Origin of the sequence: Weizmannia agrestimuris, from assembly GCF_943193165.1 — a bacterium.
In the GTDB taxonomy this organism is placed as follows: Bacteria; Bacillota; Bacilli; order Bacillales; family Bacillaceae_C; genus Weizmannia; species Weizmannia faecalis.
In genome coordinates this window covers 1-57,069 of the sequence record NZ_CALPDC010000010.1, presented here as the reverse complement: position 1 = coordinate 57,069, position 57,069 = coordinate 1, and the positions used below count along the sequence as shown (strand labels likewise).

The window sequence follows — 57,069 nt, the reverse complement described above, 5'->3', positions numbered from 1 at the left end:
GAAGAATGTTTCTGTCACATCAACCATGGGGCCTGGCATCAAAGTAGACCCGTCTTCTTTTGTGGCAGCAAAATAATCATTTGACATGTTGCATATCAGCTGATATAATAAAGAACGGCTTTGAAAAGTAAACATTTGTACCGTAGACAGCAGGTGCCGAAGGGCTTAATTTCCTGCCGAGGTAATGCGTATAAATCCGGGGGTGCCTTAGGCCCTCCGCATGCATGAAACCTCCATGTCTCGGGATATGGAGGTTTTGTTTTGGTATAAATGTTCATCAAGAATATCTGTAGGAGGTGTCAAGATGGGCAGTGTAATTGAACAAAAGAAACAACTGGTGGAAGAAATCACCGATAAATTCAAATCAAGTACAGCTGTTGTGGTTGTCGATTACCGCGGCTTAAACGTGGCTGAAGTAACTGAACTGCGTAAACAGCTGCGCGAAGCAGGCGTTGAATTCAAAGTGTACAAAAACACGATGACGCGCCGTGCTGTAGAAGCAGCCGGGTTGGATGGATTAAACAGCGTGATGACCGGCCCGAATGCGATCGCATTCAGTACGGAAGACGTGGTTGCACCTGCGAGAATCCTGAATGATTTCGCAAAAGACCACGAAGCTTTGGAAATCAAAGCGGGTGTCATTGAAGGCAATGTTGCAACCGTTGATGAAATCAAAGCACTCGCAACGCTTCCTTCACGCGAAGGCCTGCTTTCCATGCTTCTCAGCGTACTGCAGGCGCCGATCCGCAACTTTGCTCTTGCTGCAAAAGCAGTCGCAGATCAAAAAGAAGAACAAAGCGCATAAGTTTTACGGAATATACTTTGAAAAATATCTTGTAGGAGGATATGAAAATGACGAAAGAAGAAATCATCTCTGCTGTCAAAGAAATGACAGTGCTTGAATTGAACGATCTTGTGAAAGCCATTGAAGAAGAATTTGGCGTAACCGCTGCTGCACCGGTTGCTGTTGCTGGCGGCGCTGCAGGCGGAGAAGCTGCTGCAGAAAAAACGGAATTTGATGTTGTGCTGACTGAAGTAGGCGCACAAAAAATCAAAGTCATCAAAGTTGTCCGCGAAATCACAGGCCTTGGCCTTAAAGAAGCAAAAGAACTCGTTGATAATGCTCCAAAACCGCTTAAAGAAGGCGTATCGAAAGAAGAAGCCGAAGAACTTAAAGCGAAACTTGAAGAAGTTGGAGCCGGCGTAGAAGTGAAGTAAGACTCTTTTTAAAGCAAAAGCCCGCATTTGGCGGGCTTTTTTCAACATCTCTTCTTCCTGAATCCTCCAAGAAAGAGTGGGACTTTTCATGGCTGAACATTACTACTCGCAAAACCCTGAAGCAAAGCATCAACCGATAGATTTCACCTTTACATTGAGAGGCCATACCTTTCATTTTCAAACAGACCAAGGGGTTTTTTCAAAAAAAGAAGTCGACTTCGGCTCCCGCGTTTTGCTTGATCTGGTGACCATGCCTGAAACGGAAGGGCCGGTCCTTGATATGGGTTGCGGTTACGGACCGATCGGCCTTGCACTTGCAACATCTTTTCCCGGCCGCCATGTGCATATGGTGGATATTAATACAAGAGCGGTCGAGCTGGCGGAGAAAAATGCTGCCCGGAACCATATTTCAAATGTTTCCATATACGAAAGCAATCTTTTTGAAAATGTGAAAAGCGGCCCGTTTGCCCTGATTGCTACGAATCCCCCGATCCGCGCCGGAAAGCAGATCGTGCACCGGATTTTTGAAGAAAGCTACCAATATCTCGCAAAAAACGGGGAACTTTGGGTGGTCATCCGGAAAAAGCAGGGCGCCCCTTCTGCCAGGAAAAAATTAGAAAGCATATTTGATGAAGTGGATTGTGTTGGAAAAGAAAAAGGATATTTTGTTTTTAAAGCCAAAAAAATTTGACTCCCGATTTCATATATGTTAAAATCATAAAATGCCAATAGATTAAGGTTCTTTATGCAATTTAAGCTATATTTGTCAAGTATATATTTTGGATGAATTGGAAAATACTTATAAAATCATAAGCTCGTCATGCGATATGTGGTTTTTTCATAAAAAACCCTTTTTCTTTTTGCCTTAGCTTTATTGTTGTTTGACGAAAGATGCAAACAAAACGCTTGATTTGAGGGGTGAATCAGTTGTCACATCAACTAGTTCAGTATGGACGGCACCGCCAGCGCAGAAGTTACGCGCGCATCAAAGAAATTTTAGAGCTGCCAAACCTTATCGAAATTCAAACCGCATCTTACCAATGGTTCCTTGACGAAGGTTTGCGTGAAATGTTCCAGGACATCTCTCCAATCGAGGATTTTGCCGGAAACCTGTCGCTGGAGTTTATTGACTACAGCCTCGGCGAACCGAAATATTCCATCGACGAATGCAAAGAGCGCGATGTAACATACGCTGCTCCGCTTCGTGTAAAGGTGCGCCTTGTCAATAAGGAAACAGGTGAAGTAAAAGACCAGGACGTGTTCATGGGCGATTTCCCGTTAATGACCGAAACGGGGACTTTCATCATTAATGGCGCAGAACGTGTTATTGTATCCCAGCTTGTCCGTTCCCCTAGTGTTTATTTTAACAGCAAAATGGACAAAAACGGGAAATACGGCTACACCGCAACGGTCATTCCGAACCGCGGCGCCTGGCTTGAATATGAAACAGATGCGAAAGATGTGGCCTACGTCCGCATCGACCGCACAAGAAAGCTGCCGATCACGGTTCTCCTCAGGGCGCTCGGTTTCGGCTCTGACCAGGAAATTATTGATCTGATCGGTGATAATGAGTACTTAAGAAATACGCTTGAAAAAGATAATACTGAAAGCACGGAAAAAGCGCTTCTTGAAATATATGAACGCCTCCGTCCGGGCGAACCCCCGACCGTTGAAAATGCAAAAAGCCTGCTGATTTCGCGTTTCTTTGATCCAAAACGCTATGATCTGGCCAATGTCGGTCGTTACAAAATGAATAAAAAGCTTCACCTGAAATTCCGGCTGTTCGGGCAACGGCTGGCTGAATCAATCGCAGACCCTGAAACCGGCGAAATCATTGCGGAGGAAGGAACCGTTTTAGACCGGCGTACGCTTGATAAAATTGTGCCTTTTCTCGAAAAAGGCCTGAAGTTTGAAACGTACAGCCAGACTGGCGGCGTTGTTGATGATGATGTTACTTTGCAGTCCATCAAAATTTATGCCCCGATTGACGATAACGAAAAAGTCATCAATGTAATCGGAAATGCTTATGTTGATGAAAGCATTAAACATATTACACCTGCGGATATTGTGGCTTCCATTAGCTACTTCTTTAATTTGCTGCATGGCGTCGGCAATACGGATGATATCGACCACCTCGGTAACCGCCGTTTACGGTCTGTCGGCGAATTGCTGCAAAACCAGTTCCGTATCGGTCTTTCCCGGATGGAACGCGTTGTTCGTGAAAGAATGTCGATCCAGGACATTAACACCATTACGCCGCAGCAGCTGATCAATATCCGTCCGGTCATTGCGGCCATTAAAGAATTTTTCGGCAGTTCGCAGCTGTCCCAGTTCATGGACCAGACAAACCCGCTTGCGGAACTGACCCATAAACGCCGGCTGTCGGCACTCGGCCCGGGCGGTTTGACCCGTGAGCGCGCCGGGATGGAAGTGCGTGACGTGCACTATTCCCACTACGGCCGCATGTGCCCGATTGAAACGCCTGAAGGCCCGAACATCGGCTTGATTAACTCTTTATCAACCTATGCAAAAGTGAACCGTTTTGGCTTTATTGAAACGCCTTACCGCAGGGTTGATCCGGATACAGGGCGTGTTACGGAGCATATTGATTATTTAACGGCTGATGAAGAAGACAATTATGTCGTCGCACAGGCGAACGCACAGCTGGATGAAAACGGCTTTTTCGTTGACGATGAAGTATATGCGCGTTTCCGCGGTGAAAACATTGTTGTCAAAACAGACCGCGTTGATTATATGGACGTTTCGCCGAAGCAGGTTGTATCGGCTGCAACGGCATGTATTCCGTTCCTTGAAAACGACGACTCGAACCGTGCCCTGATGGGTGCAAACATGCAGCGCCAGGCTGTTCCGCTTATGAACCCGCAAGCGCCGATTGTCGGCACCGGGATGGAATATGTCAATGCGAAGGACTCCGGCGCAGCACTTATCTGCAAACATGACGGTATTGTCGAACATGTGGAAGCCAGGGAAATCTGGGTGCGCCGCGTCATCGATGTCGATGGCCAGGAAGTAAAAGGCGACCTTGACAAATACCGCCTGCAAAAATTCAAACGTTCCAACAATGGCATGTGCATTAACCAGCGCCCGATTGTGAAAAAAGGCGACCGTGTGGTAAAAGGCGAAATTTTAGCGGATGGCCAGTCAATGGACCACGGCGAACTTGCCCTTGGCCAGAACGTGCTCGTTGCTTTTATGACATGGGAAGGCTATAACTATGAAGATGCCATTATTATGAGCGAAAAACTTGTAAAAGAAGATGTGTATACTTCTATCCATATTGAAGAATACGAATCTGAAGCGCGCGATACAAAACTCGGGCCGGAAGAAATGACCCGTGACATCCCGAACGTCGGGGAAGATGCTTTGAAAAACCTTGACGAACGTGGGATTGTCCGGATCGGTGCCGAAGTAAAAGACGGCGATTTGCTTGTCGGAAAAGTCACCCCGAAAGGCGTTACGGAACTGACAGCGGAAGAACGGCTGCTCCACGCGATTTTCGGTGAAAAAGCGCGCGAAGTCAGGGATACATCGCTTCGCGTTCCGCACGGCGGCGGCGGCATCGTGCTCGACGTCAAAGTGTTTACACGTGAAGCCGGGGATGAACTCCCGCCTGGCGTGAACCAGCTTGTCCGCGTCTATATTGTACAGAAACGGAAAATCCACCAGGGCGACAAAATGGCCGGGCGCCACGGGAACAAAGGGGTTATCTCCCGGATTCTTCCGGAAGAAGATATGCCTTTCCTCCCGGATGGTACACCTGTCCAGATCATGTTGAACCCGCTCGGCGTGCCTTCCCGGATGAATATCGGCCAGGTGCTTGAACTTCACCTTGGCATGGCGGCCAAAAAACTTGGCCTCCACGTGGCGACGCCTGTATTCGACGGCGCGCGCGAAGAAGATGTATGGGAAACGATTGAAGAAGCCGGCATGGCACGCGATGCAAAAACGGTTCTTTATGACGGCCGCACCGGTGAGCCTTTCGACAACCGTGTGTCTGTCGGGATTATGTATATGATCAAGCTCGCCCACATGGTTGATGATAAACTGCATGCCCGCTCAACAGGCCCTTACTCGCTTGTCACCCAGCAGCCGCTCGGCGGTAAAGCGCAGTTCGGCGGCCAACGGTTTGGCGAAATGGAAGTATGGGCGCTTGAAGCCTATGGCGCAGCCTATACGCTCCAGGAAATCCTGACCGTTAAATCGGACGATGTTGTCGGACGTGTGAAAACTTATGAAGCGATCGTCAAAGGGGAAAACGTCCCTGAACCGGGTGTCCCGGAATCGTTCAAAGTGCTGATTAAAGAACTTCAAAGTTTGGGACTTGACGTGAAGATTCTTTCCGGCGACGACGAGGAAATTGAAATGCGTGATCTCGAAGACGACGATGACCTGAATCAGGCCGATACGCTGAATATTGCGCCTGAGACAAAAGAAGAACCGGAAGGAATCGGGGCATCCAAAGACTAATCGTTTATGTTGCTGGGAACAAACAGAGGCTTTTGCCCGGATTGTATGCCTTCGTACAATCCGGCTTCTGTTTCTGTTTCTTCTGCGTGTGTTTTAAGGTATGAACCTAAAGACGAAAGGGAGGCTGGCCCCTTGCTGGATGTAAATAATTTTGAGTACATGAAAATCGGTCTTGCTTCACCGGATAAAATCCGATCCTGGTCGTACGGTGAAGTCAAAAAACCGGAAACAATCAACTATCGGACGTTAAAACCTGAAAAAGACGGGCTTTTTTGTGAACGGATTTTCGGACCGACGAAAGACTGGGAATGCCATTGCGGAAAATATAAACGCGTCCGTTACAAAGGCGTGGTTTGTGACCGCTGCGGCGTGGAAGTAACAAGATCAAAAGTGCGCCGGGAAAGAATGGGACATATTGAACTTGCCGCCCCTGTTTCGCATATTTGGTACTTCAAAGGGATTCCAAGCCGCATGGGCCTTGTCCTTGACATGTCCCCGCGTGCCCTGGAAGAAGTCATTTACTTCGCATCTTACGTTGTCACGGAAGCAGGCGACACTTCTTTGGAAAAGAAACAGCTTCTTTCCGAAAAAGAATACCGTGCTTACCGTGAAAAATACGGCAATAAATTCCAGGCAGGCATGGGTGCGGAAGCCATTAAAAAGTTGCTCCAGGATGTAGATGTCAACAAAGAATGCGAAATGCTGAAAGAAGAGCTGAAAGTTGCCCAGGGGCAGCGCCGTACACGCGCCATCAAACGCCTTGAAGTACTGGAAGCTTTCCGTAATTCCGGCAATAAACCGGAATGGATGGTGCTGGACGTTCTCCCGGTCATTCCGCCTGAACTGCGGCCAATGGTACAACTGGAAGGCGGCCGCTTTGCGACATCCGACTTAAATGATCTGTACCGCCGTGTGATCAACCGGAATAACCGCCTGAAACGCCTGCTTGATCTTGGCGCGCCAAGCATCATTGTCCAAAATGAAAAACGGATGCTGCAGGAAGCCGTTGATGCTCTGATTGACAACGGCCGCCGTGGACGTCCGGTAACCGGCCCGGGGAACCGCCCGTTAAAATCGCTTTCCCATATGCTGAAAGGGAAACAGGGTCGTTTCCGTCAAAACCTGCTCGGGAAACGGGTTGACTATTCCGGCCGTTCCGTTATTGTTGTCGGCCCGAACCTGAAAATGTATCAATGCGGCCTGCCGCGCGAAATGGCGATCGAACTGTTCAAGCCGTTCGTAATGAAAGAACTGGTTGAAAAAGGCCTCGCCCATAATATTAAAAGTGCAAAACGGAAAATTGAACGTTTGCAGCCTGAAATTTGGGATGTCCTTGAAGAAGTCATTAAAGAACACCCTGTCCTGTTGAACCGTGCGCCTACTTTGCACAGGCTCGGGATCCAGGCGTTTGAACCGACGCTTGTGGAAGGCCGTGCGATCCGTCTTCATCCGCTCGTATGTACGGCTTACAACGCGGACTTTGACGGCGACCAAATGGCGGTTCACGTTCCGTTATCCGCCGAAGCACAGGCGGAAGCACGCATGCTGATGCTTGCCGCACAAAATATTTTGAACCCGAAAGACGGGAAACCGGTTGTTACCCCGTCCCAGGACATGGTACTTGGCAACTACTACTTAACGCTTGAACGTGAAGATGCAGTCGGTGAAGGATCTGTCTTCAAAGATGTAAACGAAGTGTACACGGCTTATTACAACGGCTACGTGCATTTCCATACGAGAATTGCCATTTATGCCGGATCGCTGAACAATCCGACGTTTACGGAAGAGCAAAACAAGAAGCTGCTGATTACCACCGTCGGGAAAGTGATCTTCAATGAAATTTTGCCGGAGAGCTTCCCGTATATTAATGAACCGACGACAACAAATCTTGAAGAAAAAACGCCGGATAAATACTTTGTTGATCCTTCGATTGACGTAAAAGCGCATATTAAAGAACAGCCGTTAATCCGCCCGTTTGTAAAGGGCTTCCTTGGCAGCATCATTGCCGAGGTGTTCAAACGGTTCAAGATTACGGAAACATCCAAGATGCTCGACCGCTTAAAAGATCTTGGCTTCCATTATTCGACCAAAGCCGGTATTACCGTTGGCGTTGCGGATATCGTCGTTTTAGGCGAGAAAGAAAAAATTCTTTCGGATGCCCAGAAAAAAGTCGATACAGTCATGAAACAGTTCCGCCGCGGTTTAATTACAGAAGACGAACGCTATGATCGTGTTATTTCGATCTGGAGCGGGGCTAAAGATACGATCCAGGGCAAACTGATGGAATCGCTCGATAAACGGAACCCGATTTTTATGATGAGTGACTCGGGGGCCCGGGGTAACGCGTCGAACTTTACACAGCTTGCCGGTATGCGCGGTTTGATGGCCAACCCGGCCGGCCGGATTATTGAATTGCCGATTAAATCGAGCTTCCGTGAAGGCTTAACTGTGCAAGAGTACTTTATTTCGACACACGGTGCCCGTAAAGGCCTTGCTGATACAGCCCTTAAGACGGCAGACTCGGGTTATCTGACACGCCGGCTTGTTGATGTGGCGCAGGATGTTATCATTCGTGAAGACGACTGTGGCACAGACCGCGGGCTTTTGATCAGTGCGTTGAAAGAAGGAAATGAAATCATTGAATCGCTTGAAGAACGGTTAACCGGCCGTTATTCAAGAAAAACGATCAAGCATCCCGAAACAGGCAAAGTCATCATTGAGGAAAACGGCTTTATTACTGAAGATATCGCGAAAGAAATTGTCGATGCCGGCTATGAAAAAGTCTGGATCCGTTCGGCCTTCACTTGCAACACCCGCCATGGTGTATGTAAAAAATGCTACGGCCGCAACCTTGCCACCGGCCAAGAAGTGGAAGTCGGCGAAGCAGTCGGGATTATTGCCGCCCAATCGATCGGCGAACCTGGTACACAGCTGACGATGCGTACATTCCATACAGGCGGTGTTGCCGGGGATGACATTACACAAGGTCTTCCGCGTATTCAGGAATTGTTTGAAGCTCGGAACCCGAAAGGCCAGGCTGTTATTTCCGAAGTGGAAGGTGTTGTCACTTCCATCAGCGAAGGGCGCGACCGTCAATATGAAATTGTCATTCAGGGCGCTGTCGAAACGCGCACTTATACAGCCCCTTATACTTCCCGCTTGAAAGTGGCGGTAGATGACCACGTCGTGCGCGGGCAGGAACTGACGGAAGGTTCCATTGACCCGAAAGACCTGTTGCGTGTCACGGACGTCACAACCGTACAGGAATACTTGCTCCGTGAAGTACAGAAAGTTTACCGGATGCAAGGGGTGGAAATTGGCGACAAACATATTGAAGTGATGGTCCGCCAAATGCTGAGAAAAGTAAGGGTGCTCGATGCCGGCGATACGGATGTCCTGCCGGGAACATTGCTTGATATCCATCAGTTCGGTGAAGCGAATGAAAAGGCGCTCAAGGAAGGCAACCGCCCTGCAACAGGCCGTCCTGTTCTGCTCGGGATTACAAAAGCTTCCCTGGAAACCGATTCGTTCTTATCGGCAGCCTCCTTCCAGGAAACGACCCGCGTGTTAACCGATGCGGCGATCAAAGGGAAACGCGATGAACTGCTCGGCTTGAAAGAAAACGTCATTATCGGGAAACTTGTTCCTGCAGGGACGGGCATGACCCGCTACCGCAAAACGGTTCCTGAACTGGTGAAAAAGGAAGAAGAAGTGCCGGCTGAATAATCGGCGGCAGCACCGGCAAAAACCGGTGCTGCACCTTTTTCTGTTTTTTAGCAAAAAACCATGGCCTTTTTTACACAGGATGTTGACTTTGGATTTTCAAAGTGATAATATATTCAAGGTGCTCCTATGAATACCTGTATACTTTGGAGGATATTGCGATGTCTTATGAAAAAGTAAATCAGGCGAAAAGAATTGTTGTAGGGACAAAACAAACAGCGAAAGCGATAAAGTCCGGAAATGTGGATGAACTGCTCGTTGCCAGAGATGCTGATCCGAATATTACGGGCAAAGTCATTTCCGTTGCCGAACAATTCAATGTGCCGGTTACGTATGCCGAGTCGAAAAAACAACTTGGAAAAGTGTGCGGCATTGAAGTCGGAGCTGCAGCTGTTGCACTTATTTATTAAACACTTTTTGCGGGAGAAACCGCAAAAATTTGTTTTTGCCATTAAATGAACCACCTGGATGTGTGGACTTAAATTGTTCGAAGGGAGGAAAAACAGATGCCTACTATTAACCAATTGGTGCGCAAACCTCGTAAATCAAAAATCGAGAAATCTAAGTCACCTGCGCTGAATAAAGGCTATAACAGTTTCAAAAAAATCAATACCGATCTTTCTTCACCCCAAAAACGCGGTGTATGTACGCGTGTTGGGACGATGACGCCGAAGAAACCGAACTCGGCGCTTCGTAAATATGCCCGTGTCCGTTTAACAAACGGGATTGAAGTAACGGCTTATATCCCTGGTATCGGCCATAACCTGCAGGAACACAGCGTTGTTTTAATCCGCGGTGGACGTGTAAAAGACCTGCCTGGTGTACGTTACCACATCGTGCGCGGCGCACTTGACACTGCCGGTGTTGACAACCGGAAACAAGGCCGTTCCAAATACGGGACGAAAAAACCGAAAGAAAAGAAATAATAAGAACGATAACCATACTTGAAAGGAGGATCATTTATGCCACGTAAAGGACCTGTCGCAAAACGCGACGTATTACCGGATCCGATTTACAATTCGAAACTGGTCACACGTTTAATCAACAAAATGATGATCGACGGCAAGAGAGGGAAAGCCCAGACGATCCTGTATTCTTCCTTTGATATTATTCGTGAACGCACTGGCAAAGATCCAATGGAAGTTTTTGACCAGGCATTAAAAAACATTATGCCTGTACTTGAAGTAAGAGCTCGCCGTGTCGGCGGTGCAAACTATCAGGTGCCGGTTGAGGTGCGCCCGGAACGCCGGACAACTTTAGGGCTTCGCTGGCTGGTCAATTATGCCCGCCTCCGCGGAGAAAAAACAATGGAAGAACGACTGGCGAACGAAATCATGGATGCGGCCAACAATACAGGCGCTGCCGTGAAAAAACGCGAAGATACGCATAAAATGGCGGAAGCAAACAGAGCGTTCGCGCATTATCGCTGGTAATATTCCGATACTCCTACATTACACCTATTAAGGAAGGAGAAAGTACGAGATGCCAAGAGAGTTCTCCTTAGAAAAGACTCGTAACATCGGTATCATGGCGCATATCGATGCCGGTAAAACTACAACAACCGAGCGCATCCTTTATTATACCGGCCGTATTCATAAAATCGGCGAAACGCATGAAGGTGCGTCTCAAATGGACTGGATGGAGCAGGAACAGGAGCGCGGGATTACGATTACTTCCGCTGCTACTACAGCACAATGGAATGACCACCGCATCAACATCATTGACACCCCGGGACACGTGGACTTTACCGTTGAAGTTGAACGCTCCCTTCGTGTCCTTGACGGTGCGGTTGCTGTCCTCGATGCCCAGTCCGGCGTTGAGCCTCAGACCGAAACCGTTTGGCGCCAGGCAACGACTTACGGTGTACCACGGATTGTATTCGTCAATAAGATGGATAAAATCGGGGCTGATTTCTTATATTCTGTCAGCACCCTGCATGATCGTCTGCAGGCAAATGCGCATCCGGTCCAATTGCCGATCGGTGCCGAAGACAACTTTGTAGGGATCATTGACCTTATTGAAATGAACGCTACTTTCTACGGTGATGATCTCGGCACGAAAATTGAAGTACGCGAAATCCCGGATGAGTACCGTGACCAGGCGGAAGAATATCATGAAAAACTGCTTGAAGCAGTTGCTGAAGTTGATGAAGATATTATGGAAAAATATCTTGGCGGAGAAGAGATTTCAAAAGAAGAACTGAAAGCTGCGATCCGCAAAGCAACCTGTAATGTTGAATTCTTCCCGGTACTGTGCGGCTCGGCATTTAAAAACAAAGGTGTCCAATTAATGTTGGATGCGGTTGTTGACTATTTGCCTGCGCCGACGGATGTTCCTTCCATCAAGGGGACGCTTCCGGATACAGGGGAAGAAGTATTCAGGCATTCCAGCGATGATGAGCCATTTGCGGCTTTGGCCTTCAAAGTCATGACAGACCCGTTCGTTGGTAAACTGACATTCTTCCGTGTTTATTCAGGTACATTAAGCGCCGGTTCTTATGTCAAAAACTCGACAAAGGACAAACGCGAACGCATCGGGCGTATTTTGCAGATGCACGCAAACCACCGGAAAGAAATTGACAAGGTTTATGCCGGAGATATTGCTGCTGCTGTCGGTTTAAAAGACACGACAACAGGCGACACGCTTTGCGACGATAACAATCCGGTCATCCTTGAATCGATGGAATTTCCAGAACCGGTTATCCAGCTGTCGGTTGAACCAAAATCGAAGGCCGACCAGGATAAAATGACGACTGCGCTGCAAAAACTGCAGGAAGAAGACCCGACTTTCCGTGCCCATACGGATCCGGAAACAGGACAAACGATCATCGAAGGAATGGGTGAGCTTCACCTCGATATCATCGTCGACCGGATGAAACGCGAATTTAAAGTCGAAGCCAATATCGGTGCGCCACAAGTTGCATATCGTGAAACATTCCGCAAATCGGCACAAGTCCAAGGTAAGTTCGTACGCCAGTCTGGCGGCCGCGGGCAATACGGGGATGTGTGGATTGAATTTTCACCAAACGAAGAAGGAAAAGGCTTTGAGTTTGAAAATGCGATTGTCGGCGGTGTCGTTCCGCGCGAATACATTCCGGCGATTCAATCCGGTCTTGAAGATGCCATGCAGCGCGGTGTAATTGCCGGTTATCCGCTCGTTGACATTAAGGCAAAACTGTATGACGGTTCTTACCACGATGTTGACTCGAGTGAAATGGCGTTTAAAGTGGCTGCTTCCCTTGCATTAAGGAATGCAGCATCCAAATGTGATCCGGTCCTGCTCGAACCTGTGATGAAAGTGGAAATCGTCATTCCGGAAGAATATCTCGGCGACATCATGGGACAAGTTACAGCCCGCCGCGGTCGTGTAGAAGGAATGGAAGCACGCGGAAATGCCCAGGTTGTCCGTGCTATGGTTCCATTGTCCGAAATGTTCGGTTACGCAACAGCACTTCGTTCCAGCACGCAAGGACGCGGTGTCTTCACTATGACATTTGATCATTATGAAGAAGTGCCGAAGTCTATTGCGGAAGAGATCATCAAAAAAAATAAAGGCGAATAATTGATTTCTTGCCTTCAATGAAGTATAACTTTACTAGATTGGTTCAAAGCGCTTTAAAGCTGTCCTTTCAGCTTTAAAGCATCCATATACTTACTCAATCCAAAATATTAAGGAGGATTTCCTGATGGCTAAACAAAAATTTGACCGTTCTAAAGAACACTGTAACATTGGAACAATCGGTCACGTTGACCATGGTAAAACGACTTTGACTGCTGCAATTACTGCTGTTCTTGCAAAACAAGGGAAAGCAGAAGCAAGGGCATATGACCAAATTGACGGTGCTCCGGAAGAACGCGAACGTGGTATTACCATCAACACTGCACACGTTGAATATGAAACGGAAAAACGCCACTACGCACACGTTGACTGCCCTGGACACGCTGACTATGTGAAAAACATGATCACGGGTGCTGCACAAATGGACGGTGCGATTCTGGTTGTATCCGCTGCTGACGGCCCAATGCCGCAAACACGTGAACACATCCTTTTGTCCCGCCAAGTTGGTGTGCCTTACATCGTTGTATTCCTGAACAAATGCGACATGGTGGACGACGAAGAATTGCTTGAACTTGTTGAAATGGAAGTTCGTGACCTTCTTTCTGAATACGACTTCCCTGGCGATGAAGTGCCGGTTATCAAAGGTTCTGCTTTGAAAGCTCTTGAAGGCGACCCTGAATACGAAGCAAAAATCCTTGAATTGATGGATGCTGTTGACGAATACATCCCGACTCCGCAACGTGACACAGACAAACCGTTCATGATGCCGGTTGAAGACGTATTCTCCATCACCGGCCGTGGTACAGTTGCAACCGGTCGTGTAGAACGCGGTCAATTGAAAGTTGGCGATGTTGTTGAAATCATCGGTTTGAACGACGAACCGAAACAAACAACGGTTACCGGCGTTGAAATGTTCCGCAAACTGCTCGACTATGCTGAAGCAGGCGACAACATCGGTGCACTTCTCCGCGGGATTGCACGTGAAGAAGTCCAACGTGGTCAAGTTTTGGCGAAACCGGGTTCTATTACACCGCATACAAAATTTAAAGCACAAGTTTACGTATTAACGAAAGAAGAAGGCGGACGTCACACTCCTTTCTTCTCTAACTACCGTCCGCAATTCTACTTCCGTACAACGGATGTTACCGGCATTATTACGCTGCCTGAAGGCGTTGAAATGGTTATGCCTGGTGATAACGTTGAAATGAGCGTTGAATTGATTGCCCCTATCGCGATCGAAGAAGGAACAAAATTCTCGATCCGTGAAGGCGGCCGTACAGTTGGCGCCGGTTCTGTTTCCGCTATCGAAGCTTAATCGGTTATTAAAAAAAGCCCGGCCAGGTTATCCCGGCCGGGCTTTTTCCATGCTTACGAGTCCGGGTTGCAGCAATATTTTCCAAAACTTGATGTTGCGCCACAAGGCCTGTATAATAAAAAAAGTTGCTGAAATCAGCAGTATATCAAAGTTTATGTTGCATTACACCCGGTTTTTGTGTATAATTTTTTATGTTGGTCTTTGACTGCGATGAAGTGGGAGGTTGCTGGCACACCCGGCCGCTTTGCCATGGCGCGTGGGCCAGGAAAATTTCCATGGAGAATGTCTATTAGCAAATAGGCGAAAAAGGAGGGAAAATAATGGCAAAACAAAAAATTCGCATTCGATTAAAAGCATACGATCACAGAATTCTGGATCAGTCTGCAGAGAAAATTGTAGAAACAGCAAAACGATCAGGTGCAAACGTCTCCGGACCGATTCCGCTTCCGACTGAGAAATCTGTTTACACCATTCTGCGTGCTGTCCACAAGTACAAAGATTCTCGTGAACAATTTGAAATGCGTACACACAAACGTTTGATTGATATCGTAAATCCAACCCCGCAAACGGTTGATTCACTGATGCGGTTGGATCTGCCATCCGGCGTTGACATTGAAATTAAACTTTAATGATAAAACATGACATATTTAACAGGAGGTGTGACTGATGACCAAAGGAATCTTAGGAAGAAAAATCGGTATGACCCAAGTTTTTGCCGAGAACGGCGATCTTATTCCTGTCACTGTAATTGAAGCAACACCAAACGTTGTGCTGCAAAAGAAAACAGTTGAAACGGACGGCTATGAAGCGATCCAGCTCGGATTTGCCGACAAACCGGAACGCCTGGCAAACAAACCGGAAACAGGGCATGTTTCGAAAGCCAATACGGCACCTAAGCGCTTCATCCGCGAATTCAGCGGCGTAAACACAAGTGATTTTGAAGTTGGTCAAGAAGTCAAAGTAGATATTTTTGCAGAAGGTGACATTGTAGATGTTACCGGTGTTACAAAAGGAAAAGGATTCCAAGGCGTCATTAAACGCCACGGACAACACCGCGGTCCTATGGCTCACGGTTCGCGTTACCACCGCCGTCCCGGTTCAATGGGTCCGATTGCGCCAAACCGCGTCTTCAAACAAAAAGCACTCCCTGGACGCATGGGAGGAGAACGGGTTACCGTTCAAAATCTGCAAATCGTCAAAGTGGATGCAGAACGCAATCTGCTTTTGATTAAAGGTAACGTTCCTGGTCCGAGAAAAGCTTTGGTTACAGTTAAAGCAGCTGTAAAAGCAAAATAATTGTAAAGAAAGGAGGAAACAGGAATGCCAAAAGTAGCTCTATACAACCAAAACGGTTCCCAAGTCGGTGAAGTGGAATTAAACGACGCTGTATTCGGCATCGAACCGAATGAACATGTTTTATTTGAAGCGATCATCATGCAGAGGGCATCGCTCCGCCAAGGTACTCACAAAGTAAAAGGCCGTTCTGAAGTACGCGGCGGCGGACGTAAACCATGGCGGCAAAAAGGTACAGGACGCGCACGCCAAGGATCGATTCGTGCCCCGCAATGGCGCGGAGGCGGTACGGTTTTCGGGCCTGTTCCACGCAGCTACAGCTACAAACTGCCGAAAAAAGTACGCCGTCTTGCGATTAAATCCGCTCTATCGTCAAAAGTACGGGAAAACAATATTTTGGTTCTGGACGCATTAAATTTTGATGCGCCAAAAACAAAAGATTTTATTGCTGTCCTGAAAAATTTGTCCGTGGATAAAAAAGCACTTGTTGTCACAGACGGATTGAACGAAAATGTGGTATTGTCTGCACGCAACATTCCGGGTATTACGGTTGTTGAAGCAACAGGCGTAAATGTTTTGGATGTTGTAAACCATGATCAATTGATCATGACAAAATCCGCTGTTGAAAAAGTAGGGGAGGTGCTTGGTTAATGGATGCACGTGATGTTTTGAAGCGCCCCGTGATTACTGAACGTTCAATGGAATTGACGGCAGATAAGAAATATACATTTGAAGTAGATGTCAAAGCGAATAAAACAGAAATCAAAGATGCTGTGGAAGAAATTTTTGGCGTCAAAGTTGCGAAAGTGAATGTTGCGAACTACAAAGGCAAGTTCAAACGCATGGGCCGTTATACTGGCTATACTAACAAGCGCCGCAAAGCAGTTGTTACGCTAACACCTGACAGCAATGAAATTGAAATCTTTGAGGTTTAAATACGTTCCATCAAACTTGAAGAGGAGGGAAAAACATGGCGATCAAAAAATACAAACCAACCTCTAATGGGCGTCGCGGCATGACGGCTTTGGATTTTGCGGAGATCACGACGGATAAGCCTGAAAAATCACTGCTTGCTCCGCTTTCGAAAAAAGCAGGCCGCAACAACCAGGGGAAATTAACTGTTCGTCATCAGGGCGGCGGTCATAAGCGTCAATACCGGATTATCGACTTCAAACGCGATAAAGATGGTATACCAGGGCGCGTTGCCACAATTGAGTATGACCCGAACCGCTCATCTAATATTGCTTTGATTCACTATGCAGATGGTGAAAAACGATACATTCTTGCACCAAAAAATTTAACTGTCGGCATGGAAATTATGTCCGGACCGGATGCAGATATTAAAGTCGGAAATGCACTTCCGCTTTCTGACATTCCTGTTGGTACGGTCATCCATAATATTGAATTGAAACCGGGCAAAGGTGGCCAATTGATCCGTTCTGCCGGTACTTCTGCACAAGTGCTTGGTAAAGAAGGCAAATATGTGCTTGTCCGCCTGAATTCCGGTGAAGTGCGCATGATTCTTGCAACTTGCCGCGCAACGGTCGGCCAGGTTGGTAACGAACAGCACGAACTGGTCAACATCGGTAAAGCAGGCCGCAAACGCTGGATGGGTGTACGCCCGACTGTCCGCGGATCTGTTATGAACCCGAACGATCACCCGCACGGCGGTGGTGAAGGAAAAGCACCAATCGGACGCAAATCACCAATGTCACCATGGGGTAAACCGACACTTGGTTACAAAACGCGCAAGAAGAAGAATACTTCAGATAAATTTATTGTACGGCGCCGTAAAAAATAACGCTGTTGAACTACGGTTCACAGCTTGAACCGTAGCTCTAATCAGGAAGGAGGACTATTCATGAGTCGCAGTCTGAAAAAAGGGCCTTTCGTTGACGATCACTTAATGGTGAAAGTGGAAAAATTGAACGAATCCAACAAGAAGCAAGTGATCAAAACATGGTCACGCCGTTCGACGATTTTCCCTGCATTTGTCGGCCACACAATCGCTGTCTATGACGGCCGTAAACATGTTCCGGTATACATCACGGAAGATATGGTCGGCCATAAGCTCGGTGAGTTTGCTCCGACACGCACATTCAAAGGTCACGCCGGTGACGATAAGAAGACAAGACGCTAACGGGAGGAGGTATTCCAATGCAAGCAAAAGCTGTCGCGAAAACAGTCCGTATTGCTCCTCGTAAGGCACGCCTGGTAATTGATTTAATTCGAGGAAAGCAAGTAGGAGAAGCGCTTTCGATTTTGAAATTTACGCCTAAAGCTGCTTCGCCGGTTATTGAAAAAGTACTCAACTCTGCGATTGCGAACGCAGAACACAACTACGATATGGACGCAAATGACCTTGTTGTGGAAAAGGCTTATGTCGATGAAGGGCCTACATTGAAACGTTTCCGGCCGCGTGCAATGGGACGCGCAAGCCAGATCAACAAACGCACGAGCCATATTACGATTGTAGTATCAGATCAAAAGGAGGGATAATTGGTGGGTCAAAAAGTAAATCCTATCGGTTTGCGAATCGGAGTGATTCGTGACTGGGAATCGAAATGGTACGCAGAAAAAGATTACGCCGATCTATTGCACGAAGACATTAAAATTCGTGAATATATCGCAAAGCGCCTTGCGGATGCTTCTGTTTCTGGCGTGGAAATTGAACGTGCTGCAAACCGTGTCAACATTACAATCCGTACGGCAAAACCGGGCATGGTGATCGGTAAAGGCGGTTCGGAAGTAGAAGCATTGCGTAAAGCGCTGAATGCTTTAACAGGAAAAAGAGTCCACATTAACATTGTCGAAGTTAAAAAAGCAGATATTGATGCAAAACTTGTTGCGGAAAACATTGCCCGCCAGCTGGAAAACCGCGTTTCTTTCCGCCGTGCGCAGAAGCAGGCGATTCAACGCGCCATGCGTGCCGGTGCAAAAGGAATCCGGACGCAGGTTTCAGGACGTTTGGGCGGTGCGGATATTGCCCGTGCAGAACATTACAGCGAAGGTACAGTTCCGCTTCATACGCTTCGTGCGGATATTGACTATGCACATGCTGAAGCAGATACAACTTACGGAAAACTGGGCGTAAAAGTTTGGATTTACCGTGGGGAAATCCTTCCTGCTAAGAAAAAAACCGAGGAAGGGGGAAACTGATCATGTTGATGCCTAAACGTGTAAAATACCGCCGTGAACACCGCGGAAAAATGCGCGGCCGTGCAAAAGGCGGCACTGAAGTTGCATTTGGCGAATATGGTTTGCAGGCTTTGGAAGCTTCCTGGATTACAAACCGCCAAATCGAAGCTGCCCGTATTGCGATGACACGTTATATGAAACGTGGCGGTAAAGTATGGATAAAAATTTTCCCTCATAAACCATATACAGCAAAACCGCTTGAAGTCCGGATGGGTTCCGGTAAAGGTGCGCCTGAGGGCTGGGTGGCTGTTGTGAAACCGGGCAAGATTTTGTTTGAAATTGCCGGTGTTCCTGAAGAAGTTGCACGCGAAGCTTTACGCCTTGCGTCCCACAAGCTGCCGATTAAATGCAAGTTCGTAAAACGTGAAGAAATTGGTGGTGAATCTAATGAAAGCTAAAGAAATTCGTGACTTAACCACTGCCGAAATTGAACAAAAAGTAAAGTCGCTGAAGGAAGAGCTGTTCAACCTTCGCTTCCAGCTTGCGACTGGACAATTAGAGAACACTGCCCGCATTCGTGAAGTTCGTAAATCGATTGCCCGCATGAAAACCGTCATTCGTGAAAGAGAAATTGGAATTAACAACCGATAATGGGAGGAGGTTCGCGATACATGAGTGAACGCAACCAACGCAAAGTATACACCGGCCGTGTCGTATCCGACAAAATGGATAAAACCGTTACTGTTCTTGTAGAAACTTACAAAAAACATTCTCTGTACGGCAAACGCGTAAAATACTCGAAAAAATTCAAGGCACATGATGAAAATAACGAAGCCAAAGTCGGCGATATCGTAAGAATCATGGAAACACGCCCGTTATCTGCTACAAAACGTTTCCGCCTGGTGGAAATCGTTGAAAAAGCAGTCATTATCTAATTTGTATCAGTTCGGATACGGTTGATTCCGAAGGGAGGTAAACGAGGATGATCCAACAAGAAACCCGTTTAAAAGTAGCTGACAACTCAGGTGCACGTGAAGTTTTAACGATTAAAGTATTAGGCGGATCCGGCCGAAAAACTGCGAATATCGGAGATGTCATCGTTGCTACGGTAAAACAAGCAACACCTGGAGGCGTTGTTAAAAAAGGCGATGTGGTGAAAGCTGTTGTGGTCCGTACAAAGAGCGGAGTGCGCCGCAGCGATGGTTCTTATATCCGTTTCGATGAAAATGCATGCGTCATTATCCGTGACGACAAGAGCCCTCGCGGCACGCGTATTTTCGGGCCGGTTGCACGCGAACTGCGCAACAACAATTTCATGAAAATCGTATCACTGGCTCCGGAAGTACTTTAATCGATATAGTTTGTGACAATCAAGGAGGTGCGATTGTAATGCATGTCAAAAAAGGTGACAAGGTAATGGTGATCTCCGGCAAAGATAAAGGCAAGACCGGGACGATCCTTGCGGTATATCCGAAAAAAAACCGTGTGATTGTGGAAGGCGTGAACGTTGTCAAAAAACACGCAAAACCTTCCCAGGCAAACCCTCAGGGCGGTATTCTCGACATGGAAGCGCCCATTCACGTGTCAAATGTGATGCCGATTGACCCGAAAACAAATGAGCCGACACGTGTCGGATATGAAATAAGGAACGACAAAAAAGTGCGTGTAGCAAAAAAATCCGGTGAAGTTCTAAGCGTGCTTAAGGAAATTAAGAAAAAGCCTGAAGAAGAAGGGAGGTAAGCGACATGAACCGCCTAAAAGAAAAATACGAAAAAGAAGTTATTCCTGCTTTAACAAGCAAGTTTCAATATACATCCGTTATGCAAGTGCCTAAAGTTGAAAAGATCGTGATCAACATGGGTGTTGGTGATGCTGTTCAAAACGCAAAAATGCTCGACAATGCAGTAGAAGAATTAACATTGATTTCCGGCCAAAGACCGGTTGTGACAAGAGCGAAAAAATCAATCGCAGGTTTCCGCCTTCGTGAAGGGATGCCGATTGGCGCAAAAGTAACGCTTCGCGGCGAGCGCATGTACGAATTCCTCGATAAACTGATTTCAGTTTCGCTTCCGCGTGTGCGCGACTTCCACGGCGTATCGAAAAAATCGTTTGACGGCCGCGGAAACTACACACTCGGCATTAAAGAGCAACTGATCTTCCCTGAAATTGATTACGACAAAGTCAGCAAAGTGCGCGGGATGGACATCGTCATTGTCACCACTGCGAACACGGACGAAGAATCACGTGAACTGTTAGGCCTGCTCGGAATGCCATTCCAAAAATAAAGCGGACGCTAAAAAGGGAGGCGAAAACGTGGCTAAAAAATCAATGATTGCGAAACAAAAACGTGAACCGAAGTATAAAGTTCAGGCTTATACGCGGTGCGAACGATGCGGCCGGCCGCATTCCGTCATTCGTAAATTTAAACTTTGCCGTATTTGTTTCCGCGAACTTGCATATAAAGGTCAAATTCCTGGCGTGAAAAAAGCCAGCTGGTAAAACCCGAATTTGGGAAGGAGGTAAAAGAAATGGTCATGACTGATCCGATTGCAGATTTGCTTACGCGTATCCGTAATGCAAATACAGTGCGTCATGAAAAATTGGAAGTCCCGGCTTCCAAGATTAAGAGAGAGATCGCCGAGATTTTAAAACGTGAAGGTTTCGTGCGTGATGTTGAATATATCGAGGATAACAAACAAGGGATTATCCGGATCTTCCTGAAATACGGCGCAAACAACGAACGCGTCATTACAGGGATCAAGCGTATCAGCAAACCGGGCCTGCGCGTATACGCAAAAGCAGGTGAAGTGCCGAAAGTGCTGAACGGACTTGGCATCGCAATTGTTTCTACTTCTCAGGGCGTTTTAACCGACAAAGAAGCACGGAAAAACAATGTCGGCGGAGAAATTTTAGCATACGTTTGGTAATTATTTGACGTTGAACGGAGGTGTAAATTATGTCACGTATAGGAAAAAAACCGGTTGAAATTCCATCCGGCGTTACGGTAACCATTAACGGAGATACAGTTACGGTTAAAGGGCCTAAAGGTGAGCTGACCCGCAGCTTCAACCCTGATATTAACATTACCGTAGAAGACAATATCATTCACGTAACACGCCCTTCAGACAGCAAAAACCACCGCGCTTTGCACGGAACGACCCGCGCACTGCTCGCAAACATGGTGGACGGCGTGTCGAAAGGCTTCGAAAAATCTTTGGAACTGGTCGGGGTTGGATACCGCGCCCAAAAACAAGGCAAAAAACTCGTATTGAACGTCGGCTACTCCCATCCTGTTGAATTTGAACCGGAAGAAGGCCTGGAAGTCGAAGTGCCTTCCAATACAAAAATTGTCGTAAAAGGCGTAAGCAAAGAACGCGTCGGCGCATTTGCCGCCAACATTCGCGATGTCCGTCCGCCTGAACCTTATAAAGGCAAAGGGATTCGTTACGAAGGCGAATATGTACGCAGAAAAGAAGGTAAAACCGGTAAATAATGCCGCCTAGGATGAGAAAGGAGTGAATTCGATGATCACGAAGCCGGATAAAAATCAAGTACGCAAAAAAAGGCATGCACGCGTCCGCGCAAAATTAAGCGGAACGGCTGAACGTCCGCGCCTGAATATCTATCGTTCCAACAAAAATATTTATGCCCAATTGATTGATGATGCAAATGGCGTCACACTGGCCAGCGCTTCCACGCTCGATAAAGAGTTGAGCCTTGAGTCAACCGGCAATGCGGAAGCTGCACAAAAGGTGGGCGAATTGATTGCAAAGCGCGCAATGGAAAAAGGCATCAAAGAAGTTGTTTTCGACCGCGGCGGATACCTCTATCATGGCCGTGTCAAAGCGCTTGCCGATGCAGCCCGTGAGAACGGATTACAATTTTAATCAAAAAGGAGGGGAAATTTTACATGCTACGTATTGACCCAAACAAACTTGAGTTAGAAGAACGTGTTGTTACGATTAACCGCGTTGCCAAAGTGGTAAAAGGGGGACGCCGTTTCCGCTTTTCCGCACTTGTCGTTGTTGGCGACCGGAACGGACATGTCGGATTTGGAACCGGCAAAGCGCAGGAAGTGCCGGATGCGATCCGCAAAGCTGTTGAAGATGCGAAGAAAAATCTTGTTGAGGTACCGATTTCGGGCACAACGATTCCGCACGAAGTTGTCGGCCACTTCGGTGCAGGCAAAATCTTGCTGAAACCGGGTTCCCCTGGTACCGGTGTTATCGCCGGCGGCCCTGTCCGTGCGATCCTTGAACTTGCGGGTATTGCGGATATTACGTCCAAGTCGCTTGGTTCAAACACACCGATTAACATGATCCGTGCTACAATGGACGGCATTAAACAATTGAAGCGTGCGGATGAAGTTGCGAAACTGCGCAATAAATCTGTCGAAGAATTATTAGGTTAAGGAGGGAACGCTCATGGCAAAATTGAAAATCACCCTCACCCGCAGTGTCATCGGCCGCCCGCAGGATCAGCGCGAAACGGTAAAAGCGCTCGGCCTGCGCAAAGTCAACCAGACTGTTGAGAAAGAAGACAATGCTGCAATTCGCGGCATGATCAATAAAGTGTCCCATCTTGTTTCCGTATCGGAACAATAATTTTCGATTTTAAGATAAGGAGGTGCAACCATGAAACTTCATGAATTAAAACCTGCAGAAGGATCCCGTAAAAAACGCAACCGTGTCGGTCGTGGTATTGGTTCCGGCAACGGAAAAACAGCCGGCAAAGGGCACAAAGGTCAAAACGCTCGTTCCGGCGGCGGTGTACGCCTCGGTTTTGAAGGCGGTCAAACCCCGTTGTTCCGCCGTTTGCCAAAACGTGGTTTTACGAACATTAACCGTAAAGAGTATGCCATTGTGAACCTTGACGTTTTAAACCGTTTTGAAGACGGCACGGAAGTAACGCCTGCCCTTTTATTGGAAACAGGTGTCATCAGCAAGGAAAAATCGGGTGTAAAAGTGCTTGCAAACGGCAAACTTGAGAAAAAATTGACCGTAAAAGCACATAAATTCTCCTCTGCTGCCAAAGAAGCCATAGAAGCTGCCGGCGGTACAGCCGAGGTGATTTAATGTTCAAGACAATCGCCAATTTTATGCGTGTGGGTGAGATAAGAAATAAAATTATTTTCACCCTCCTCATGCTGGTCGTATTCCGCATAGGAGCCTTTATTCCTGTTCCTTATGTGGATGCTTCCGTTTTGGATGCCTCCACCCAAAACGGTTTAGTTGGTTTTCTAAACACTTTTGGGGGCGGTGCGCTGAAGAACTTTTCCATTTTTGCAATGGGCATTATGCCATATATCACATCTTCCATTATCGTGCAGCTTTTGCAAATGGATGTTGTGCCGAAGTTTGCCGAGTGGGCAAAACAGGGTGAAGTGGGGCGTCGTAAGCTGAATGAGTTTACACGCTATTTTACGGTTATCCTGGCTTTGATTGAAGGCTTCGGCATGTCATATGGCTTTAATAATTTGGCGCAAGGGGCACTGATTACGAAGTCCGGTTTCTGGACGTATTTGATCATCGCACTTACGCTGACAGCCGGCACCACATTTTTAATGTGGCTTGGCGAACAAATTACGGCCAAAGGTGTAGGAAACGGGATTTCCATTTTGATTATGGCCGGCATTATTGCCGGGATTCCGACAGCCATCAACCAGATTTACGCGCAGCAAATTGAAAATGCCGGTTCCCAGCTGTTTTTGAAGATTGTTTTGCTGGCTTTTCTTGCATTGATTATTCTGGCCATTGTGGTCGGAGTCATCTATTTCCAGCAGGCATCGAGAAAGATACCGGTCCAGTATGCCCAGCACATTTCCGGCAGGGCAACAACCGGCAGGCAGTCAACGCATTTGCCTTTAAAGGTCAATGCTGCCGGGGTCATTCCGGTTATCTTTGCGATTTCGTTCATTATTGCGCCGCAGACGATCGCTTCGTTTTTCGGTTCCAGCAGTGTGGCAAGCACCATCCAGTATATTTTTGATTATACAAAACCGGTCGGAGCTTTGATTTATGTGGCGTTGATTATCGCTTTCTCGTACTTTTACGCATTCGTACAAGTCAATCCGGAGCAGCTTGCCGACAATTTAAAGAAACAAGGCGGCTATATTCCGGGGATCCGCCCGGGCAAAAACACACAGCAATATGTCACTTCGGTTTTATACCGGCTGACATTTGTCGGTTCGATCTTTCTTGCTGTGATTGCCATTCTGCCTGTCATTTTCACGAATGTCATCGGGCTCCCGGCTTCCGCCAGAATCGGCGGCACAAGCCTGCTCGTTGTGATCGGGGTTGCGCTTGAAACGATGCTGCAACTGGAAGCACAGCTTGTTAAACGCCATTACAGAGGCTTTATCAAATAAAAATGGTTTCGTTTTTTTGAGACCATGTCAGGAATAAGGGGGCTGTACGATGAATCTAGTGTTAATGGGCCTTCCCGGAGCCGGTAAAGGGACTCAAGCCGAAAAAATCATTGATAAGTATGCCATTCCTCACATTTCCACCGGAGACATGTTCCGGGCGGCAATAAAGGAAGAAACGGAGCTGGGGCTTAAAGCCAAGTTCTTTATGGACAAAGGCGAACTGGTCCCTGACGAAGTAACGATCGGGATCGTGCGCGAACGGTTAAGCAAGGATGACTGCAAAAATGGCTTCCTGCTTGACGGTTTCCCGCGGACGGTTGCCCAGGCAGAAGCTTTGGAAAATATTTTAAGCAGCCTTGGCAAACAGCTTGACTATGTCATCAATATTGAGGTGGACCGGGAGATTCTGACAGAGCGGCTGACCGGCCGGAGAATCTGTGAACATTGCGGTGCGACTTACCATCTCGTGTTTAATCCGCCAAAAACGGAGGGCGTTTGCGACAAATGCGGCGGCCCGCTGTACCAACGGGCGGACGACAACGCAGAAACTGTCGGGAACCGGCTCGATGTCAATATGAAACAAACCCGGCCGCTACTGGACTTTTATGAGGAAAAAGGCTATTTGCGGAATGTAAACGGCCAGCAGGATATTCATCAAGTTTTTGCGGATATCGATCAATTGCTGAGCCAACTGGGTTAAACGTGAACGACTTGGTGAATTCATGAGAGCCGCAATCACGTTGGATGGAAACCACCTTTGGAAGTTTTAACCGGCCGGCTTTTCGGCCATGTCCTGACGGTAAAAAACTTTTCAAGTTTGATGCAATTTCCGCTTAAAAAGGTTATAATGGTTTTCGTGGCATTTTCACCGCTGGATATTTCACGGGTGAAATGACGGCTCTGTTTTATTGGCGATTTGCTTCATCCGTTAACTTGTAATCAATAGATGAGGAAGGCGGCTTCCGTTGTCAGGATTGCCAGTAAGCGTCATTCGAACGTCTCTCATGCAATTCAATTCTGTGCAAATGGCTTTCGTTCGTTCACATGTATGCCGGACATGGGATTGGTCAAGACTGACATGAAAGAACCATGTAACCTTGGGAACGTTTATCAGCTCTTGCCGGCCCCTCGGATCAGCCGGTTTACGTGAATATGCAGCAGGCCGACCGCTTCCTGAAGAGGGAGTTTTGGCGAGCCTGATCGTTTTAAGGTTTTGGAAAAGTATCATTGCCAGGTCCTAAATGTTAGGAGGAGGGAGAAAAGTTCGATGGCGAAAGATGACGTTATTGAAGTTGAGGGCATTGTGAGCGAAACTTTGCCGAATGCCATGTTTAAGGTAGAATTAGAAAATGGTCACACTGTTCTTGCACATGTGTCGGGAAAAATCCGGATGAACTTTATCCGCATTTTGCCGGGTGATAAAGTAACAGTTGAACTGTCTCCGTATGATTTGACCCGCGGTAGAATTACGTACCGCTTTAAATAATGTAGATACACGGCTTTTTCGGTGAAACGGAAAGTCTGCCTGGGGAATCTGTTTGGAAAAAAGGTACCGGGCTTGTACTCCGTATATTAAGGAGGGTAAACCATGAAAGTTAGACCATCTGTGAAGCCGATCTGCGAAAAATGCAAGGTTATCCGCAGAAAAGGCAAAGTAATGGTAATCTGTGAAAATCCGAAACACAAACAAAAACAAGGATAAATTTGAAGGAGGTGCACCTGTATGGCTCGTATTGCCGGTGTTGACATTCCACGTGATAAACGTGTTGTTATTTCTTTAACATACATTTACGGAATTGGTAAATCAACTGCACAAAAAATTCTTGCTGAGGCCGGAATTTCTGAAGATACACGCGTCCGCGACTTAACAGAGGATGAAGTAAACAAAATTCGTGACATCGTGGACAGGCTGAAAGTAGAAGGAGACCTTCGCCGTGAAGTTTCTCTGAACATTAAACGCCTGATGGAAATCGGATCTTACAGAGGTCTCCGCCACCGCCGCGGTCTTCCTGTTCGCGGGCAAAACACAAAAAACAATGCCCGTACACGCAAAGGCCCGCGTAAAACGGTTGCCGGTAAGAAGAAATAATAAGCAAAGGAGGTTGTTCATATGGCACGCAGAACAAATACGCGTAAACGCCGCGTAAGAAAGAATATTGAATCAGGAGTCGCTCATATTCGTTCCACTTTTAACAATACAATCGTTACGATCACGGATGTGCATGGGAATGCTGTTGCATGGTCCAGTGCCGGTGCGCTCGGTTTCAAAGGTTCCCGTAAATCAACGCCGTTTGCTGCACAAATGGCTGCTGAAACAGCCGCGAAAGCATCGATGGAACATGGGATGAAGTCTTTGGAAGTAACTGTAAAAGGACCTGGTGCAGGCCGTGAAGCCGCCATCCGTGCCCTGCAGGCTGCCGGGCTTGAAGTTACAGCCATTAAAGACGTAACACCTGTGCCGCATAATGGTTGCCGCCCGCCAAAACGTCGCCGTGTCTGATTTTTTTTGTATAGATTTTGTATCCTTGTCAATAATGGGATATGATGCATAATCTGCAAAAAAAATGATTTGAATGATCCAGTTGTTATGCATAATAGGGAATTTTGCATGGGGAATTTCGAATAGGGCTCTTTCTGGGGTGCTATACGGGGTTTCGACGTTTTGAAGGAGGGTTAATTTGAATGATCGAAATTGAAAAGCCAAAAATTGAAACGGTTGAGGTCAGCGATGACGCTACTTATGGCAAGTTCGTCATAGAACCGCTTGAGCGTGGATATGGTACTACTTTGGGTAACTCCTTACGTCGTATCCTATTATCCTCACTCCCGGGTGCCGCTGTCACTTCCATCCAAATCGATGGCGTGATGCACGAATTCTCGACAGTTGAAGGCGTTGTTGAAGATGTGACCAGCATTATTTTGAACCTCAAAAAGCTGGCATTAAAAATCTATTCCGATGAGGAAAAAACGCTTGAGATTGATGTTCAGGGAGAAGGCGCTGTGACAGCAGCCGATATTACGCATGACAGCGATGTGGAGATTTTAAATCCGGATCTCTATATTGCGACGGTTGCCGAAAACGGGCATTTGCGTATGCGCATGACCGCCAACCAAGGCCGCGGCTATGTTCCTGCTGATCAAAATAAGCGGGAAGACCATCCAATTGGTGTCATTCCAATAGATTCTATTTATACCCCGGTTCAACGCGTGAACTACCAGGTCGAAAATACCCGGGTAGGGCAAATCAGCAATTATGATAAGCTCTCACTGGATGTCACGACTGACGGGAGCATCGGCCCGAAAGAAGCAATTGCTTTGGGCGCCAAAATTTTAACCGAGCATTTGAACATCTTCGTCGGACTGACAGATGAAGCACAAAATGCGGAAATTATGGTGGAAAAAGAAGAAGACCAGAAAGAAAAAGTGCTTGAAATGACAATTGAGGAACTTGATCTTTCAGTCCGTTCTTATAACTGCCTGAAACGTGCCGGCATTAATACCGTTCAGGAACTGGCCAATAAAACGGAAGAAGATATGATGAAAGTCCGGAATCTTGGCCGCAAGTCCCTTGAAGAAGTCAAAGCAAAGCTCGAAGATTTGGGCTTGGGTTTGCGTAAAGACGACTGAGCCGGTTAGAAGGCAAAGCGATTAATCCAACATAAGGGAGGGAACTTCATGCCTTACAGAAAGTTAGGACGCACAAGCGCCCAACGTAAAGCATTACTGCGCGATTTGGCAACAGACCTTATCATTAATGAACGTATCGAAACAACTGAAGCACGCGCAAAAGAATTACGCTCGGTTGTTGAAAAATTAGTTACGCTTGGAAAACGCGGTGATCTTCATGCCCGTCGCCAGGCCGCTGCATTTGTACGCCATGAAACAGCTGACGAAGAAACAAAACAGGATGCTGTTCAAAAATTATTCTCGGTCATTGCAGAACGTTACGCGGATCGCCGGGGCGGCTACACCCGCATCTTGAAAGTAGGCCCGCGCCGCGGAGATGGTGCACCGGTTGCCATTATTGAATTCGTTGAAAAAGAAAAGCAAGATCAGAATCAAGAGCAAGATCAAGAGCAAGTAAACGAATGATTTTCTTGAGGGCTGGACAGTTGAAAGGATCTTAACTGCTTCTTTGCCCTTTTTCTATCTTTTTTCGGTTTGTAATCGCAGACTTTGCAGCGCTGGGATGGTCTGTACTTGCGAAACCCTTTCGTTTATGTGTGATGCAATAAACTGTGAGTGTTACGATGGGCGCATTTTGTGCCCGTCTAGCTCTTGCACCCCTTTTTATTTCTGTGCGCCGGATTGTTAACGTCTACACTGAAGAGGGGTGCAGGCTTTTTTATTATGGGGATATTTTACCCGCCAAACTGCACGACAATACGGTAAAATATAAATACAAGCAAACGGGCGAAACATTGGTTATCATCGTTCGGAAGAGAAGCCGTTTGTAAACGGGCTGTTGCTGACGCGTGGCGAGGCGCATAAAGGCTGGGTAAACACCCAAGCAACTTTGCGGTGCCGCCATCAGGATGGAAATGAAGTTGAAGAGAATAGCGAAGGATTGCTTAGCATGTTTTAACCGTGCTAAAAAGCAGGTTACAGAGGAGGAATCCGGCATTGGCAGACAGCACGAACGTGATCATTGACATCGACCAGGTTTCCTTCCGTTACCCGGAACAGGAAACGTATGCACTAACAAATATTTCTTTTCAAGTTTATAAAGGCGAGTGGCTGGCCATTGTCGGGCATAACGGATCCGGAAAGTCTACGCTGGCGAGGCTCTTAAACGGCTTGCAGTTTCCCGGAAAGGGCACGATAACGGTTTCCGGCCTCAAGTTGTCGGATGAAAATGTCTGGGAGATCAGAAGGCGCGTCGGCATGGTGTTTCAAAATCCCGACAACCAGTTTGTCGGTACAACCGTTCAGGATGATGTCGCATTCGGGCTGGAAAATCACGGTGTGCCGCGTGAGGAAATGGTGAAACGCGTCCATGATGCCTTAAAGCGGGTGCGGATGTCGGACTTTCTGGACCGCGAACCGCACCATTTATCAGGCGGGCAAAAACAACGGGTGGCGATCGCCGGGATCATCGCGCTAAAGCCGGAAGTGATCATTTTGGATGAAGCCACGTCCATGCTCGATCCGGTCGGCCGCAAAGAAGTGCTGGAGACGATTCGACAGCTGAAACAAGAAGCAGGGCTGACCGTCATTTCGATTACCCATGATCTTGAAGAAGCTGCCCAGGCGGAACGGATGATCGTGATGAACCGCGGCGAGGTCTACCGGGAAGGCACACCGCGTGACATTTTTCAAATGGATGAGACATTGACTGCGCTTGGCCTTGATATTCCGTTCCCGGTCAAAATGGCAAAAGCGCTAAAAGCAAGGGGCTTGGACTTACCGGAAATTTATTTAACAGATGAAGAATTGGTGGATGCACTATGGACATTGCATTTGAACAAGTAGAATACCGGTATCAGCCGAATACGCCGTTTGAAAGGCTTGCACTCTATGACATTTCCCTCGCCATCCCGTCCGGCCGCTATATCGCCGTGATCGGGCATACCGGCTCAGGTAAATCGACGCTGCTGCAGCATTTGAATGCCCTGCTTCAGCCGACAAAAGGAAAAGTAACAATCGGCAGCCGGGTGATTGAAGCCGGAAAAAAGGAAAAAAACTTGAAGGCGATCCGGCAAAAAGTCGGGATTGTGTTCCAGTTTCCTGAACACCAGCTGTTTGAAGAAACGGTGGAAAAAGACATCTGTTTCGGCCCGAAGAATTTCGGCGTTCCGGAAAAAGAAGCGAAACAGCGGGCGAGGGAGCTCATCCGGCTTGTCGGGCTTTCAGAAGAGATTCTTGCAAAATCGCCGTTTGACCTGTCAGGCGGGCAAATGCGGCGAGTTGCCATCGCTGGTGTGCTTGCGATGGAACCGGACGTGCTTGTGCTGGACGAGCCGACTGCCGGGCTTGATCCGCGCGGGCGCCACGAGATGATGGGCATGTTTTACGAATTGCACCAGAAGAAGCATTTAACGACTGTGCTTGTTACCCACAGCATGGAAGATGCCGCCCTATATGCCGATGAACTCGTCATTTTGCATCAGGGGAAATTGATGAAAAAAGGCGCACCCCGTGACATCTTTTCCGATCCTGGATTGCTTGAAAAATGGGGATTAAGCGTGCCGGAGATTGTCCGCTTCCAGACGATGCTCGAGGAAAAAACCGGTATGAAGTTCAATAAGACATGCCTGACAGTGGAAGAACTTGCGGAAGCATTGCAATCGGTTTTGAAACGGGGTGGGCGCGTATGATGGAAAAAATGATTTTCGGGCGCTATATTCCGGGCGATTCCGTCATTCACCGGATGGATCCACGTTCAAAATTGATTTTTGTATTTGTCTTTATTTGTATTGTATTTTTGGCCAATAATGCGGTCACCTACGGGATTCTGGTAATCTTTACCTTGCTTGTGATGCTGGTTTCAAGAGTTCCTGTCCGCTTTTTTATTAAAGGGTTATTGCCGATTTTATGGCTGGTCATTTTTACTTTTTTTCTGCAGCTATTTTTCAATCGCGAGGGCAGCCTTGTTTTCCATTATGCATTTATTCATATTTATAGTGAAGGGATCCGGCAGGGTGTGTTTATTTCGCTCAGGTTTATGCTGCTGATCTTTTTAACATCGCTTTTGACGCTGACGACAACGCCGATTTCGCTGACAGACGGGATTGAAATGCTGCTTGCGCCGCTCCGGAAAGTAAAATTTCCGGTCCATGAACTGGCATTAATGATGTCCATTTCCCTGCGGTTTATTCCGACATTAATGGACGAGACGGAAAAAATCATGAAGGCGCAGATGGCCCGGGGTGTCGATTTTTCCGGCGGGAGTATAAAAGACCGGGTGAAAGCCATTATTCCTCTATTAATTCCGCTGTTTGTCAGTTCGTTCAAACGTGCGGAAGAGCTGGCAACGGCAATGGAGGCCCGGGGTTACCAGGGCGGGGAGGGGCGGACGAAATACCGCCTGCTCGTCTGGCGTACGGCTGATACGCTGTCCATTTGTGCGCTGGCCGTCGTTATTGTCCTGCTCGTGCTGTTCCGTGACGGGGGGATTTTATGAAGCGCGTAAAATGTACGGTCAGTTACGATGGTTCCCGATTCGCGGGGTACCAGGTCCAGCCGGGGCAGCGGACGGTCCAGCAGGAAATTGAAAAGGCGCTGGCCACTCTTCATAAAGGCCGCCACGTGAAAACGGCGGCTTCCGGAAGGACGGATGCCGGCGTGCACGCGATGGGGCAGGTGATCCATTTCGATACGGATCTTTCTATTCCGGAAACAAGCTGGCCGGCCGCTTTAAACAGCCTGCTTCCAGGCGATATTTCGGTCTCGAAAGCGGCATATGCGGACCCTGCTTTTCACGCCCGCTACTCGGTAAAAGAGAAGGAATACCGCTACCGGATCTATTTTTCTCATGTCCGCAGTCCGTTTAAGCACCGTTACGCGTTAAGGGTCTGGTATTCGCTTGATATCGAGGCGATGGAAGCAGCAGCTGAGACCGTGCTCGGCACCCATGATTTTACGAGTTTTTGTTCAGCGAAAACAGAGGTGGAAGACAAGATTCGTACGTTAAAAGAGATTCGGTTTTTGCAGCAGGACGATGAATTGGTGATCTGTTTTAAAGGAAACGGTTTTTTATACAATATGGTACGGATCTTAACCGGCACTTTGCTTGAAATCGGAAGTGGCAAACGCGAAGTCAGTGAAATGCACGAAATCCTTGAAAAACGGAACCGGATTTATGCGGGCAAAACCGCGGCGCCAGAAGGGTTGTATTTATGGAAAGTATCTTATTGACGGAGCATGAATCCGCATGATAAAAAGAAGATAAAAACAACCGGGCCAGGCGTAACATTCGCTTGACATTCTTGCCCCAAAACGATAATATAACCTATGGTATTGTTTTTTTAACTCCACGATAAGCCCCGGAAACTTATTGTGATAATGACAATAGATCATGACTGTGTTTTTGTGAATATTTTTTAGGAGGGTAACTCATGCGTACGACTTATATGGCAAAAGCAAACGACGTTGAACGTAAATGGTACGTAGTGGATGCTGAAGGCAAGACCCTTGGGCGCCTCGCTTCTGAAGTGGCATCCATTTTACGCGGCAAACATAAACCAACTTTCACACCGCACGTGGATACGGGCGATCATGTGATCATCCTGAATGCTTCTAAAGTAGAATTGACAGGCAAAAAAATGGAAGACAAAATTTACTACCGCCACAGCCAGTTTGCAGGCGGTTTGAAACAACGTACAGCAGGCGAAATGCGAACGAAATATCCGGAAAAAATGCTGGAACTGGCTATTAAAGGCATGCTTCCGAAAGGTTCTCTTGGACGCCAAATGTTTAAAAAATTACATGTGTATGCTGGTACAGAGCATCCGCATGAAGCACAAAAACCGGAAGTTTACGAACTTCGCGGATAATTTTAAAAGGAGGGCATTATTTTGGCACAAGTACAATACGCCGGAACTGGACGCCGCAAAAGTTCTGTTGCACGTGTCCGCTTAGTTCCTGGAAATGGCAATATTACGGTGAACGGGCGTGATGTAAAAGATTACATTCCGTTCGAAGCTTTAGTTGAAGTGATTAAACAACCATTGAATATAACAGAAACAAACGGCAGCTACGATGTTCTCGTAAACGTAAGAGGCGGCGGTTTCACAGGCCAAGCTGGCGCAATCCGCCACGGTATTGCCCGCGCATTGCTGCAGGCTGATCCTGAATACCGTGCAGTGTTAAAACGCGCAGGCCTTCTGACACGTGACGCCCGTATGAAAGAACGGAAGAAATACGGTCTCAAAGGCGCTCGTCGTGCACCTCAGTTCTCGAAACGTTAAATTATTGGCACTTCAAAGGCTCTCTTCACTTATGTGGGGAGGGTCTTTTTTATGTCCAAAAAAACCCGTGACCACATGTGACGCAGCAAATGCAAAAAGACTGTTATAACAATAAACTTCCGTACCGAAAAGATTCGAGAGGAGATAGTTCATATCTTAGATATTCAAGCAATACTGGGACAAGTTGCTCCTTGTAGATTGAAAAGGGTGATCCGGCATAATTTACCGGATTGCAACGTATGAATATATTAGTTTGAAGTTTATTTGTGAAGGGTGATCACATGGATGAAGCAACAAACGACAGGAAGAAAGTGAGCGTGAATAGAAAGGATGAGCAACTAGAACAGTTCCGTGTTAACAATGTAGGTAAGAAACTTACAACCAATGAGTCAGTAAAGATTTCAAATGATGAACAGACTTTAAAAGCTGGAGTCCGCGGCCCTACATTAATGGAGACTTTTATTTTTTTGAAAAACAGATGCATTTTGACCATGAACGGATACCGGAAAGAGTTGTTCAAGCAAGAGGTTTCGGGGCACATGGAGAATTTGAATTGTATAGATCAATGAAACAATATACAAAAGCTTGCTTTCTACAGAAACCCGGGGAAAAGACACCCGTATTTGTTAGGTTTTCCAACATGCAAGGAAATAAAGGCTCAAGTGATACGACATTGGGTCCACGCGGCTTTTCAACCAAGTTTTATACAAGGGAAGGGAATTACGATTTATTAGCGCTCTCATTCCCTGTATTCATTCTTAACGATGCCTTTAAGTTAGCGGATGCGATACATGCGCTTAATCCGGAGCCACATAATGATATCCCACAAGCCTCACCCGCTCATGATCATTTTTGGGATTTTGTTGCGAATAATCAATCTTCTGCTCATTTCATTATGTGGGCAATGTCTGATCGAACCGCTCCCAGAAGTTGGCGAATGATGCAAGGGTTCAGTATTAATACCTTTCGATTTGTAAACGATGATGGAAAAGCTACTTTTGTAAGATTTCATTGGAAGCCTGTCCTTGGCGTTCATTCATTACTAATCGATGAAGCGCAAATTATTGGTGGGGTGGACCCCGACTTCCATCGAAGAGACCTGTGGGAGTCCATTGAGCTTGGAGCTTACCCTGTATTTGAATTAGGTGTACAAATGATTGATGAGGATGATGAATTTAAGTATGGTTTCGATATTTTAGACCCTACCAAATTATGGCCGGAAGAAATGGTTCCCGTAGAAATTATCGGGAAAATGACATTAAATAAAAATGTTGATAATTTCTTTGCGGAGGTAGAACAGGTAGCGTTTAATCCAGCAAATGTGATCCCAGGAATAGATTTTTCCAATGATCCGGTTTTACAAGGCAGATTATTTGCTTATCGGGATACACATATGCACCGACTTGGCGGGCCAAACTTCAATGAAATACCGATCAATCGTCCCATCTGCCCGGTTCACAATAACCAGCAAGGCGGGTATATGCAACAAAAAATCAATGTTGGAAAAATAAACTATCATAAAAATTCCTTAGCGCATAATACTCCTGCCACTTCCAGTCCGGCAGAAGGAGGTTATGTGCATTACAAGGAGAAGGTAGAGGGGCACAAGATTAAAGCGGAAAGTAAATCGTTTAAAGATTACTTTTCGCAGGCCAGACTGGTTTGGAATAGTATGTCGTCTGTTGAGAAGCATATTACACAAGCATTTTGCTTTCAGCTCGGAAACGTGAAAAGCCAATCAGTTCGCCAGCAAGGCGTTGATATGTTTGCCAATGTTGATGAAGGTTTGGCAACCACTATTGCTGAATATGTTGGTGTGAATCGTCCGAGCGGGGTGCAAGTTCCAGTTACAGCAAGTTCCCCGGCTCTTAGCATGATGAATACGCCAAAATATCCATATTCGCTTAAAGTGGGCGTTCTGATCGGCAATCATTTTAATGGGAAAGAGGTAAAAACTGTCATTGGTCTTTTGCGGAAATATGGTGTTTTTATCGAATTTGTTGGCGAAAAGTTTGGAACGGTGACAGGGACAGATGGCACGAAATTCAAAGTGAATAAAACATTTCTAACAACAAATCCCAACCTGTTTGATTCACTCTATATCGTTGGCGGAAGTTCCGGAAATGAAACAAGGTTCAGTCAGGATATCATGCGTTTTGTAAGTGAAGCATACAAATATTATAAACCGATTGGTGTTGCAACAACTGCACATACTTATATTAAAGCAACAGAGAAGAATAACTTACTCGGGGTCGTTTTTGCCGCAAATAATCCTTACTTCGGTGAGGAGTTTGTCTCTGCTATCGCTCAGCAACGTTTTTGGAATAGAAAATAATATGGTTATTTATATGGGGGCACGCTCGTTCTAGCATCTCCTGAATAATAATTGAGCATATAAATATTTTGTAAAGATGATAAAATTGATAATCCTTCGACTACATTTTAAACATCAACGATAAAAAAACAGCAAAGCCGCCGTAAGCAGCGGCTTTGCCCTCTCTCCCGCCATTATGGCACCAGTTCTTTTATTTCCTTCCCGTCCACAAAGAAAGGCGCAGGCACGTTCATCATCCGGTAAAGCGTCGGGGCAATGTCGATTAAAGAAAGCCGGCGCGATACCTTTTTATGCGGAATGTCCTTTCCGTATGCAAGCAGAACCGGGCGCAGATCACTCCTTTCCGGGTTGCCACCGTGGTTTCTAAGTTCGGACGGGGCATGGAAAGAGGAAGAGATGTCCGAATCCATCATGTAACCTCTCGCTGCGACAAGCGTCACATCACCGGCATGCGGGTGGTGAAACCACTCACTTTTTTTGCTTTGCGCTTTGATCACGGACTCGTACGGCCGGGCCGGGTCATTTTTTACCGTATCATACAGGGACGATACCGTTTCTTTTGTAGTGGACCAGCTGCTATGCCCGTTTGTTATGCCTTGCCACCAGTCCGAAAGATAGAAACCCGCCAGTTTGGATTTTGAAGCAAGGATGCGCGGGTCGCGGACAGACGAAAAGATTTTTGCCACCTCCTGCTGCACATTCCCGTAATCTTGTTTAGAAACAATTCCGCCTTTCTTACTTCCTTTCAAATTGATGTAGACATGGGCCATCGTGCCAGAAGCAACTGCATACGATTTTGTCCGGTTCAAATCAATTTCTCCGTTTTTCTTTAAAACAAGCAGACCGTGTTTTTTAAGCTCGTAATTCGGAGAGAGCCCAGTGTGCATCGGTTCCATGCCATGGTCCGACACAACAAACAATTTGTCATTTTCCCCGAGTGACTGCAATGTTTTTCCAACTGTATGGTCGGCCAATTGATACGCCCAACGGATCCGGGCCGCATATGTTTTTGCTTTTTTATCGGAATAGCCGGGCTGGCGCGGGTCTGTTAACAAATATGCATGTTCTTCATGGTCGATTTGCGGCTCATAAAACATGAGCAGATCCGGTTTATAGCGATCCTTAATGAATAAGGAGACATTTTGCACCCATTGGGCAAAGCGGGTGGAGATGTCTTCATATTCTGTCCGGGTAATCCAGCCTTTTTTGAAGGCGTCCAAGTCTTCATCCACAGGGAAAAATCCGAACAGGCTGTTTATCGTTTTGGCAAAATCCCCCGGTCCCTTGATTGCGGCAGATGTGACCGCTGTCCGGTACATTTCCGCTTTCGACAGGGTGCGGTCGGTTTTTTTCATCTTGAACCAGAAGCCGGCCGGTTGATGATTTTCATTTAACGTGAAACTGCCCCATTGATTGACACCCACTCGCGCATCTTTATCTTCAATCGTTTTGTTGTCCGAAAAATAGAAAAGGTCATACGCATCATGGTGAAGAGCGGCAGCCAAAACATGAATGGTCCGGTTCTTTGCTCCCTTAAGTTTTAACCGGTAAACGGCTTCTTTTAGCGGTTTCCGGCTTTTCGGGGCATTGTTCCATCCTTTGGCGGGACGGAATGTAAGATGGACAAGGTCACTTTTTGCAAAAGTATCCTTGTAATAGATGGCGTAATCGGCATGCGCCTTTGAAACTTCCGGGTTGGAGCCGGGAAAGCAGATCGTCGCCGTCACTTTTCCGTGTTTCCGTCCTTCAGACCAGATGGCCGGGACGTCCAGTGCAGACCAGAAGGCGTCCTCTGTTTCCGTCAGTTTAAAATTTTTATTGTGAAATGCGTTGCTGACCAGGCCGGTTTTCTCCGGTTTGGCCCCTGTTGCAATGGAAGCATGGGAGGCGGCGGTGAGGGACGGATAAACCGCTGTAATGTCTTTGGCATCAAATCCATGCTTCATAATTTTGTTTAAATGCGGCAGTTCCTTTTTATGTTCGTGGACATAATCGTTTTTCATGCCGTCAAAAGACACGACAACAATGGTCCCTTTTTCAGATGCAGCCAGGGGTCGGCCCGGAACAAGCGCACAAAGGAGGGCGGCCGGCAGGATGTACTGAAGCAAACGGCTGAATCGTTTCATGGACCTTCCTTCCTTCCTTATATGTACTGTCAGCATTCTATTTTCCCTTGATGGCTGCAGGTAAACAAAGCGCGGAAACAGGGAAGCTAAGGCACTGGCTAACTTGTTCATCATTTTTTAAGCATCTTCATAATGGAATTGCGATCTCCGCCAGCGGCAACTTAGGACCCATTCTCCATCCGAACTTACGGATTAAAGCGGATCATTTTTTCACACGAAGAACGGTTTGATCATACACTTGATTGTCACTTTAAATTGCCGGCACCTTTCATTTGCCATAGCTGGAAGACGAAACGAAGCTGAGGCAGAAAATCAATCTTTTCTTCCCCCGGCACTGCAAACAAGCCTTGACGATTTGATGCAGCGTGTAGACATCACGGAGATACTTGCTTGCCCTTGAAGGAAGTCTTTCAGTCCAGGGCATATCATGAGCGGTCGAGAAGCTATACCAGGATTATTTAAATGATTACGGCGAGCTGTACCGTGATCCGCCAAGATCTGCAAAAAAATAAATGCAAAAATAATCTGTTTAATGCTAAAATAAATATTACGGAAGTATTCCAATTGTTTTTATAGGAAAAATGCAAACGAGTGGAGGAAATTGGAACATGGCTTTTTCAACGAGCATCCCGCACGGCGGTATATTGGTAAACCGGGAAAACCACAGTGCGGAAGCTTTAAAACAGGCAGAACAATTACCGGCATTAACCGTTTCCGACTGGAGCATCTCCGACCTGGAACTGATCGGTATCGGCGGCTTCAGCCCGCTGACCGGGTTTATGGGGAAGCAGGATTATGAAACGGTTGTGGAAAATATGCGGCTTTCAAACGGCCTTATCTGGAGTATTCCGATCACGCTTCCCGTAACAGAAGAGGAAGCGGAAAGGTTTGAAACCGGCGAAACGCTCGCATTAAAAGGTGCAGACGGCGTGATCTACGGCACGCTCACACTGGAAGAAAAGTATACAGTGGACAAAGAACGGGAAGCAAGGCTCGTGTACGGGACAACCGACCCGGCGCACCCCGGCGTTAAACGCTTATATGAAAACGGGGATGTGTATCTTGCAGGGCCGGTTACGCTTTTAAACCGCCCGAATCATGACGAGTTTGCCGCTTATTATAAAGATCCGAAAGAAACAAGGGCATTGTTCGCATCCCTCGGCTGGAAAACGATTGTCGGCTTCCAGACGCGCAACCCGGTCCACCGCGCCCATGAATACATTCAGAAAAGCGCGCTTGAAATCGTTGACGGGCTGCTTTTAAACCCGCTTGTCGGCGAGACAAAAAGCGATGATATTCCGGCGGATATCCGGATGGAAAGTTACGAAGTGATTTTGAAACATTATTATCCAAAAGATCGTGTGCGCCTTGTTATTTACCCTGCCGCCATGCGCTATGCAGGCCCGCGGGAAGCAATCCTGCATGCGCTCGTCCGTAAAAATTACGGCTGCACCCATTTCATTGTCGGCCGGGACCATGCCGGTGTCGGCGATTATTATGGGACGTATGAAGCACAGGAACTGATCAGCACTGTGGAGCAGGAACTGGGCATCACCATTTTAAAATTTGAGCATGCGTTTTACTGCACGAAATGCGGCAATATGGCCACAACGAAAACCTGTCCGCACGGAAAAGAAGACCATATTCATTTGAGCGGGACAAAAGTGCGCGAAATGCTGCGCGTCGGCCAAAAACCGCCGAAAGAATTTTCCCGGCCGGAAGTGGCAGAAGTGCTGATCAAAGGGATGAAAGTGCACAATTAAACGTCCACAAATCACAAGGAGGGAACCGGCCGCATGGCGAAAGCAACCAATATCACATGGCATGAAACCAAAATTAAAAAGGAAGACCGCCGGAGGTTAAACGGGCACTCCAGCGCAGTCCTCTGGTTTACCGGGTTATCCGGTGCGGGGAAATCCACGCTGTCCGTCGCCGTTGAACAGGAACTCCACAGGCGGGGGATCCGCACGTATATCCTTGATGGCGATAATATCCGCCACGGGTTGAATAAAAATCTCGGGTTTTCCCCGGAAGACCGGAAAGAAAATATCCGCCGCATCGGAGAGGTGTCAAAACTGTTCGTGGATGCCGGCGTAATGGTGCTGACGGCGTTCATTTCACCGTACCGTGCTGACAGGGACATGGTGCGCGAACTGGTCGAAGACAATGAATTCGTAGAGATTTACGTGAATTGCCCGCTGGAAGCATGTGAACAGCGGGACCCGAAAGGCTTATACAAAAAAGCCCGCAATGGGGAAATACAAAATTTTACCGGTATAGATGCCCCTTATGAAGCCCCGGAACATCCGGAACTTGTCGTGGAAACCGACAAACAGCCGCTGGAACAGTCTGTCGGGCAGGTGATCCGCTTTTTGGAAGAAAAAGGGTACATCGAAAAGTAGCCGGTTTTATAAACGGCAAACGTGCAGCAGGTGCAAGACCTTGCTGCACGTTTTTCTACATAGGGATGTAAGATTATGCAACAAAATGCTGGAAATATGCAAAATCCTGTTTTCATCCGGAATTTTTTGTGCTATGGTATGGACGTTGTGATTTATTTTAACCAGATGCGTATGATAGATAAATGGAGATGAACATACGATGGCAACACAAAAATCCGGCCTGAAACGGCGTTTAAAGGCGCGGCATCTGACCATGATATCACTCGGCGGCTCGATCGGGACCGGGCTTTTTCTCGGAAGCGGCGCCGCGATTTACCAGGCGGGCCCGGGGGGAGCGCTGCTTGCCTATTTGGTTATCGGTGTGATGGTCTATTTTATTATGACAAGCCTCGGGGAACTGGCTTCATTTATGCCGACAAGCGGGGCATTCAGTACGTATGCAACCCGCTTTATTGATCCGGCGCTCGGTTTTGCGCTCGGCTGGAATTACTGGTACAGCTGGGCCATTTGTCTTGCAGCGGAACTGTCGGCATCGACGCTGGTCATGAAATTTTGGTTTCCGCACAGCCCCAGCTGGTTGTGGAGCGGCCTGTTTTTGCTCGTGATTTTTCTTTTGAACATTTTGTCCGTGAGAGGCTATGGCGAAGGAGAGTACTGGTTTTCCTTTGTCAAAGTGGCGACCATTATCCTTTTTATTGTTACCGGCTTTTTGATGATATTTGGCATATTGGGCGGGGCACCGGCCGGCTTTAAAAACTTTACAATCGGGGATGCGCCTTTCCACGGTGGTGCGCTTGCCGTGCTTGGCGTGTTCATTACAGCCGGATTTTCATTCCAGGGGACGGAAATTGTCGGCGTTGCAGCCGGGGAAAGCGAGAATCCGCGCAAAAACGTGCCGAAAGCAATCAAAAGCATTTTCTGGCGCATTTTGTTGTTTTATGTCCTTGCAATTCTTGTCATCGGGCTGATTATCCCTTATACGACAAAAAGTTTGCAAAGTACGGATGTAATGGTGAGCCCGTTTACGCTTGTCTTTAAAAAAGCGGGGCTTGCATTTGCTGCATCCCTGATGAATGCGGTCATTTTAACGGCTGTGCTGTCGGCGGGAAACTCGAGCCTGTATGCTTCCACAAGGATTTTGTATGCAATGGCCCATGAAGGCCAGGCGCCGAAGTTTTTCGGCAAACTGAACAAACGCGGTGTGCCGGTCGCAGCCCTTGTTGCCACGGCCATTGTCGGCGCGCTTGCATTTCTCGCATCCGCATTCGGGGACGGCGCCATTTATATCTGGCTGTTGAATGCAGCGGGCGTCACGGGCTTTATTTTCTGGCTCGGGATTGCCGCCAGCCATTACCGTTTCCGGAAAGCGTATCTCGCCCAGGGACGTTCACTTGACGATCTCCCTTACCATGCGAAATGGTACCCGTTCGGCCCGATTTTTGCGCTGATTGTCGGCGTGATCGTTATTCTTGCGCAGGATTATCAGGCATTCCTCGGCGGCCGTATCGACTGGATGAGCGCCATTGCCGCGTATCTCGGCATCCCGCTTTTTGCCATCATGTGGCTCGGCTACAAGCTCGTAAAGCGGACAAAAGTCATCCCGCTTGAGGCATGCCGGATTGATGACCGGGGATTTGACCAGGAGCCGGAGCATACTGAAAAAAAGGATGCGCGCTCCTGAGCGGTGTGTTGGCTTAAAGCGCGCGCCCATGTTGCGATATCGATTCCTTGTTTGGAAATCATTATAAAGTATCGACGCCTCTACGCCCGCGTACAATACCGGTAAGGAGTGGGTAGAGATGAATGAAGTCATTACCACCCTGTCTGCGAAAAGACGGGAGAGGCAAATGAAGGCGGAACGCAATTTGCTCCGCGAACTGCCGGTTGAAGTGCTGAAGAAAAGCTTCCAGTCCCATTTCGGTTCGTTCCGGATCAACGGGGGAGCGTGGATGGAGCAGGGGATCGAAGAAGGGTGTTACGATGTCGCCATTGAAGCCTATTTATTGGGCGGCCATTACAGCCGGTTCGGGTATTACGGCGAGCCGGCCGAGCAGGCAAAGAAACGGTGCGAAACCGAATTAAAGCATATTACAGATACTCTGTACAATTTTTGGCTTTATTGGACATTCGGCAATGATACGATGCAGGAGTCCATTTACTATACATGCGAGCAGTTTGCCGACTACTTTTGGTCTTACGGCTTTAAAAAAGGCGAACAAAGGCGGAAACTGCGGCTTCATTAGGGGATGCCCGTTTTGCGGCTCCCTTTTTTGCAGTTCTATTTTCCTCCCTTGTCCCATAACTTTTCAATAAGGACAGGGAGAGGGAGATTGTGATGAAACGGAAAATCAAAATTGCGGGGTTTCTGCTTGGTGTCACCCTTTTATTTTTACTTGTGCAGTTTGAGTTTTTCCAAAAAGATACGTGGCGCCCGTGGAATCTGCCGCTTTCCGGGAAAATCATCTATCTGGATCCGGGGCACGGGGGGCCGGACGGCGGGGCAACGGGAGATGAAGTGCTGGAAAAAGATGTTGCCTTAAGTGTGGCGGCCAAAATCAAAGACTATCTTCAGCAGCAGGGCGCGCTTGTTATTATGACGCGCGAAACGGATACAGACCTTGCTGATAACGAGACAAAGGGCTACAGCCGCCGCAAAGTGGAGGATTTAAGAAAAAGGCTTTCCCTGATCAACGAGTCGGAAGCGGACCTTTTTATCAGCATCCATCTGAACGCTATTCCGCAATCGCAGTGGCACGGCGCCCAGACTTTTTACGCCCCGACTATGATTGAAAATAAAAGGATCGCCACGTTTATCCAGGCGGAGCTGGTCCGGAATCTCGAAAATACAAACCGGGCTTCCAAAACATTGTCCAATGTGTATTTGCTGAAGCATGCGAAAAAACCGGGCTGCCTTGTGGAAATCGGGTTTTTGTCCAATCCCGGGGAGCGGGAGCAATTAAAATCCGATGCGTACCAGACAAAGGTGGCGGCATCCATTTATGAAGGGATTATGCGCTACTTTACAAAAGAAAAGGACTTAAAGAACTGACAAGCATCCGGAGCCGTTCCAGCGCAAAACACTGCCATTGTATGGTATACTGGAATCAAGCTGGAAACGACTTCATTTTAAGGATGGTGTAGAAAATGTTGACGGAACAACAGGTTTACGACGTGTTAAAAGGGTTTGAAGATCCTTTTTTACATAAAACGCTGGAAGAAACAAAAGGGATCCTCGAAATCAAAATCAAAGAAGAGATCCAGCATGTCAGTGTCAAAGTAGCGATTGCCAAAACTGGTACAAGCGAACAGCTGCAGCTGCAGATGGCCATTGTGAAAGCATTGAAGGGGATTGGCGCGAATACAGTCGGCATCCGTTTCGGCGAACTGCCGAAAGAAACGCTCGACCGGTTCCGCGATTTGTTGCAGGAAGACAACAAAAACCCGCTCGGCTCCGCCAAAACGGAATTTATCGCCATTGCAAGCGGCAAGGGCGGCGTTGGGAAATCGACCGTTTCCGTCAATTTGGCGGTTGCACTCGCCCGCCTTGGGAAAAAGGTCGGCCTGATTGATGCCGATATTTACGGATTCAGCGTGCCGGACATGATGGGCATTATGCAGCGTCCGGTTGTCCGCGGAGAAAGAATTATCCCGGTGGAACGGTTCGGGGTCAAGGTCATTTCGATGGGCTTTTTTGTAGAAGACAATGCGCCGGTGATCTGGCGCGGGCCGATGCTTGGCAAAATGCTGAACAATTTCTTCCATGAAGTGGAATGGGGCAACCTCGATTATTTGCTGCTTGACTTGCCGCCGGGCACCGGGGATGTGGCGCTCGATATCCATTCGATGCTGCCGCGCTGCAATGAGATTATCGTGACAACCCCGCATCCGACTGCGGCTTTCGTTGCGGCACGGGCCGGCGCGATGGCACTCCGGACGGAACACAATTTGCTCGGTGTCATTGAAAATATGGCTTATTTTGAAAGCAAGGTGACCGGCGAACGCGAGTATGTATTTGGTCGCGGCGGCGGGGAAAAACTTGCCGAAGAATTGCGGACCGAAGTGCTCGGTCAGCTCCCGCTTCAGCAGCCGGACTGGAATGAACATGATTTCGCGCCGTCCATCTATGCCGAAGACCACCGGCTCGGAAAAATTTATACGGAAATCGCACAAAAAATTGTGGACAAGCTGAAAAAATAAATGTGGAAAGCGGCGGAGCCAAATCCCGCCGCTACTTTTTGTCTTTCATCGTTTTCGCCGCTTTCAGCAGACTGTCTTCCATTTTCGCTTTAAAAGCCGGGTCATTAAACGTATCGATGACAACCTCCTGCATGGTTTTCCGCATTTCTTTGCTCTTTAGCATCGTTTGCACTTCTTTTTCGTAAGCCGGGTCTTTTAAAATATCCATCATCATTGCCTGGTAATCCGGATCCTTCATCAAACTTTTCAACAGCGCTTTGTTTTCAGTTTTCATGCTGTCTGCAACCGCGGCGGCAAATTTCGGATCCTGCATGGCTTCTCTCCAAAAAGCCTTGCCTTTATCGGAAGTTAATGTTTGTTCGATCGCTTCTTTCATGTACGCCTTGTCAATGACCAGATTCTTTTTCATTCCGTCGCTTGTAATCACGTCCTGCAGCGCTTTTTTTCCTTCATCGGTTTTCAATATGTCAATGACCATTTTTTTCGTCTGGTTATAATCCGCTTGCCCGCCTGTTGAAGCCTCGCCCGAGCAGGCTGTAAGGGCAGCGCAAAGGCTGATCAGGAGCAAAACGGTTCTTGGTTTCATGCTTTTGGCTCCCTTCTTCATTCTATCTTTAATATGTGAAGTTCTTTTCGGATTATGCGCTCGGCGGGGAGGCTTAAAAGCACTGGAATTTTTTCCCGGGACCGGAGCCTGATCGTGCTACAGCTCTGCAAAAACCGGCTTCATCGTGCGGATTGGTAAAACAGTACAGTTGGGAAAGCCGGCATGATGTGCTGGATTTTTCTCATGATTCTCTGTTACAATAAAGGTACTTTAAAGGCAAAGGGGGATGGGGATTGACAAGCCGGAACTGGGTTCGTTTCTTTTTTGCCGCTCTTGCCATCGGAGGGGTGTCAGCCGGGATTCTCGGGTTTTTCGTCCGCTGGCCGGAAATGGCGCCTTATTTTGCACATGCGGATCTTTTGTCCATCGCTGGCGCGTTTTTCTGGTTTGCGGGGTTGGGCTTGATTTTCAGTCTTGTCAGTCAGGTAGGTTTCTTCGCCTGGTTAACCGTGCACCAGCTCGGGCTTGACATTTTCCGTTCGCGGCTTGTTTGGCAGGCCATTCAGCTTGTTGCAGCCTGTTATGTACTGTTCGATTTTGTGTACTTCCGCGCGGATACCCGCCAGTCCCTGCTGTTTGCAGCACTGATCCTTGTGTCCGCGTTTGTGGCGGCAGCTGCTAAGACGAAGCAGGCAAAAAGTGCAGGGGCTTTTATTCCTGCCTTGTTTTTCATGGTGGCAGTGACCATTCTCGAGTGGGTGCCAGCTTTGCGTGTCAATAGCATATCCTCGCTTTATCTTATGCTTTTCCCGCTTCTCATCTGCAATGCTTACCAGCTGCTTGCGCTTCCACATTTTTTAAAGCGCTCCCAAAAGGAAAAAGAGGAAAAAGCAGCATTGCGCAAGATCGCAGAAGAAAAGACGGCAAACTAAAACCGGAGCCTGATGGGGTATCCGGTTTTTGCTGTCTGGGCAGTAAATGCATAAAAATTTTCTCAGCTGGCAATAGACACGATAACAGTGGGAACGCTTGAAACGCCCGCGGCCCATGAAAAAAGCAATAGAAGAGTCCATGGCTTCTGCTCCATACGACACAGAGCACCGGATGATTCCATTTTTGCAACCGCAGCATTTTTCCGGTAAAGGATGCCGCGGCCGGAATCCATGGTTCATGACCGCGGTTTCGATCATTTTTGAAACCAGTCGGCCCCTTTGTCCATATGGAGGAAGGGGATATCCGTATCCACTTCGCCGGTGATCTTTTCAATGGGCAAGTCTTCTCCTGACAGCCATTTGGCAAAGTCAATTTTCACCGGCTAGCAGTCACCGCCTAAAGCGAACCAGGCTTCCATTTGCTTTAGCAGGTAAGCGGAAGTATGGATTGTGCCCGCCCAGCTAGCGTATAGTTCTGAAAAAACGCCTTTATCCCGGCTATTTAATAATTGAAACGCGTCCCGGGCGCTGGATAGATGCCCTTTTTCCTGTTCCAAAATGGCGGTTCTGCGCATCGAATCGCTGAGATGATGCCGGTTTTCTTTGCTGAGGGTTTCAAAATGATTGGTGCAAATATCTCCGTTCCGCACGGCGACCGCGCGCGGAGAGGCTTCGACAATCCGGGTTTCCCCGCTTTTATCATAAACGACATAGCTGAATGAATGGCGGTGCGGAATTTCTTTTAACATGGCAACGGCTTCGTCAATATTTACGCATGATTCCAGTAGCAGCCTGCCAATCATGCAGCAAATAAACCCGTCGCCGGGACTTTTTCGATGGATAAACGTATAGCCGATGGCGAGCCCTTTTTCATTCATGCCGTCCATCCGCCCGGTGACGCGCTGGCTCGGCCCGGCAATCGCGTACCCCTGGTCGGTTGGCTGGTACAGGACATAGCGTCCTTCATAGGTTTTAGGATGGTAATCATAGTTGCGGATGAGATAGCCATCGCCTGTTAAAATCGAGCAGCCTGATTTTGTGTAATCCACCCGGTAGCCGCCAAATTCCTGCAAAACTTTTTCCATCGGCCATTTCAGTGCTTCCTGCAATCCGCACAACTCGTCCCAGATTCCGGGTGCAAAGCGGGTGATTGCGTCTTTCGTTTCGTTAAGGTCGATTACAAACCGCGGTTTTCTGACTTTCCATTGATTGTCGCGGTTTTGGATGGAAAGGGATTCTTTTAATGCAAGCCCCTGCATATAACCGAATTTTTCATGTGACCCGCGAAATTGGACCACTGTGCTGAAAATTTGCTTCATTATTCCATTCACCTGCAAGCCCATTTGGATATCCTTTCATATCATTCATTTTAACACATTGTATTTCTCTTCTCCTAACAACGATATACCAAGTGGGCCTGTGGCTTTAAGGAATCACTTTCGTTTCTGCTTTGCCGTTTGCAATCATTTCGGAAACGGTCACAAATTTTCCTTTATCCGACAAGTGGCGGATGATTTGCGGCAGGGCTTTGTTCGTCTGCTTTGCGGCATCAGAAGCGTGCAGCAGGATGATATCCCCGTTTTCGGCTGTGCTTGCTTTTTCAATAATTTTTGCGGTGCCCGGGTTTTTCCAGTCATCGGTGTTGACGCTCCAGTGAACCATTGTAAGCCCCAGTTGGTCCGCAATTTTTAATGCCGTTTTGTCAAAATGGCCGGTCGGGGAACGCAAAAGTTTTACATCCTTTATTTCAAGTTTTTTAAACACTTCTTGTGCCTTCTGCATATCATGCCGCACTTTAGCCGGTTCTTCATCCGTGTAATCCACATAGGCATAACCGAGGCTTCCGATCTCATATCCGGCTTTTTCAATCCTATTCACAATATCCGGGTGCTGTTCCGCCCACGCGCCTGACAGGAAAAAGGTTGCGGACTTTACGCCGTTTTTCTGCAGCGTTTTCAAGATAGGGACGGCTTTTTCATCGCCCCAGCCAATATTAAAAGTTAACGCAATGCCGTTTTCTCCTTTAAAAACGGCTTTCGGGGTGCCTTTTGCTGAAAAAGCTGCCGTCTGCGCCAGCGTTTGGGTATAGATCAATAAGGCAGTAAAAAACGAGACAATGACAATGAAAAGATACGGTTTCCAGTTTCGCGATTTCGTATGGTGCATGATTCAACCTCCCGTTAAAAACTGCACTTGTCTTATTGTATGCGCCATTTTTTCAGGATTATGCAAGGAAAAGTGCTGTGATATTTTCCTTAAATTTGGTAAAAATAGACGTACCATGAACAGAAAGGGTGCATGTGGGTGTTAGGTCTTGTCGTCCATGAAAAAGAGCTGCTGGAACTGCAGTATTTGTTGAAAAGAGAAATGGAAGAAATTTTACTTGACCTGAATGATGAGCGGATTGAGCGGGTCATCAAAAGGGCCATGAAAGAACGGTACCGGATTCTTTTTAAGCTCCTGACAAAAGTCGCGCCCCAAAGCGAATATGCCCAATTCGCCGTGTCCTATAGGCGGGAAATGAAACAGTAAAGAGCGGAGGCAGCCGCTCTTTTTTTTACGGTCTTTTGGAAAAGAAGAAGCGAAGAGCGTTCTGGAAAAAGGGAAATCACGGACCTTGACCGGAAAGAAGGACGCGAGTTGTCCCGGCCGCCCGGGTGAGCCGCACCCTTTTGATCACTCTTTCACAAAAAGTCAATAGGCCTGGAAGAATAATTTTCCAGAAAAATAATTTGTCAAATAATATTCGACAGTTTTTAACCGAATTGTCACATGGCTCCTATCTGTACCATAAAAAGATTAAATATAATATAAGTGTAATGATAAAGTAACGGAAATATGGAAGAGGAGGGGATTTTGGGAAATGAGTGAAGTCATATTGGCACGGACCCAGTTTGCAACGACAACCTTGTTCCACTTCATTTTCGTGCCGCTTTCAATCGGATTGGCATTTATTGCCGCTGTCATGCAAACGCTTTACATGGTGAAAAAGAAAGAAATTTACAAGAAAATGACGAAGTTTTGGGGAACCTTTTTCCTCATCAACTTCGCAGTCGGAGTGGTGACCGGGATTATCCAGGAATTCCAATTCGGGATGAACTGGTCGACCTACTCGCGGTTCGTCGGGGACGTATTCGGCGCACCGCTTGCGATTGAAGCGCTGCTTGCGTTCTTTATGGAGTCGACTTTCATCGGCCTGTGGATTTTCGGTTGGGACAGACTACCGAAAAAACTGCATCTGGCCTGCATCTGGCTCGTCTCGATCGGAACGATGCTGTCGGCGCTCTGGATTATGGCCGCAAACTCGTTCATGCAAAACCCGGTCGGCTATACGATTCACAATGGCCGTGCCGAAATGAACAATTTTGCCGCCGTGCTGTTGAACCAAAAATTGCAGGTGGCTTACCCGCACATTATTTTCGGCAGCCTTGCCACCGGTGCGTTTTTCATCGCCGGCGTTTCGGCTTGGAATTTGATCAGGAAAAAAGAAGTGGCCTTTTTCAAACGGTCTGTTGCCATCGCACTTATCGTTGGTCTTCTCAGCGGGCTCGGCCTTGCCTTTTCCGGGCACAGCCAGGCACGTTATCTCATTAATGTCCAGCCGATGAAAATGGCTGCTGCGGAAGGCATTTGGCAAAACACCGGGGACCCTGCGCCATGGACATTGTTTAGCGTCATTGATACGAAAAATAAAAAGTCGGAATACAGGGTGCAAATTCCGTACTTGCTGAGCTACTTATCCTATGGCAAATTTTCCGGATCCGTCAAAGGGATGAACGAGCTGCAAAAAGAATACACACAAAAATACGGGGCAGGCAATTATATTCCGCCTGTAAAAACAACGTTCTGGAGCTTCCGGATCATGGTTGCCATCGGCGGCATTATGATCCTGATGAGTTTGATCGGCCTGTACCTTGTCTGGAAGAAAAAAATTGAAAACAGCATGCGTTACTTGAAATGGCTGTTCCCTTGCATGTTTATCCCGACGATCGGCAACTCGTTCGGCTGGATTATGTCTGAAATGGGCCGGCAGCCATGGGTGGTAAACGGCTTGATGAAAACAAGTGCGGGCGTTTCGCCGAATGTTTCGGCCGGCGAGCTGCTGTTTTCACTGATTGCTTTCTCGATTGTCTATACGCTGCTTGCCGTGGCAATGGCTTACCTGTTTATCCGCGTTATTAAACAGGGCCCGCAGGCAAAATCGATGGATGACATTACTGCATCGGATCCTTTCAATACAAGGAGGGTTGTATAATGCAGTTAAATGAATTGTGGTTTTTACTCGTTTGTGTGTTATTTGTCGGATATGTATTTCTGGAAGGTTTTGATTTCGGAGTCGGGATGAGCACAAAATTCCTTGCCAAAAATGAGACGGAAAAACGGGTGCTCATTAATACGATCGGGCCGTTCTGGGATGCCAATGAAGTATGGCTCCTGACAGCGGGCGGCGCCATGTTTGCTGCTTTCCCGAACTGGTATGCCACGCTTTTTAGCGGCTATTACCTTGCCTTTGTCGTCCTGCTGCTTGCGCTTATTGCCAGAGGGGTTGCCTTTGAATTCCGCGGCAAACTCCAGGCAAGCAAATGGAAAGGTATTTGGGACTGGGCCATTTTGCTTGGAAGCCTCCTGCCGCCGTTTTTGCTTGGTGCTCTGTTTTCCGGGATGATCAAGGGGCTTCCGATTGACCGCTCGATGACGATGCATGCCGGATTTTTCGACATCGTCAACCTCTACACGATCGTCGGCGGGCTTGCTTTTGTCGCTCTTGTCTATCTGCATGGCCTGATGTTTATCCGTTTAAAAACGGATGGCGAAATCCGTGAACGTGCCGGAAAAGCCGCGATCAAAATGTATATCGCTACAGGCGCCGTCGTTGTCCTGTTTACCGTATTAACCGCTGTTTTTACAGATGCGTTTGTGAAACGGGGTGCCATTTTAATTCCGGTCTATGCCGTTGCCATCGTGCTTTATCTGGCACTGTATCCGCTTTTGCGGAATAAAAAAGAAGGATTGAGTTTTGCCGTAACCGGGTTGATTTTAATTCTTGTAACCGTCTCGTTTTTCATCGCACTTTTCCCGAACGTGCTGATCAGTTCAATGGGGGCGGCGAACAACTTGACGCTTTATAAAGCATCGTCAAGCCCGTATTCGTTAAAAATCATGACGATCGTCGCATGCACGATGGTACCGGTCGTGCTCGCTTACACGATTTGGAGTTACTACGTCTTCCGGAAACGGGTTACACCGCATGAATTGCATTATTAAAAAAGTTCAGGGGGCGGGGGTTAAAGATCGCCGTCCACTGCTCACCCGGGGAGCGGATTTCGGGCAAACCGGGTGTTTTCTTTTTCATTCGGCACCGTTTGGACGGGTGCGGAGAGAAGCAGATCAATACGGGAATAGGGAATGGATACTACTCCTGGAATGGAACCTTTTGGATGGGTACGGAGAGAAGCAGTCCGCATATTGCGGATTGAAGCAGGAACCTGGCACGATCTTAGGGACTCCGTACAGGTGAAAATATGCCAATGAACGAATCAAAAAAGCCCTGCGTATGGCGGAATGGCCCCATACCGGAGAGGAGCTGGTGCGGATGGATAAACATCTGATGCAGTATAAAGGCAGCTTAAAAACTTTTATCATTGCCGGATGCCTGACGATGATCCAATCGGTTGCTATTATCGTGCAGGCAGTATACCTGGCAAAAGCGATTGTCCATTTATACAAAGGGGTGCCGTGGCAGGAAGCAGCGGCTGAATTTGGCATCTTTTTCGCCGCCCATCTCATCCGCCACTTTTTGCAGTGGGCAAAGTCGCGGGTTGCGTTCCGGTTTGCCGGCCGCACGTCCCTCCATTACCAAAACTTGCTCGTTGAAAAGCTGTTTCGCATCGGACCGCGCGCCATCAGCAGGCATGGCACGGGCAATCTGGTGACGCTTTGCCTTGAGGGCATTCCGGAGTTCCGTACTTATTTAGAGCTTTTTATTCCACGGTTTATCGCGTGCCTGACGATCCCGGCTGTTCTCCTTGTGTATATTTTTTCACAGGATGTTGAAACCGGGATCACGCTGCTGGTTGTCATGCCGATTTTAATCGGGTTTTTGATTCTGCTCGGGCTCGCCGCGCAAAAGCAGAAAGAAGCGAGATGGGAAACGTACCAGCTGCTTTCCCGCCATTTTGTGGACTCGTTAAGGGGGCTCGTGACGCTGAAATTTTTAGGGCGGAGCAAAAGCCATAAAGAAGCCATTTGGGAAGTCAGCAACAAGTACCGGATTGCCACAAACCGCACGCTCAGAATTGCTTTTTTATCGTCGTTTTCCCTGGACTTTTTTGCGACTTTGTCCGTGGCGGTCGTGGCCGTGGAACTCGGGCTCCGGCTGATTAACGGGCAAATCGGATTTGAACCGGCTCTTGCGCTTTTAATTCTCGCGCCGGAGTATTTTATGCCGGTCCGCGATCTCGGCAGCGATTACCATGCCACGATGAACGGCAAAGAGGCGGGCGAGAAGATCCACCGCCTGCTTGCCGAAAAAGAAGATTTTGGAAATGGGCTTTCTTTTCCCGTCCCGGTTTGGAACGAACACAGTACATTAACGGTGGAAGGGCTCGAAAAACAGTCGCCGGAAGAAAACCGGGCGATTTTGCAGGATGTCACGTTTACCGCCCGTGGGTTTCAAAAAATCGGCGTGATCGGAATCTCCGGTTCGGGCAAATCGACGCTGATTGACCTGTTATCCGGGTTCTCCATGCCGAATGGCGGACGGATCAGGATTGACGGCCTGGAAGTTCCGCATTTGTCCTTTACCGAATGGCAAAAGCAGGTGAACTACATTCCGCAGCATCCGTATATTTTTGCAAAGACCGTACGGGAAAATATTGCCTGGTATGCGCCGGATGCGCCGCTTGAAAAGATTGAGGAAGCGGCCCGGACAGCAGGGCTTTCCGACCTCATCGCCAGCTTTCCGAACGGGCTTGATGAAAAAATCGGCCAGGGCGGACGGGTGCTAAGCGGCGGTGAAGAACAGCGGATTGCGCTTGCGCGGGCATTGCTGGATGCACGTCCGGTTATGCTTTTGGATGAGCCGACTGCGCATCTCGATATCGAAACGGAACAGGAAATTAAACAGCTGATGCTCCCGCTTTTTGAACATAAACTTGTCTTTTTTGCCACCCACCGCCTGCACTGGGTAAAAGAAATGGATTTGATTTTGGTGATGGATGGCGGCAGGCTTAGAGAAGCGGGCACATACGATGAGCTGTACCGGAAAAAAGGCGCCTTTTACGAACTTGTCGAGGCGCAGCGGGGAGGGGTAGAACATGGCATACTTCAACCGGTATATTAAACCGTATATCCGTCAGTACCGGTGGCTGATGGTAGCTACTGTCCTGCTTGGCATTGTTGCTTTTCTTGCTTCATCGATGCTCACCTTTACGTCCGGGTATTTGATCACAAGGGCTTCCGAAATGCCGGTGACGATTCTTTTGATTTATGTCCCGATCGTCGGCGTGCGCGCTTTCGGGATCGCGCGGCCGGTCGCCCGTTATTTTGAGCGGCTTAGCGGGCATAATACGGTGTTGAAGATTCTTGCTGATATGCGCGTCAAACTGTATGAAATGCTCGAACCGCAGGCGCTGTTTATCCGCTCGCGTTTTCAGGCGGGGGATCTGCTCGGCACGCTTGCCGATGACATCGAGCACTTGCAGGACGCTTATATCCGCACCATTTTTCCTGTCGTGACGGCGCTGTTTTTGTTTTTATATTCTGTTTGCACGCTGGCTGCATTTGACTGGCAGTTTGCGTTATGGATTGCCTTATTAATGGGGATCGTCCTGTTTGTTTACCCGCTTTTATCCTTATATTTCATGAAAAAACGACAAATCGCGCTGAAAGAAACACAGAGCCGGCTGTACCGCAACGTCACGGATACTTTATTCGGCATCCGCGACTGGATCATCAGCGGAAAGAAAGAACGGTTTTTCAAGCAGTTTCATGAAGACAGCCAGGAAAGCCACGAAATGGAAAGGAAGATGTCCTTTTGGAATCATAACCGGAACTTTCAGCTACAGGTCATCTCGGGCATGATTTTAATATTTACCGGCATCTGGGCAGGGCATGCCGCAATGCATGGAGACATCGCCCCGACCTATATTGCGTCTTTTACACTTGTAACCCTTCCGATTCTGGAAGGCATCATCCCGGCATCCGCGGCGGTGGAAAAGATTCCGGCATACAAGGAATCCCTGCAACGGATTGACGCGATCCGGCAGTACGTCCCGGATAAAAGCAGGAATAGCGTAGTTCCTGGAGAGAAAGCGGATATCCGTTTGGAACATGTCTTTTACTATTATGAAAACGAACCGGCCGCAGCTTTGAACGATGTGTCACTCACCATTCCCCATGGGCAAAAAATCGCGGTGCTTGGCAAAAGCGGAGCGGGCAAATCGACGCTTCTCCATCTGCTGATTGGGGCGCTGCAGCCTGCTTCAGGGACCGTTTCCATCGGCGGGCATGCCCCGGCAGCATACGGCGAAGGGATTCACCAGCTGGTCAGTGTCTTGAACCAGAAACCTTATCTGTTCGCGACAACGGTCGAAAATAACGCTGCCCTCGGACGCCCCGGCGCCACATCAGAAGAAATAGAGGAGGCCATCCGGCAAGTCAAACTTGACCGGTATCTCCACTCCCTTCCAAATGGGATCCATACCCAAATGGAGGAAACCGGCCAGCGTTTTTCGGGAGGCGAGCGGCAAAGAATCGCCCTCGCACGGATCCTGCTGCAAAATACGCCTGTGGTCATTTTGGATGAACCGACTGTCGGGCTTGATCCCCTGACAGAAAAAGACCTGCTCGATACGATGTTTGAAGTTTTAAAGGACAAAACGGTGATTTTCATTACTCACCATCTGGCCGGGATGGAAAAAATGGATCAGATCGTCTTTCTGGATGAAGGAAAAATCGCCATGCAGGGCACACACGCGGCATTGATGGAAAACCATGCGCGTTACCGCAAACTTTATCAACTGGACCGCGGGGACGCTTGACCAGCCCCCGCTTTTTCCAGTGCCACTGTTGCAGCATGGGCGCCTGCAAGTGAATTTGCCGTTTTTTATTTCTGCCCGTGCCGCGAAAGAAGCAGATGGGTTATCTATCGCCGGTTGCAAAAAATAGACACAATTTTTGAAAGCGTTACCATTGCTTTCTTCTTTACAAACCATTACACTGAAGATGAACCGAATTTGGAAAGGGTGGCGCCAGTGCAAACATTTGATTTCACAGGAAAAGTTGCAATCGTAACCGGCGGTGGGGGAGGAATCGGCCGCGAAGCATGCTTGAAACTGGCTGCGGGCGGAGCAAATGTCGTGGTCGCTGATTTATCTGATGAATTGGGAGAAGAAACGGCTGGAAAAATCCGTGAAAATGGTGGGGAAGCGATTTTTGTCCGGACCGATGTTTCCAAATCCAAAGATGTCCAACATTACGTCCGAACTGCGCTAGATACTTATGGAAAAATTGATATTCTTTTAAACAATGCTGGTTGGGAAGGAAAGATGAAACCGCTCATAGATTATCCCGAAGAAGTATTTGATAAACTGATGGGCATTAATGTACGCGGCGTCTTTCTTGGTATGAAGTATGTGTTGCCGCATATGATCAGCCAAAAAAGCGGCACCATTGTCAATACGGCTTCTGTTGCCGGCCTCGTCGGCACACCGGAAATGGTGGCATACGGCGCCAGTAAGCATGCGGTGATCGGCATGACGAAAACGGCAGGAATTGAGGCAGCTCCGTCCGGCGTCCGTGTCAATGCGGTATGTCCAGGGGTTGTGGACACAGAAATGATGAGAAAAATTGAAAACGGTTTTGCCGGAGGTGATTCAGCAGCTGCTGAACAAACGAGGCAGCAAATGGCTGCATCCGCCCCGACTGGCCGCTATACACAACCGGAAGAAGTGGCGAATGTTCTGCTCTATCTTGCATCAGACCTGTCTTCCCATATCATTGGGCAAACGGTTGTCATTGATGGCGGGGCAGTCCTTTCCTAAAGTCCGGCTGTAATATCTATTATAAGAAATAACAATTTCGATAAATGGAGGGAAGCTCCCGGGTATACCGTCTGCAGTATAACGCCTGGCTGTACAGCGTAAACAAGTTGATTTGGCTTCCCTCCGTAAAGCTGAAAAAATATATAAAATAAATAAAATCTCTCAGCTCTGTTGCCTGCTGCAAAAAGTATCGTCATGCAAATCGGTGCCCAGGCTTGATGTAAAAACTCAAGTTCATTTTATATAGAATAAAAATATACAAAGGCTGTTGACATCGATTTGCTATCTTGGTATATTAATAAATGTCGCTGCTTCACATGAGGCAGGACAGATAAAAAAGTGTTGACAAAGCACTTTATACTTGATATAATATAAAAGTCGCTGTTATGAATAAACGGCGAAGATTGTTCCTTGAAAACTGGACAAAACGAAACGTCAAATTCTTTTTGAGCTTTTATCAAACATCTTTACTGAGAGT

The 57,069-nt window shown here is 47.7% G+C and carries 62 protein-coding genes, 2 pseudogenes and 1 other annotated feature (1 of these 65 only partly in view); of the genes and pseudogenes, 60 read left to right on the top strand and 4 right to left on the bottom strand.

Translation table 11 applies throughout. The features are described from left to right. From rplA to NFR98_RS06225, 47 genes and pseudogenes are all read left to right on the top strand, one after another. On the top strand, window positions 1–76 hold the 3' end of the coding sequence (rplA, locus tag NFR98_RS06455) for a 50S ribosomal protein L1 (protein WP_014096512.1). The gene continues 626 nt to the left of window position 1, outside the view; the window shows 76 of its 702 coding nt (coding positions 627–702); its start codon lies off the left edge, out of view; its stop codon occupies window positions 74–76. 46 nt (window positions 77–122) lie between these two features. Continuing rightward, window positions 123–269: a sequence feature (ribosomal protein L10 leader region), on the top strand. 35 nt (window positions 270–304) lie between these two features. After that, window positions 305–805 carry a 50S ribosomal protein L10 gene (gene rplJ, locus NFR98_RS06450; RefSeq protein WP_014096510.1) on the top strand — a complete coding sequence of 167 codons (501 nt, stop codon included), beginning with the start codon at window positions 305–307 and terminating at the stop codon, window positions 803–805. A gap of 47 nt (window positions 806–852) precedes the next feature. Next, window positions 853–1,218: a 50S ribosomal protein L7/L12 gene (gene rplL, locus NFR98_RS06445; protein ID WP_014096509.1), complete on the top strand. Its 366-nt coding sequence runs from the start codon at window positions 853–855 to the stop codon at window positions 1,216–1,218. Window positions 1,219–1,306: 88 nt separating this feature from the next. Then, window positions 1,307–1,909, top strand: a complete 603-nt coding sequence (locus NFR98_RS06440) for a class I SAM-dependent methyltransferase (RefSeq protein ID WP_014096508.1) — start codon at window positions 1,307–1,309, stop codon at window positions 1,907–1,909. A gap of 236 nt (window positions 1,910–2,145) precedes the next feature. After that, window positions 2,146–5,706, top strand: coding sequence for a DNA-directed RNA polymerase subunit beta (gene rpoB, locus NFR98_RS06435; RefSeq protein WP_014096507.1), 3,561 nt, complete (start codon window positions 2,146–2,148; stop codon window positions 5,704–5,706). Between the two features lie 132 nt (window positions 5,707–5,838). Next, complete coding sequence (rpoC, locus tag NFR98_RS06430; RefSeq protein ID WP_035182958.1) at window positions 5,839–9,432, top strand: DNA-directed RNA polymerase subunit beta'; 3,594 nt, start codon at window positions 5,839–5,841, stop codon at window positions 9,430–9,432. Window positions 9,433–9,590: 158 nt separating this feature from the next. Beyond that, window positions 9,591–9,839: a 50S ribosomal protein L7ae-like protein gene (locus NFR98_RS06425; protein ID WP_014096505.1), complete on the top strand. Its 249-nt coding sequence runs from the start codon at window positions 9,591–9,593 to the stop codon at window positions 9,837–9,839. 96 nt (window positions 9,840–9,935) lie between these two features. Next, window positions 9,936–10,355, top strand: coding sequence for a 30S ribosomal protein S12 (gene rpsL / locus NFR98_RS06420; protein ID WP_014096504.1), 420 nt, complete (start codon window positions 9,936–9,938; stop codon window positions 10,353–10,355). A 36-nt stretch (window positions 10,356–10,391) separates the two neighbouring features. Beyond that, window positions 10,392–10,862, top strand: coding sequence for a 30S ribosomal protein S7 (gene rpsG / locus NFR98_RS06415; protein WP_013858074.1), 471 nt, complete (start codon window positions 10,392–10,394; stop codon window positions 10,860–10,862). Between the two features lie 49 nt (window positions 10,863–10,911). After that, a complete protein-coding gene (gene fusA / locus NFR98_RS06410) occupies window positions 10,912–12,990 on the top strand; it encodes an elongation factor G (protein ID WP_026684118.1) in 2,079 nt (692 codons plus the stop codon). A 124-nt stretch (window positions 12,991–13,114) separates the two neighbouring features. After that, window positions 13,115–14,302: an elongation factor Tu gene (gene tuf / locus NFR98_RS06405; protein ID WP_014096502.1), complete on the top strand. Its 1,188-nt coding sequence runs from the start codon at window positions 13,115–13,117 to the stop codon at window positions 14,300–14,302. Between the two features lie 320 nt (window positions 14,303–14,622). Beyond that, window positions 14,623–14,931 (top strand): 30S ribosomal protein S10, encoded by a 309-nt coding sequence (rpsJ, locus tag NFR98_RS06400; protein WP_013858078.1) that lies wholly within the window; start codon window positions 14,623–14,625, stop codon window positions 14,929–14,931. Between the two features lie 37 nt (window positions 14,932–14,968). Then, window positions 14,969–15,598, top strand: a complete 630-nt coding sequence (rplC, locus tag NFR98_RS06395; protein ID WP_017551220.1) for a 50S ribosomal protein L3 — start codon at window positions 14,969–14,971, stop codon at window positions 15,596–15,598. A 24-nt stretch (window positions 15,599–15,622) separates the two neighbouring features. Next, entirely contained in the window at window positions 15,623–16,246 is a 624-nt protein-coding gene (gene rplD / locus NFR98_RS06390) for a 50S ribosomal protein L4 (RefSeq protein ID WP_014096499.1), read from the top strand. Next, window positions 16,246–16,530, top strand: coding sequence for a 50S ribosomal protein L23 (gene rplW / locus NFR98_RS06385; RefSeq protein ID WP_026684117.1), 285 nt, complete (start codon window positions 16,246–16,248; stop codon window positions 16,528–16,530). Before rplD ends, rplW begins: the two co-directional genes overlap by 1 nt. 35 nt (window positions 16,531–16,565) lie before the next feature. Then, window positions 16,566–17,396: a 50S ribosomal protein L2 gene (gene rplB / locus NFR98_RS06380; RefSeq protein WP_014096497.1), complete on the top strand. Its 831-nt coding sequence runs from the start codon at window positions 16,566–16,568 to the stop codon at window positions 17,394–17,396. 60 nt (window positions 17,397–17,456) lie between these two features. Further along, window positions 17,457–17,735 (top strand): 30S ribosomal protein S19, encoded by a 279-nt coding sequence (gene rpsS, locus NFR98_RS06375; RefSeq protein WP_017551218.1) that lies wholly within the window; start codon window positions 17,457–17,459, stop codon window positions 17,733–17,735. A 17-nt stretch (window positions 17,736–17,752) separates the two neighbouring features. Next, window positions 17,753–18,094: a 50S ribosomal protein L22 gene (gene rplV / locus NFR98_RS06370; RefSeq protein WP_013858084.1), complete on the top strand. Its 342-nt coding sequence runs from the start codon at window positions 17,753–17,755 to the stop codon at window positions 18,092–18,094. Window positions 18,095–18,097: 3 nt separating this feature from the next. Next, window positions 18,098–18,754, top strand: coding sequence for a 30S ribosomal protein S3 (gene rpsC, locus NFR98_RS06365; RefSeq protein WP_026104594.1), 657 nt, complete (start codon window positions 18,098–18,100; stop codon window positions 18,752–18,754). 2 nt (window positions 18,755–18,756) lie between these two features. After that, complete coding sequence (gene rplP, locus NFR98_RS06360) at window positions 18,757–19,191, top strand: 50S ribosomal protein L16 (RefSeq protein ID WP_013858086.1); 435 nt, start codon at window positions 18,757–18,759, stop codon at window positions 19,189–19,191. Continuing rightward, window positions 19,181–19,384 carry a 50S ribosomal protein L29 gene (rpmC, locus tag NFR98_RS06355; protein WP_013858087.1) on the top strand — a complete coding sequence of 68 codons (204 nt, stop codon included), beginning with the start codon at window positions 19,181–19,183 and terminating at the stop codon, window positions 19,382–19,384. The genes rplP and rpmC overlap by 11 nt, the downstream gene beginning before the upstream one ends. Before the next feature lie 20 nt (window positions 19,385–19,404). Beyond that, on the top strand, window positions 19,405–19,668 hold the full coding sequence (rpsQ, locus tag NFR98_RS06350; RefSeq protein WP_013858088.1) for a 30S ribosomal protein S17: 264 nt from the start codon (window positions 19,405–19,407) through the stop codon (window positions 19,666–19,668). A 47-nt stretch (window positions 19,669–19,715) separates the two neighbouring features. Further along, entirely contained in the window at window positions 19,716–20,084 is a 369-nt protein-coding gene (gene rplN / locus NFR98_RS06345; RefSeq protein ID WP_013858089.1) for a 50S ribosomal protein L14, read from the top strand. A gap of 38 nt (window positions 20,085–20,122) precedes the next feature. Continuing rightward, window positions 20,123–20,473: a 50S ribosomal protein L24 gene (gene rplX / locus NFR98_RS06340; RefSeq protein ID WP_014096496.1), complete on the top strand. Its 351-nt coding sequence runs from the start codon at window positions 20,123–20,125 to the stop codon at window positions 20,471–20,473. Window positions 20,474–20,478: 5 nt separating this feature from the next. Further along, window positions 20,479–21,018, top strand: coding sequence for a 50S ribosomal protein L5 (rplE, locus tag NFR98_RS06335; protein ID WP_014096495.1), 540 nt, complete (start codon window positions 20,479–20,481; stop codon window positions 21,016–21,018). A 28-nt stretch (window positions 21,019–21,046) separates the two neighbouring features. Continuing rightward, window positions 21,047–21,232, top strand: a complete 186-nt coding sequence (locus NFR98_RS06330; protein ID WP_014096494.1) for a type Z 30S ribosomal protein S14 — start codon at window positions 21,047–21,049, stop codon at window positions 21,230–21,232. 29 nt (window positions 21,233–21,261) lie between these two features. Then, window positions 21,262–21,660, top strand: coding sequence for a 30S ribosomal protein S8 (gene rpsH, locus NFR98_RS06325; RefSeq protein ID WP_013858092.1), 399 nt, complete (start codon window positions 21,262–21,264; stop codon window positions 21,658–21,660). A gap of 29 nt (window positions 21,661–21,689) precedes the next feature. Continuing rightward, the gene (gene rplF / locus NFR98_RS06320) at window positions 21,690–22,226 is read left to right on the top strand and encodes a 50S ribosomal protein L6 (RefSeq protein ID WP_017551217.1); all 537 of its coding nucleotides are present in this window, start codon (window positions 21,690–21,692) and stop codon (window positions 22,224–22,226) included. Window positions 22,227–22,257: 31 nt separating this feature from the next. Continuing rightward, window positions 22,258–22,620: a 50S ribosomal protein L18 gene (gene rplR / locus NFR98_RS06315; protein ID WP_014096492.1), complete on the top strand. Its 363-nt coding sequence runs from the start codon at window positions 22,258–22,260 to the stop codon at window positions 22,618–22,620. A 23-nt stretch (window positions 22,621–22,643) separates the two neighbouring features. Beyond that, a complete protein-coding gene (rpsE, locus tag NFR98_RS06310) occupies window positions 22,644–23,144 on the top strand; it encodes a 30S ribosomal protein S5 (RefSeq protein ID WP_014096491.1) in 501 nt (166 codons plus the stop codon). A gap of 13 nt (window positions 23,145–23,157) precedes the next feature. Continuing rightward, window positions 23,158–23,337, top strand: coding sequence for a 50S ribosomal protein L30 (rpmD, locus tag NFR98_RS06305; protein ID WP_014096490.1), 180 nt, complete (start codon window positions 23,158–23,160; stop codon window positions 23,335–23,337). A gap of 30 nt (window positions 23,338–23,367) precedes the next feature. Continuing rightward, on the top strand, window positions 23,368–23,808 hold the full coding sequence (rplO, locus tag NFR98_RS06300; protein WP_013858097.1) for a 50S ribosomal protein L15: 441 nt from the start codon (window positions 23,368–23,370) through the stop codon (window positions 23,806–23,808). Further along, window positions 23,808–25,100, top strand: coding sequence for a preprotein translocase subunit SecY (secY, locus tag NFR98_RS06295; RefSeq protein WP_014096489.1), 1,293 nt, complete (start codon window positions 23,808–23,810; stop codon window positions 25,098–25,100). The genes rplO and secY overlap by 1 nt, the downstream gene beginning before the upstream one ends. 49 nt (window positions 25,101–25,149) lie before the next feature. Further along, window positions 25,150–25,800 (top strand): adenylate kinase, encoded by a 651-nt coding sequence (locus tag NFR98_RS06290; protein WP_251459862.1) that lies wholly within the window; start codon window positions 25,150–25,152, stop codon window positions 25,798–25,800. Window positions 25,801–26,367: 567 nt separating this feature from the next. Further along, the gene (infA, locus tag NFR98_RS06285; protein ID WP_013858101.1) at window positions 26,368–26,586 is read left to right on the top strand and encodes a translation initiation factor IF-1; all 219 of its coding nucleotides are present in this window, start codon (window positions 26,368–26,370) and stop codon (window positions 26,584–26,586) included. Between the two features lie 102 nt (window positions 26,587–26,688). Continuing rightward, entirely contained in the window at window positions 26,689–26,802 is a 114-nt protein-coding gene (gene rpmJ, locus NFR98_RS06280; protein WP_003156543.1) for a 50S ribosomal protein L36, read from the top strand. A 21-nt stretch (window positions 26,803–26,823) separates the two neighbouring features. Beyond that, window positions 26,824–27,189 carry a 30S ribosomal protein S13 gene (gene rpsM, locus NFR98_RS06275; protein WP_013858102.1) on the top strand — a complete coding sequence of 122 codons (366 nt, stop codon included), beginning with the start codon at window positions 26,824–26,826 and terminating at the stop codon, window positions 27,187–27,189. A 21-nt stretch (window positions 27,190–27,210) separates the two neighbouring features. Beyond that, a complete protein-coding gene (gene rpsK, locus NFR98_RS06270; RefSeq protein ID WP_013858103.1) occupies window positions 27,211–27,600 on the top strand; it encodes a 30S ribosomal protein S11 in 390 nt (129 codons plus the stop codon). Window positions 27,601–27,782: 182 nt separating this feature from the next. Next, on the top strand, window positions 27,783–28,727 hold the full coding sequence (locus tag NFR98_RS06265) for a DNA-directed RNA polymerase subunit alpha (RefSeq protein WP_014096487.1): 945 nt from the start codon (window positions 27,783–27,785) through the stop codon (window positions 28,725–28,727). Between the two features lie 48 nt (window positions 28,728–28,775). Then, entirely contained in the window at window positions 28,776–29,192 is a 417-nt protein-coding gene (gene rplQ / locus NFR98_RS06260; protein ID WP_014096486.1) for a 50S ribosomal protein L17, read from the top strand. A 531-nt stretch (window positions 29,193–29,723) separates the two neighbouring features. Then, window positions 29,724–30,572: an energy-coupling factor ABC transporter ATP-binding protein gene (locus tag NFR98_RS06255; protein WP_014096484.1), complete on the top strand. Its 849-nt coding sequence runs from the start codon at window positions 29,724–29,726 to the stop codon at window positions 30,570–30,572. Continuing rightward, window positions 30,548–31,417 carry an energy-coupling factor ABC transporter ATP-binding protein gene (locus tag NFR98_RS06250; protein WP_014096483.1) on the top strand — a complete coding sequence of 290 codons (870 nt, stop codon included), beginning with the start codon at window positions 30,548–30,550 and terminating at the stop codon, window positions 31,415–31,417. Before NFR98_RS06255 ends, NFR98_RS06250 begins: the two co-directional genes overlap by 25 nt. Continuing rightward, window positions 31,414–32,223 carry an energy-coupling factor transporter transmembrane component T family protein gene (locus NFR98_RS06245; protein WP_014096482.1) on the top strand — a complete coding sequence of 270 codons (810 nt, stop codon included), beginning with the start codon at window positions 31,414–31,416 and terminating at the stop codon, window positions 32,221–32,223. Before NFR98_RS06250 ends, NFR98_RS06245 begins: the two co-directional genes overlap by 4 nt. After that, window positions 32,220–32,957, top strand: coding sequence for a tRNA pseudouridine(38-40) synthase TruA (truA, locus tag NFR98_RS06240; protein WP_168985807.1), 738 nt, complete (start codon window positions 32,220–32,222; stop codon window positions 32,955–32,957). Before NFR98_RS06245 ends, truA begins: the two co-directional genes overlap by 4 nt. A gap of 200 nt (window positions 32,958–33,157) precedes the next feature. Then, window positions 33,158–33,595 (top strand): 50S ribosomal protein L13, encoded by a 438-nt coding sequence (gene rplM / locus NFR98_RS06235; RefSeq protein ID WP_251459860.1) that lies wholly within the window; start codon window positions 33,158–33,160, stop codon window positions 33,593–33,595. 21 nt (window positions 33,596–33,616) lie between these two features. Beyond that, window positions 33,617–34,009, top strand: coding sequence for a 30S ribosomal protein S9 (rpsI, locus tag NFR98_RS06230; RefSeq protein ID WP_013858111.1), 393 nt, complete (start codon window positions 33,617–33,619; stop codon window positions 34,007–34,009). A gap of 281 nt (window positions 34,010–34,290) precedes the next feature. Further along, a pseudogene (locus tag NFR98_RS06225) lies at window positions 34,291–36,344 on the top strand (catalase). Between the two features lie 173 nt (window positions 36,345–36,517). On the opposite strand, the gene NFR98_RS06220 reads toward NFR98_RS06225, so the two are convergent. Continuing rightward, window positions 36,518–38,470 (bottom strand): alkaline phosphatase family protein, encoded by a 1,953-nt coding sequence (locus NFR98_RS06220; RefSeq protein ID WP_251459858.1) that lies wholly within the window; start codon window positions 38,468–38,470, stop codon window positions 36,518–36,520. Between the two features lie 608 nt (window positions 38,471–39,078). Here NFR98_RS06220 and sat point away from each other — a divergent pair. The 6 genes from sat (at window position 39,079) to salA (ending at window position 45,069) form a co-directional block, all read left to right on the top strand. Continuing rightward, a complete protein-coding gene (gene sat, locus NFR98_RS06215) occupies window positions 39,079–40,233 on the top strand; it encodes a sulfate adenylyltransferase (protein ID WP_014096476.1) in 1,155 nt (384 codons plus the stop codon). Window positions 40,234–40,266: 33 nt separating this feature from the next. Next, a complete protein-coding gene (gene cysC, locus NFR98_RS06210) occupies window positions 40,267–40,872 on the top strand; it encodes an adenylyl-sulfate kinase (protein ID WP_014096475.1) in 606 nt (201 codons plus the stop codon). A 199-nt stretch (window positions 40,873–41,071) separates the two neighbouring features. Beyond that, window positions 41,072–42,553, top strand: a complete 1,482-nt coding sequence (locus NFR98_RS06205) for an amino acid permease (RefSeq protein ID WP_014096474.1) — start codon at window positions 41,072–41,074, stop codon at window positions 42,551–42,553. 118 nt (window positions 42,554–42,671) lie between these two features. Further along, window positions 42,672–43,115, top strand: coding sequence for a YbaK family protein (locus NFR98_RS06200; RefSeq protein WP_014096473.1), 444 nt, complete (start codon window positions 42,672–42,674; stop codon window positions 43,113–43,115). Window positions 43,116–43,207: 92 nt separating this feature from the next. Further along, window positions 43,208–43,921: an N-acetylmuramoyl-L-alanine amidase CwlD gene (cwlD, locus tag NFR98_RS06195; RefSeq protein WP_014096472.1), complete on the top strand. Its 714-nt coding sequence runs from the start codon at window positions 43,208–43,210 to the stop codon at window positions 43,919–43,921. A gap of 95 nt (window positions 43,922–44,016) precedes the next feature. Continuing rightward, window positions 44,017–45,069, top strand: a complete 1,053-nt coding sequence (gene salA, locus NFR98_RS06190) for an iron-sulfur carrier protein/transcriptional regulator SalA (RefSeq protein ID WP_014096471.1) — start codon at window positions 44,017–44,019, stop codon at window positions 45,067–45,069. Window positions 45,070–45,100: 31 nt separating this feature from the next. On the opposite strand, the gene gerD is transcribed toward salA, so the two are convergent. Further along, window positions 45,101–45,655 (bottom strand): spore germination lipoprotein GerD, encoded by a 555-nt coding sequence (gene gerD, locus NFR98_RS06185; protein ID WP_014096470.1) that lies wholly within the window; start codon window positions 45,653–45,655, stop codon window positions 45,101–45,103. 254 nt (window positions 45,656–45,909) lie between these two features. On the opposite strand from gerD, the gene NFR98_RS06180 reads away from it, so the two are divergent. Continuing rightward, complete coding sequence (locus NFR98_RS06180) at window positions 45,910–46,548, top strand: KinB-signaling pathway activation protein (RefSeq protein ID WP_017551211.1); 639 nt, start codon at window positions 45,910–45,912, stop codon at window positions 46,546–46,548. A 254-nt stretch (window positions 46,549–46,802) separates the two neighbouring features. On the opposite strand, the pseudogene NFR98_RS06175 reads toward NFR98_RS06180, so the two are convergent. Together NFR98_RS06175 and NFR98_RS06170 are read right to left on the bottom strand one after the other, a co-directional pair. Beyond that, window positions 46,803–47,867 (bottom strand): annotated as a pseudogene (locus tag NFR98_RS06175) (C45 family autoproteolytic acyltransferase/hydrolase). Between the two features lie 106 nt (window positions 47,868–47,973). Then, entirely contained in the window at window positions 47,974–48,714 is a 741-nt protein-coding gene (locus tag NFR98_RS06170; RefSeq protein WP_014096467.1) for a polysaccharide deacetylase family protein, read from the bottom strand. Between the two features lie 138 nt (window positions 48,715–48,852). Here NFR98_RS06170 and NFR98_RS06165 point away from each other — a divergent pair, with 138 nt between their 5' ends. The 6 genes from NFR98_RS06165 (at window position 48,853) to NFR98_RS06140 (ending at window position 56,591) form a co-directional block, all read left to right on the top strand. Then, window positions 48,853–49,080, top strand: a complete 228-nt coding sequence (locus NFR98_RS06165; RefSeq protein ID WP_014096466.1) for a hypothetical protein — start codon at window positions 48,853–48,855, stop codon at window positions 49,078–49,080. Window positions 49,081–49,411: 331 nt separating this feature from the next. Beyond that, complete coding sequence (locus NFR98_RS06160; protein ID WP_061086391.1) at window positions 49,412–50,803, top strand: cytochrome ubiquinol oxidase subunit I; 1,392 nt, start codon at window positions 49,412–49,414, stop codon at window positions 50,801–50,803. Then, on the top strand, window positions 50,803–51,813 hold the full coding sequence (gene cydB, locus NFR98_RS06155; protein ID WP_081092935.1) for a cytochrome d ubiquinol oxidase subunit II: 1,011 nt from the start codon (window positions 50,803–50,805) through the stop codon (window positions 51,811–51,813). The genes NFR98_RS06160 and cydB overlap by 1 nt, the downstream gene beginning before the upstream one ends. 328 nt (window positions 51,814–52,141) lie before the next feature. Then, window positions 52,142–53,890: a thiol reductant ABC exporter subunit CydD gene (gene cydD, locus NFR98_RS06150; RefSeq protein ID WP_014096463.1), complete on the top strand. Its 1,749-nt coding sequence runs from the start codon at window positions 52,142–52,144 to the stop codon at window positions 53,888–53,890. Then, the gene (cydC, locus tag NFR98_RS06145; RefSeq protein ID WP_014096462.1) at window positions 53,865–55,589 is read left to right on the top strand and encodes a thiol reductant ABC exporter subunit CydC; all 1,725 of its coding nucleotides are present in this window, start codon (window positions 53,865–53,867) and stop codon (window positions 55,587–55,589) included. Before cydD ends, cydC begins: the two co-directional genes overlap by 26 nt. A gap of 213 nt (window positions 55,590–55,802) precedes the next feature. Then, window positions 55,803–56,591: an SDR family NAD(P)-dependent oxidoreductase gene (locus NFR98_RS06140; RefSeq protein WP_014096461.1), complete on the top strand. Its 789-nt coding sequence runs from the start codon at window positions 55,803–55,805 to the stop codon at window positions 56,589–56,591. Window positions 56,592–57,069: the final 478 nt, after the last annotated feature.

Bases quoted from the DNA above. Each gene is read 5' to 3' on its own strand.
- rplJ (WP_014096510.1), top strand. From the start codon at position 305: ATGGGCAGTGTAATTGAACAAAAGAAACAACTGGTGGAAGAAATCACC.
- rplL (WP_014096509.1), top strand. From the start codon at position 853: ATGACGAAAGAAGAAATCATCTCTGCTGTCAAAGAAATGACAGTGCTT.
- NFR98_RS06440 (WP_014096508.1), top strand. From the start codon at position 1,307: ATGGCTGAACATTACTACTCGCAAAACCCTGAAGCAAAGCATCAACCG.
- NFR98_RS06425 (WP_014096505.1), top strand. From the start codon at position 9,591: ATGTCTTATGAAAAAGTAAATCAGGCGAAAAGAATTGTTGTAGGGACA.
- rpsL (WP_014096504.1), top strand. From the start codon at position 9,936: ATGCCTACTATTAACCAATTGGTGCGCAAACCTCGTAAATCAAAAATC.
- rpsG (WP_013858074.1), top strand. From the start codon at position 10,392: ATGCCACGTAAAGGACCTGTCGCAAAACGCGACGTATTACCGGATCCG.
- fusA (WP_026684118.1), top strand. From the start codon at position 10,912: ATGCCAAGAGAGTTCTCCTTAGAAAAGACTCGTAACATCGGTATCATG.
- tuf (WP_014096502.1), top strand. From the start codon at position 13,115: ATGGCTAAACAAAAATTTGACCGTTCTAAAGAACACTGTAACATTGGA.
- rpsJ (WP_013858078.1), top strand. From the start codon at position 14,623: ATGGCAAAACAAAAAATTCGCATTCGATTAAAAGCATACGATCACAGA.
- rplC (WP_017551220.1), top strand. From the start codon at position 14,969: ATGACCAAAGGAATCTTAGGAAGAAAAATCGGTATGACCCAAGTTTTT.
- rplD (WP_014096499.1), top strand. From the start codon at position 15,623: ATGCCAAAAGTAGCTCTATACAACCAAAACGGTTCCCAAGTCGGTGAA.
- rplW (WP_026684117.1), top strand. From the start codon at position 16,246: ATGGATGCACGTGATGTTTTGAAGCGCCCCGTGATTACTGAACGTTCA.
- rplB (WP_014096497.1), top strand. From the start codon at position 16,566: ATGGCGATCAAAAAATACAAACCAACCTCTAATGGGCGTCGCGGCATG.
- rpsS (WP_017551218.1), top strand. From the start codon at position 17,457: ATGAGTCGCAGTCTGAAAAAAGGGCCTTTCGTTGACGATCACTTAATG.
- rplV (WP_013858084.1), top strand. From the start codon at position 17,753: ATGCAAGCAAAAGCTGTCGCGAAAACAGTCCGTATTGCTCCTCGTAAG.
- rplP (WP_013858086.1), top strand. From the start codon at position 18,757: ATGTTGATGCCTAAACGTGTAAAATACCGCCGTGAACACCGCGGAAAA.
- rpmC (WP_013858087.1), top strand. From the start codon at position 19,181: ATGAAAGCTAAAGAAATTCGTGACTTAACCACTGCCGAAATTGAACAA.
- rpsQ (WP_013858088.1), top strand. From the start codon at position 19,405: ATGAGTGAACGCAACCAACGCAAAGTATACACCGGCCGTGTCGTATCC.
- rplN (WP_013858089.1), top strand. From the start codon at position 19,716: ATGATCCAACAAGAAACCCGTTTAAAAGTAGCTGACAACTCAGGTGCA.
- rplX (WP_014096496.1), top strand. From the start codon at position 20,123: ATGCATGTCAAAAAAGGTGACAAGGTAATGGTGATCTCCGGCAAAGAT.
- rplE (WP_014096495.1), top strand. From the start codon at position 20,479: ATGAACCGCCTAAAAGAAAAATACGAAAAAGAAGTTATTCCTGCTTTA.
- rpsH (WP_013858092.1), top strand. From the start codon at position 21,262: ATGGTCATGACTGATCCGATTGCAGATTTGCTTACGCGTATCCGTAAT.
- rplF (WP_017551217.1), top strand. From the start codon at position 21,690: ATGTCACGTATAGGAAAAAAACCGGTTGAAATTCCATCCGGCGTTACG.
- rplR (WP_014096492.1), top strand. From the start codon at position 22,258: ATGATCACGAAGCCGGATAAAAATCAAGTACGCAAAAAAAGGCATGCA.
- rpsE (WP_014096491.1), top strand. From the start codon at position 22,644: ATGCTACGTATTGACCCAAACAAACTTGAGTTAGAAGAACGTGTTGTT.
- rpmD (WP_014096490.1), top strand. From the start codon at position 23,158: ATGGCAAAATTGAAAATCACCCTCACCCGCAGTGTCATCGGCCGCCCG.
- rplO (WP_013858097.1), top strand. From the start codon at position 23,368: ATGAAACTTCATGAATTAAAACCTGCAGAAGGATCCCGTAAAAAACGC.
- secY (WP_014096489.1), top strand. From the start codon at position 23,808: ATGTTCAAGACAATCGCCAATTTTATGCGTGTGGGTGAGATAAGAAAT.
- NFR98_RS06290 (WP_251459862.1), top strand. From the start codon at position 25,150: ATGAATCTAGTGTTAATGGGCCTTCCCGGAGCCGGTAAAGGGACTCAA.
- infA (WP_013858101.1), top strand. From the start codon at position 26,368: ATGGCGAAAGATGACGTTATTGAAGTTGAGGGCATTGTGAGCGAAACT.
- rpmJ (WP_003156543.1), top strand. From the start codon at position 26,689: ATGAAAGTTAGACCATCTGTGAAGCCGATCTGCGAAAAATGCAAGGTT.
- rpsM (WP_013858102.1), top strand. From the start codon at position 26,824: ATGGCTCGTATTGCCGGTGTTGACATTCCACGTGATAAACGTGTTGTT.
- rpsK (WP_013858103.1), top strand. From the start codon at position 27,211: ATGGCACGCAGAACAAATACGCGTAAACGCCGCGTAAGAAAGAATATT.
- NFR98_RS06265 (WP_014096487.1), top strand. From the start codon at position 27,783: ATGATCGAAATTGAAAAGCCAAAAATTGAAACGGTTGAGGTCAGCGAT.
- rplQ (WP_014096486.1), top strand. From the start codon at position 28,776: ATGCCTTACAGAAAGTTAGGACGCACAAGCGCCCAACGTAAAGCATTA.
- NFR98_RS06250 (WP_014096483.1), top strand. From the start codon at position 30,548: ATGGACATTGCATTTGAACAAGTAGAATACCGGTATCAGCCGAATACG.
- NFR98_RS06245 (WP_014096482.1), top strand. From the start codon at position 31,414: ATGATGGAAAAAATGATTTTCGGGCGCTATATTCCGGGCGATTCCGTC.
- truA (WP_168985807.1), top strand. From the start codon at position 32,220: ATGAAGCGCGTAAAATGTACGGTCAGTTACGATGGTTCCCGATTCGCG.
- rplM (WP_251459860.1), top strand. From the start codon at position 33,158: ATGCGTACGACTTATATGGCAAAAGCAAACGACGTTGAACGTAAATGG.
- NFR98_RS06220 (WP_251459858.1), bottom strand. From the start codon at position 38,470: ATGAAACGATTCAGCCGTTTGCTTCAGTACATCCTGCCGGCCGCCCTC.
- sat (WP_014096476.1), top strand. From the start codon at position 39,079: ATGGCTTTTTCAACGAGCATCCCGCACGGCGGTATATTGGTAAACCGG.
- cysC (WP_014096475.1), top strand. From the start codon at position 40,267: ATGGCGAAAGCAACCAATATCACATGGCATGAAACCAAAATTAAAAAG.
- NFR98_RS06205 (WP_014096474.1), top strand. From the start codon at position 41,072: ATGGCAACACAAAAATCCGGCCTGAAACGGCGTTTAAAGGCGCGGCAT.
- NFR98_RS06200 (WP_014096473.1), top strand. From the start codon at position 42,672: ATGAATGAAGTCATTACCACCCTGTCTGCGAAAAGACGGGAGAGGCAA.
- cwlD (WP_014096472.1), top strand. From the start codon at position 43,208: ATGAAACGGAAAATCAAAATTGCGGGGTTTCTGCTTGGTGTCACCCTT.
- salA (WP_014096471.1), top strand. From the start codon at position 44,017: ATGTTGACGGAACAACAGGTTTACGACGTGTTAAAAGGGTTTGAAGAT.
- gerD (WP_014096470.1), bottom strand. From the start codon at position 45,655: ATGAAACCAAGAACCGTTTTGCTCCTGATCAGCCTTTGCGCTGCCCTT.
- NFR98_RS06170 (WP_014096467.1), bottom strand. From the start codon at position 48,714: ATGCACCATACGAAATCGCGAAACTGGAAACCGTATCTTTTCATTGTC.
- NFR98_RS06160 (WP_061086391.1), top strand. From the start codon at position 49,412: ATGAGTGAAGTCATATTGGCACGGACCCAGTTTGCAACGACAACCTTG.
- cydB (WP_081092935.1), top strand. From the start codon at position 50,803: ATGCAGTTAAATGAATTGTGGTTTTTACTCGTTTGTGTGTTATTTGTC.
- cydD (WP_014096463.1), top strand. From the start codon at position 52,142: ATGGATAAACATCTGATGCAGTATAAAGGCAGCTTAAAAACTTTTATC.
- cydC (WP_014096462.1), top strand. From the start codon at position 53,865: ATGGCATACTTCAACCGGTATATTAAACCGTATATCCGTCAGTACCGG.